This is a genomic window from Nostoc sp., from assembly GCF_036917535.1.
Taxonomy (GTDB): Bacteria; Cyanobacteriota; Cyanobacteriia; order Cyanobacteriales; family Nostocaceae; genus Nostoc.
The window spans coordinates 1-54,801 of sequence record NZ_JBALDA010000041.1 but is presented as its reverse complement, the minus strand read 5'-3'; the positions used below and the strand labels follow the sequence as shown (position 1 = coordinate 54,801).

The 54,801-nt window shown below is 41.5% G+C and carries 37 protein-coding genes and 6 pseudogenes; 19 read left to right on the top strand and 24 right to left on the bottom strand.

Annotated features, from left to right (window positions below; genetic code table 11):
• Positions 1-331: 331 nt before the first annotated feature.
• From V7K56_RS14025 to V7K56_RS14015, 3 genes are all read left to right on the top strand, one after another.
• On the top strand, positions 332-1,315 hold the full coding sequence (locus V7K56_RS14025; RefSeq protein WP_334911386.1) for an AraC family transcriptional regulator: 984 nt from the start codon (positions 332-334) through the stop codon (positions 1,313-1,315).
• A 117-nt stretch (positions 1,316-1,432) separates the two neighbouring features.
• Positions 1,433-4,111, top strand: coding sequence for a TonB-dependent receptor (locus V7K56_RS14020; RefSeq protein ID WP_334911384.1), 2,679 nt, complete (start codon positions 1,433-1,435; stop codon positions 4,109-4,111).
• A gap of 379 nt (positions 4,112-4,490) precedes the next feature.
• Positions 4,491-7,199 carry a TonB-dependent receptor gene (locus V7K56_RS14015; protein ID WP_334911382.1) on the top strand — a complete coding sequence of 903 codons (2,709 nt, stop codon included), beginning with the start codon at positions 4,491-4,493 and terminating at the stop codon, positions 7,197-7,199.
• A 66-nt stretch (positions 7,200-7,265) separates the two neighbouring features.
• Here V7K56_RS14015 and V7K56_RS14010 read toward each other — a convergent pair.
• A pseudogene (locus tag V7K56_RS14010) lies at positions 7,266-7,403 on the bottom strand (IS630 family transposase); the annotation flags it as partial.
• Positions 7,404-7,751: 348 nt separating this feature from the next.
• Between V7K56_RS14010 and V7K56_RS14005 the strand changes: the two are divergent.
• Entirely contained in the window at positions 7,752-8,903 is a 1,152-nt protein-coding gene (locus V7K56_RS14005; protein ID WP_334911380.1) for a PepSY-associated TM helix domain-containing protein, read from the top strand.
• 182 nt (positions 8,904-9,085) lie between these two features.
• Here V7K56_RS14005 and V7K56_RS37085 read toward each other — a convergent pair whose 3' ends face one another.
• Both V7K56_RS37085 and V7K56_RS14000 read right to left on the bottom strand, forming a co-directional pair.
• Complete coding sequence (locus V7K56_RS37085) at positions 9,086-9,172, bottom strand: hypothetical protein (protein ID WP_442940039.1); 87 nt, start codon at positions 9,170-9,172, stop codon at positions 9,086-9,088.
• Positions 9,169-9,426 (bottom strand): hypothetical protein, encoded by a 258-nt coding sequence (locus V7K56_RS14000; RefSeq protein ID WP_334911378.1) that lies wholly within the window; start codon positions 9,424-9,426, stop codon positions 9,169-9,171. Before V7K56_RS14000 ends, V7K56_RS37085 begins: the two co-directional genes overlap by 4 nt.
• An 80-nt stretch (positions 9,427-9,506) precedes the next feature.
• Between V7K56_RS14000 and V7K56_RS13995 the strand changes: the two are divergent.
• From V7K56_RS13995 to V7K56_RS13975, 5 genes and pseudogenes are all read left to right on the top strand, one after another.
• A pseudogene (locus V7K56_RS13995) lies at positions 9,507-9,713 on the top strand (helix-turn-helix domain-containing protein); the annotation flags it as partial.
• A gap of 135 nt (positions 9,714-9,848) precedes the next feature.
• The gene (locus V7K56_RS13990) at positions 9,849-12,485 is read left to right on the top strand and encodes a TonB-dependent siderophore receptor (RefSeq protein WP_334911376.1); all 2,637 of its coding nucleotides are present in this window, start codon (positions 9,849-9,851) and stop codon (positions 12,483-12,485) included.
• A 194-nt stretch (positions 12,486-12,679) separates the two neighbouring features.
• Positions 12,680-15,307 (top strand): TonB-dependent siderophore receptor, encoded by a 2,628-nt coding sequence (locus V7K56_RS13985; RefSeq protein WP_334911374.1) that lies wholly within the window; start codon positions 12,680-12,682, stop codon positions 15,305-15,307.
• A gap of 149 nt (positions 15,308-15,456) precedes the next feature.
• Entirely contained in the window at positions 15,457-16,599 is a 1,143-nt protein-coding gene (locus V7K56_RS13980; RefSeq protein WP_334911372.1) for a PepSY-associated TM helix domain-containing protein, read from the top strand.
• 131 nt (positions 16,600-16,730) lie between these two features.
• Entirely contained in the window at positions 16,731-17,201 is a 471-nt protein-coding gene (locus V7K56_RS13975; RefSeq protein WP_334911370.1) for a Fur family transcriptional regulator, read from the top strand.
• Between the two features lie 32 nt (positions 17,202-17,233).
• Here the strand turns inward: V7K56_RS13975 and V7K56_RS13970 are convergent.
• The 6 genes and pseudogenes from V7K56_RS13970 to V7K56_RS13945 all read right to left on the bottom strand — a co-directional run.
• A pseudogene (locus V7K56_RS13970) lies at positions 17,234-17,329 on the bottom strand (IS5/IS1182 family transposase); the annotation flags it as partial.
• Positions 17,330-17,510: 181 nt separating this feature from the next.
• Entirely contained in the window at positions 17,511-18,008 is a 498-nt protein-coding gene (locus V7K56_RS13965; RefSeq protein ID WP_334911368.1) for a molybdenum cofactor biosynthesis protein MoaE, read from the bottom strand.
• Positions 18,009-18,103: 95 nt separating this feature from the next.
• Positions 18,104-18,820 (bottom strand): hypothetical protein, encoded by a 717-nt coding sequence (locus V7K56_RS13960; protein WP_334911366.1) that lies wholly within the window; start codon positions 18,818-18,820, stop codon positions 18,104-18,106.
• A 978-nt stretch (positions 18,821-19,798) separates the two neighbouring features.
• Positions 19,799-20,188, bottom strand: a complete 390-nt coding sequence (locus V7K56_RS13955) for a hypothetical protein (RefSeq protein WP_334911364.1) — start codon at positions 20,186-20,188, stop codon at positions 19,799-19,801.
• 623 nt (positions 20,189-20,811) lie between these two features.
• Positions 20,812-21,030 (bottom strand): tyrosine-type recombinase/integrase, encoded by a 219-nt coding sequence (locus tag V7K56_RS13950; protein WP_334911362.1) that lies wholly within the window; start codon positions 21,028-21,030, stop codon positions 20,812-20,814.
• Positions 20,948-21,343 (bottom strand): rhodanese-like domain-containing protein, encoded by a 396-nt coding sequence (locus V7K56_RS13945; protein ID WP_334911360.1) that lies wholly within the window; start codon positions 21,341-21,343, stop codon positions 20,948-20,950. The genes V7K56_RS13950 and V7K56_RS13945 overlap by 83 nt, the downstream gene beginning before the upstream one ends.
• A gap of 708 nt (positions 21,344-22,051) precedes the next feature.
• Between V7K56_RS13945 and V7K56_RS13940 the strand changes: the two are divergent.
• Positions 22,052-23,468 (top strand): annotated as a pseudogene (locus V7K56_RS13940) (folate/biopterin family MFS transporter).
• Positions 23,469-23,569: 101 nt separating this feature from the next.
• Here V7K56_RS13940 and V7K56_RS13935 read toward each other — a convergent pair.
• From V7K56_RS13935 to kdpA, 4 genes are all read right to left on the bottom strand, one after another.
• The gene (locus V7K56_RS13935) at positions 23,570-24,727 is read right to left on the bottom strand and encodes a universal stress protein (RefSeq protein ID WP_334911358.1); all 1,158 of its coding nucleotides are present in this window, start codon (positions 24,725-24,727) and stop codon (positions 23,570-23,572) included.
• A gap of 61 nt (positions 24,728-24,788) precedes the next feature.
• The gene (gene kdpC / locus V7K56_RS13930; RefSeq protein ID WP_334911356.1) at positions 24,789-25,391 is read right to left on the bottom strand and encodes a K(+)-transporting ATPase subunit C; all 603 of its coding nucleotides are present in this window, start codon (positions 25,389-25,391) and stop codon (positions 24,789-24,791) included.
• A gap of 327 nt (positions 25,392-25,718) precedes the next feature.
• Entirely contained in the window at positions 25,719-27,824 is a 2,106-nt protein-coding gene (gene kdpB, locus V7K56_RS13925; protein ID WP_334911354.1) for a potassium-transporting ATPase subunit KdpB, read from the bottom strand.
• Positions 27,825-28,358: 534 nt separating this feature from the next.
• Complete coding sequence (gene kdpA / locus V7K56_RS13920) at positions 28,359-30,044, bottom strand: potassium-transporting ATPase subunit KdpA (RefSeq protein ID WP_334911352.1); 1,686 nt, start codon at positions 30,042-30,044, stop codon at positions 28,359-28,361.
• A 653-nt stretch (positions 30,045-30,697) separates the two neighbouring features.
• Here kdpA and V7K56_RS13915 point away from each other — a divergent pair.
• Together V7K56_RS13915 and V7K56_RS13910 are read left to right on the top strand one after the other, a co-directional pair.
• Entirely contained in the window at positions 30,698-31,795 is a 1,098-nt protein-coding gene (locus tag V7K56_RS13915; protein WP_442940038.1) for a sensor histidine kinase, read from the top strand.
• Positions 31,796-31,888: 93 nt separating this feature from the next.
• On the top strand, positions 31,889-32,563 hold the full coding sequence (locus V7K56_RS13910; protein ID WP_334911348.1) for a response regulator transcription factor: 675 nt from the start codon (positions 31,889-31,891) through the stop codon (positions 32,561-32,563).
• Between the two features lie 23 nt (positions 32,564-32,586).
• On the opposite strand, the gene V7K56_RS13905 is transcribed toward V7K56_RS13910, so the two are convergent.
• The 5 genes from V7K56_RS13905 to lepB all read right to left on the bottom strand — a co-directional run bounded on the left by V7K56_RS13905 (position 32,587) and on the right by lepB (position 42,134).
• Complete coding sequence (locus tag V7K56_RS13905; RefSeq protein ID WP_334911346.1) at positions 32,587-34,035, bottom strand: hybrid sensor histidine kinase/response regulator; 1,449 nt, start codon at positions 34,033-34,035, stop codon at positions 32,587-32,589.
• Positions 34,036-34,303: 268 nt separating this feature from the next.
• Complete coding sequence (locus tag V7K56_RS13900; RefSeq protein ID WP_334911342.1) at positions 34,304-36,139, bottom strand: GGDEF/EAL domain-containing response regulator; 1,836 nt, start codon at positions 36,137-36,139, stop codon at positions 34,304-34,306.
• The gene (locus tag V7K56_RS13895) at positions 36,136-39,735 is read right to left on the bottom strand and encodes an ATP-binding protein (protein ID WP_334911340.1); all 3,600 of its coding nucleotides are present in this window, start codon (positions 39,733-39,735) and stop codon (positions 36,136-36,138) included. The genes V7K56_RS13900 and V7K56_RS13895 overlap by 4 nt, the downstream gene beginning before the upstream one ends.
• A gap of 524 nt (positions 39,736-40,259) precedes the next feature.
• Positions 40,260-41,054 carry an MOSC domain-containing protein gene (locus V7K56_RS13890; RefSeq protein ID WP_334911338.1) on the bottom strand — a complete coding sequence of 265 codons (795 nt, stop codon included), beginning with the start codon at positions 41,052-41,054 and terminating at the stop codon, positions 40,260-40,262.
• Positions 41,055-41,492: 438 nt separating this feature from the next.
• The gene (lepB, locus tag V7K56_RS13885) at positions 41,493-42,134 is read right to left on the bottom strand and encodes a signal peptidase I (RefSeq protein ID WP_334911336.1); all 642 of its coding nucleotides are present in this window, start codon (positions 42,132-42,134) and stop codon (positions 41,493-41,495) included.
• Between the two features lie 396 nt (positions 42,135-42,530).
• Here lepB and V7K56_RS13880 point away from each other — a divergent pair, with 396 nt between their 5' ends.
• The 4 genes and pseudogenes from V7K56_RS13880 to V7K56_RS13865 all read left to right on the top strand — a co-directional run.
• Positions 42,531-43,850, top strand: a complete 1,320-nt coding sequence (locus tag V7K56_RS13880; RefSeq protein WP_334911334.1) for a dihydroorotase — start codon at positions 42,531-42,533, stop codon at positions 43,848-43,850.
• A 1,298-nt stretch (positions 43,851-45,148) separates the two neighbouring features.
• A complete protein-coding gene (locus V7K56_RS13875) occupies positions 45,149-45,361 on the top strand; it encodes an IS1096 element passenger TnpR family protein (protein WP_334911332.1) in 213 nt (70 codons plus the stop codon).
• Between the two features lie 46 nt (positions 45,362-45,407).
• Positions 45,408-45,824, top strand: coding sequence for a hypothetical protein (locus V7K56_RS13870; RefSeq protein ID WP_334911330.1), 417 nt, complete (start codon positions 45,408-45,410; stop codon positions 45,822-45,824).
• A 131-nt stretch (positions 45,825-45,955) separates the two neighbouring features.
• Positions 45,956-46,468: pseudogene (locus V7K56_RS13865) on the top strand (sigma-70 family RNA polymerase sigma factor); the annotation flags it as partial.
• A gap of 131 nt (positions 46,469-46,599) precedes the next feature.
• Here V7K56_RS13865 and V7K56_RS13860 read toward each other — a convergent pair.
• The 5 genes and pseudogenes from V7K56_RS13860 to V7K56_RS13840 all read right to left on the bottom strand — a co-directional run.
• A complete protein-coding gene (locus V7K56_RS13860) occupies positions 46,600-46,827 on the bottom strand; it encodes a hypothetical protein (protein ID WP_334911328.1) in 228 nt (75 codons plus the stop codon).
• Positions 46,828-46,869: 42 nt separating this feature from the next.
• Positions 46,870-47,871 carry a hypothetical protein gene (locus V7K56_RS13855; RefSeq protein ID WP_334911326.1) on the bottom strand — a complete coding sequence of 334 codons (1,002 nt, stop codon included), beginning with the start codon at positions 47,869-47,871 and terminating at the stop codon, positions 46,870-46,872.
• A gap of 132 nt (positions 47,872-48,003) precedes the next feature.
• Complete coding sequence (locus V7K56_RS13850) at positions 48,004-48,924, bottom strand: NAD(P)-dependent oxidoreductase (protein WP_334911324.1); 921 nt, start codon at positions 48,922-48,924, stop codon at positions 48,004-48,006.
• 708 nt (positions 48,925-49,632) lie between these two features.
• Complete coding sequence (locus tag V7K56_RS13845) at positions 49,633-50,418, bottom strand: MGMT family protein (RefSeq protein WP_334911322.1); 786 nt, start codon at positions 50,416-50,418, stop codon at positions 49,633-49,635.
• Positions 50,419-50,589: 171 nt separating this feature from the next.
• A pseudogene (locus tag V7K56_RS13840) lies at positions 50,590-50,779 on the bottom strand (IS701 family transposase); the annotation flags it as partial.
• Positions 50,780-51,541: 762 nt separating this feature from the next.
• Here V7K56_RS13840 and V7K56_RS13835 point away from each other — a divergent pair.
• The 3 genes from V7K56_RS13835 (at position 51,542) to V7K56_RS13825 (ending at position 53,822) form a co-directional block, all read left to right on the top strand.
• Positions 51,542-51,799, top strand: a complete 258-nt coding sequence (locus V7K56_RS13835) for a DUF6582 domain-containing protein (protein ID WP_334911319.1) — start codon at positions 51,542-51,544, stop codon at positions 51,797-51,799.
• Between the two features lie 88 nt (positions 51,800-51,887).
• The gene (locus V7K56_RS13830) at positions 51,888-52,520 is read left to right on the top strand and encodes an acetoacetate decarboxylase family protein (protein ID WP_334911317.1); all 633 of its coding nucleotides are present in this window, start codon (positions 51,888-51,890) and stop codon (positions 52,518-52,520) included.
• Positions 52,521-53,102: 582 nt separating this feature from the next.
• Entirely contained in the window at positions 53,103-53,822 is a 720-nt protein-coding gene (locus tag V7K56_RS13825) for a hypothetical protein (RefSeq protein ID WP_334911316.1), read from the top strand.
• Positions 53,823-54,342: 520 nt separating this feature from the next.
• On the opposite strand, the gene V7K56_RS13820 is transcribed toward V7K56_RS13825, so the two are convergent.
• Complete coding sequence (locus tag V7K56_RS13820; protein WP_334911314.1) at positions 54,343-54,561, bottom strand: hypothetical protein; 219 nt, start codon at positions 54,559-54,561, stop codon at positions 54,343-54,345.
• Between the last annotated feature and the right edge of the window lie 240 nt (positions 54,562-54,801).

The window sequence follows — 54,801 nt, the reverse complement described above, 5'->3', positions numbered from 1 at the left end:
GCAGGATTATGGAACTTCTACTTGATGGCTGCTTAAGAAAATCCCAATTACAAGACCAGCATTGCCTCACTTATCTTTTATTTCCCGACAACTCTTTTATTGCTTATCGGCTCAACAAGTTGATTAAAACAGTTTTCACTTTGATGTTCAGATCCGCAACTTTTTAAAAAAGTCGCGGATCTATGCCCGCTCATCTACAATTACAAAGCTTGTCCTGAGTCATGGATAAGAACGCCAATATCATCTACTCAGTTGTACTGTTGTCAATAGTTAGGGAGAAATCGTGGTAAGTTTAATGCTAATTATTAGCATTAATTTCTAGCTGTTAAATATGGCAATTATCCTCACGCCGGAACAAGAAACAGAATTTTGGGCAGAAGCTGAACAAGATGGTCAGCAGCACTCACTCTTTCCATTTGAATCCTATTGTCAAATACCCAAGCAACTGGGCAAAGGATATGTGCGAAGCATAGAAGTACATCCCCAAGTGTGGCTGAGGATTGATAACTTTGAATATTACGATGAGATACTAGAACCGGGCTGTGAATGCGTTCACCCTTTGGAATTTGCTGTTCGCCTTTGTGGAACAATTATAGATGAATACGGAGGGCAATTAGGAGAAGGATACACGCTCATTTCTGGTGGCGGCATTCAACGAAATATGACTTTTTTAGATTCTCAAGCGCACGTGGGTATTGGCTTTAGTATGCCTCCTGAGTTGTTGGCAACCTTTTTCCCCACAGTCGATGGAGAAATTCTAACGCAACTACGTTTTTTGGCAAAAGGTAACGAGTGGCAGACATTGCTCTACCCAAAAACCACAACCTCAATCCAGACAGTCGTACAGCAAATAGTCAACTGTCCCTATCAAGGAATGACGGAGCGTCTATATTTACAGGGGAAGGTGATAGAGTTGATGGCACTGCAACTTGCTCCTTTTTTAGCTGAACAAGCTAGAGTTCAAATATCGCCAAGATTAAGGAATACAACGATCGCTTGCATTTATCACGCTAGGGAAATTTTGCTCTCACGTTTAGATAATCCGCCATCGATACTAGAATTGGCGCAACTTGTAGGAGTAAGTGATCGCACTCTCAAACGCGGATTTCAAGAATTATTTGGCACAACGGTATTTGGCTGCCTGTTCAACAAACGCATGGAGAAAGCACAGCAATGGTTACGTTCAGGCGAGCGTACTGTCGCACAAGTCGCCAATTTACTAGGTTACTCAAATCCGGCACATTTTGCGACTGCGTTTAAACGCAAATTTGGGATCACACCCAGCGAATGTTTGTTGGGGAAAAAGTCCTTTTAGCGAAGATAATACCCTTATTTGGGTAGACACGATTGCTCAAATCTCCATACAATACACCCCAGACTTATTAAGAACCTTGTCATTAAATCAGGTTGGTTCGGTGGAGTGTGAGGAATAATGAGAATTCGGCAGTTGTTGTCTAGTATTTGTCTTGGGTTTGTGATGAGTTTGTTGCCGATGTTGATGCCACAACTAGCAAAAGCACAAGTCAAGCACAATCAGCCAACAGCAATCAACAGTGGGGAAAGTTTCAAAGCGACTGCTGATTCTTCTACTAATAAAAGAATTAAGCGAGTCAGCGAGATTGAACACCCAGCCACCAATGCTAGTGGATTACTTTTGCAATCGTCAACCCCACAAACAACGCCAGCATCAGCAATTATACCAATTACAGGAGTGAAAGCTAATCCCACTTCCCAAGGTGTGGAGGTGATTTTAGAGACACCGCTTGGAACTCAACTGCAAGTTACAAATCGCAGTACGGGCAACAATTTTATTGTTGATGTATCTGGCGGGCAGTTACGGTTAGCAGATGGCAATGCTTTTACATTTCGTTCGGAAAAACCAGTTGCGGGAATTACAGAAATTACAGTCACAAATATTAATGCCAATACTGTGCGAGTGACAGTGGTGGGTGAAAAGGTTTTGCCTACGGTTGAGTTATTTGATGATAATGCAGGGCTGGTTTTTGCAGTAGCATCGCAGGCAACTGCAATGCAGCCATCTCAAACACCACAAACTGAAGAACAGCCACCAAACCAGACACCGCAACAGATACCATCGACACAAGGCGATGAGCCAATTGAGTTAGTTGTGACGGGTGAGCAAGATAACTATCGTGCAACAGATGCTTCAACTGCCACCAAAACCGACACACCTCTACGCGACATCCCTCAATCAATTCACGTAGTACCCCGGCAAGTACTGGAAGACCAGCAGGCGAGAAACTTGGCTGAAGCGGTTAGAAATGCGCCCGGTGTAGTCCAAGGAGGTCAATCATCAACTCGTGGAAATTTTGAAGCTGTTTCAATCCGAGGCTTTCGTTCACAAAGTGATATCCAGAGAAACGGCTTGAGAGACCTTACTTATCAACTTGCGAGTTTTGATGCGGCTGGTCTTGAACGAATTGAAGTGCTCAAAGGACCAGCTTCAGTTCTCTACGGTCAGGGTTCATTGGGCGGAGTCATCAATTATGTCACCAAACAACCACTGAGCAAGCCTTACTACGCAGTGGAAGCTTCTGCTGGCAGCTTCAACTTCTATCGCGGAGCTTTTGACTTTTCTAGTCCACTCAATGACAGCAAAACGTTATTGTATCGTCTTAACCTTGCAACTCAGACGACAGAAAGTTTCCTGGACTTCTATGATGAACAAAAATACTTTGTTGCTCCTGTGGTTTCCTGGCAAATCAGCGATCGCACTAAGATTACTTTTTCTGGCGAATATCAGGTTCGACCCAAAAAGAATGGTCAGCTGGGGCTTCCTGCCGAGGGGACTATCCTACCCAATCCGAATGGTCAAATACCGCGCGATCGCAACACAGCAGAGCCGTTTAGTACAATGGATCAAAGTGCGCTTCGCGTTGGCTACGATCTCGAACATCGCTTTAGTGACAACTGGCAGCTACGTAGCGCTTTTGGATATTCCTCATCTCAACGGTTTACGAATTGGATTATTAACGGCCAGTTAGATGATGAGAAGCGAACTATAAGTAGAGGTTACGAAAATGGTGTCGATGATTACAGATTCTATAATCTTGACACATATGTAATTGGTAAGTTTACTACAGGTAGCATTGGGCATCAACTGGTCACAGGATTTAATCTTAACAGGCAAACCCAATATTACACCGGCTACGATCGCGAAATTGCTTCCCTTGACCTGTTCAACCCTGTATACGGTAGTCAGCCATTTGGCGATCCTAGTTTTTTTGAAGGTCTCGACACAACAGACACACTTGGTATTTATGTTCAAGATCAAGTAACACTGGCTGACAATCTGAAACTGCTATTGGGTGGGCGGTTTGATACCTTCAACCAGACCTCAGAGGATTATCTTGCTAAGACAGAACAAACGCAATCTGATGATGCATTTAGTCCGCGTGTGGGAATTGTTTATCAGCCGATAAAAGCAATTTCATTGTATGCTAACTATAGTCGTTCTTTTAGCCCAAACACTGGAAGAGCCTTTGATAACAGTATATTTCAACCCGAACGCGGCACTTCTTATGAAGTAGGTATCAAAGGAGATATTAGCAGTACACTTTCTGCGACACTTGCCTTTTACGATTTGACACGCTCCAATGTCTTGACCACTGATCCAATCAATACTGACTTCTCTATCCAAACAGGTGAGCAACGCAGCAAAGGGGTTGAATTTAGCATTGCCGGGGAAATTTTACCAGGATGGAACATCATTGCAGGTTATGCTTACACTGATGCAGAAATTACCAAAGACAATACCTATGCGGTTGGCAACTTGCTAAATAATATTCCCAAACACAGCTTTAACTTATGGACCTCCTACAACATTCAATCTGGTAGCTTCAAAGGTTTGGGCTTTGGCTTGGGGTTATTCTACGTCGGAGAACGCCAAGGAGACTTAAACAATACCTTCACTTTGCCTAGTTATTTCCTGACCGAGGCGGCTATCTTTTATAAACAAGACAGGTTCCGGGCAGGAATTAATTTTAAGAATTTGTTTGACGTTGATTATATTGAATCTGCCCTTAACAGGACAAATCTTTTTTATGCCGATCCGTTTACGGTGCAGGGGACAATTTCATGGGAGTTTTGACTTACTTCCTTTATTGCTTTTTACCTCGGTGTTTAAATTCCCGACTTTTTTAAAAAGTTGGGAATCTATGCCTTGCTGGCACTCATCACTAACTCCCAAGTGCTTCTAGCTAAGAGAGTAAATCAGCCGCACTCATGAAATTTAACAATGCTTCGCCCAGAGTTTCTAATGGTTACTCAAATTCAGCACACTTTGCGACTGCCTTTAAACGCCAATTTGGAATTACATCCAGCGAATGTTTGTTGGGTAAAAAGTCCTTTTAGGAAGATGATGCCCTTTTTAGGTTGACACGAAAGCGAGAATCTCTATACAATACCCCCATTCTAATTAATAATTTTTCTCATTTAATTAAAGTTGGTTTGGTGGAGTGTGAGGAATAATGAGAATTGAGCGATCGCCATCTAATAATTGGCTGTGGTTAGTAATGATTTTTCTGCCGTTGTTGATGGCACAATCTGTACAAGCACAGGTTAAGCAGAATCAGCCAACAGCAATCAATAGTGGGGAAAGTTTTAAAGCGACTGCTGATTCTTCTAATAGAAAAATTAGGCGAGTCAGCGAGATTGAACGCCCAGCCACCAATGCCAGTGGATTGCTTTCTCAATCGTCAACCCCACCCAACCCCCCTTACCAAGGAGAGAAACAGGGGGGTGAAGTTGTACCAATTACGGGGGTGAAAGCCAATCCCACTAATAAAGGTGTGGAGGTAATTTTAGAGACACCACTTGGAACTCAACTGCAAGTTACCAATCGCAGTACGGGCAACAATTTTATTGTTGATGTATCTGGTGGGCAGTTACGGTTAGCTTCGGGCAATACTTTTACATTTCGTTCAGATAAACCACTTGCGGGAATTACACAAATAACGGCTACGAATATTAACGCAAATACTGTGCGAGTGACGGTGGTGGGTGAAAAGGCTTTGCCCACGGTTGAGTTATATGATGATAATGCAGGTCTAGTTTTTGCCGTAGCAACTACAGCAACGGCGACTTCTCCACAACAGCCACCCCAAGTACCTCAAGCACAACAGCCCCAAAACCAGACACAGCCAAGTCAACCGTCAACTAGTGGTGACGAACCGATTGAGTTAGTAGTGACAGGTGAGCAAGATGGATATAGCGCATCTAATGCGACAACAGCTACCAGAACCGATACTCCCCTGCGCGACATTCCCCAGTCGATTCAGGTACTACCGCAACAAATAATCAAAGATCAGCAAGCTTTCCGCCTCACGGATGCTCTGCGAAATGTATCTGGGGTTCAATCAGGAAGTTCGTTTGGAGGCACACGGGACGTTTTTAGCGTTCGAGGTTTTGGGAGCTTTCTTTTCCGAGATGGCTTCAGAGACTCTTCAAATCGGACAACAATCAGAGAAACTGCCAATCTAGAGAGAATCGAGGTACTAAAAGGACCTGCCTCGGTACTGTTTGGCACCATCGAACCAGGTGGAATCATTAACCTGGTGACGAAGCAACCCTTATCAGAACCTTTTTATTCAGCAGAACTGCAAGCAGGAAGCTTTGGTCTTGTTCGACCGAGCATTGATTTTTCTGGTCCGTTGAACAGTGATCGAACTTTGCTCTATCGATTGAATGCCGTTTATGAAAGTGGTGGGAACTTTCGCGACTTTGACCAAGGCGTTGATCGGTTTTTTGTCTCGCCTGTATTAAGCTGGAAGATTAGTGATCGCACCGAGCTGACCTTTGAATTTTCGTATTTGGATGATACGAGACCGTTCGACATCACAGGAATCCCACCAATTGGCAGAAAGATTGCAGACATTCCGTATAGTCGCGTTGTGGATGAGCCAGACAATATCTCTTTTAGGAATGAGTTGAGCGCCAGTTATCGACTAGAACATCGCTTTAGCGAAAATTGGACACTTCGCAATGCTTTCCGCTTTTCTTCGAGCGATCAGAGGTTTATTGGAGCAAGGTATGAAACCCTTGATGAAACAACTGGCAACTTGAGCAGGACTTGGAGCGATAATAAAGGAACTAATCAAAGCTATGGTCTCCAAACCAACTTGATTGGTAAGTTTGCCACAGGCTCAGTCAAACATACCCTCTTATTCGGTGTCGATCTCAATCGCGATATTAACGACCTACATAACTACTTTGCATTTAATGGTGCCCCTGGCATTAATATTTTTAACCCAGTTTACCGTGTCACCCCAAGACCTAGACGAGAGGATCTTCCATTTAACGTTACGTTCGATCAGAGGTTAGACTTTCTAGGTATTTATCTCCAAGATCAGATCGCCCTAGCTGATAATTTGAAACTGTTAGTGGGTGGGCGCTTCGACTTTGTAGATCAAGAAAACGCCTTTACAAGCAGTGCAGGGGCTAACACTAATACTCAGCAGCAGGACAATGCTTTTACACCAAGAGTTGGTATTGTCTACCAACCCATACTGCCACTGTCACTCTATGCCAGTTATAGCCAGTCGTTTGCTCCAAATTCTGCCACAACAGTTGATGGTTCAATCTTAGAACCGGAGCGCGGCACTCAGTACGAGGTGGGGATTAGAGGAGAATTTCTCAAAGGCAGACTTTCAGCTAACTTAGCTGCCTATCACTTGACCAAGAGTAATGTTGCCACAACCGATCCAAATAATACAGATTACAGCATTCCGGTTGGAGAACAAACAAGTCAGGGTATTGAATTAGATGCTGCTGGAGAAATTCTTCCGGGCTGGAATATTATTACTAACTACGCCTACACCGATGCTAAAGTCTCAAAAGACAATAGTCTCCTACAAGGAAATCGATTTGAAGATGTGCCCTTTAATGGGGCAAGTCTGTGGACAACCTACCAAATCCAGCGGGGTGATTTGCAGGGGTTAGGCTTTGGCTTGGGGTTATTTTACGTTGGTGAAAGGGAAGGCGACTTGGAGAACACGTATGAATTAAGCAGCTATCTGCGTACCGATGCCAGCATCTTTTACAAGAAAAATAACTGGCGGACAGGAATTAATTTCAAAAATATTTTCAATGTGGATTACATTGAGAATAGCTACAGCAGAGAACAAATCACTCCTGGTGCTCCTTTTACTGTTGTAGGGACATTTTCAATTGAATTTTGATTGTTCATCTTCTATGAATTTTTAATTTCAACAATTTTGTCTGTAAACGTTGAATTTGTTCTACTTCTGTGGCGAGTTTTTTCCTTGTGCTAATAACCAGATAATCTGATACTGACGGCTTTCTATGCCATCTTTAGCTTGACGATAAAGTTTTTCTAGCTCTTCTGAACTCAGATGTGTGGCTACACTAATTCGTTTCGACATTAGTCATCTTTGCACTCACTTCTTTTATCGCAAGCTATTACCCGGACATGATATCAGCTGAGTGCAATTTGCAAGAAGATTGGCATTGTCTTGGGTGATGCAAAACAATGTGGTGCGAGGTCTGACGACAAGCTGTTTCTCTACAAGACGCTTCGCGAATGCATCTATGTAACCAGCACCAATTACTAAAATCCCACAACTGGGTGAGATTGAGCATCTGCTATCAGAGCAATTCTTTACAGATTCTTAAACTAACGAATTAGGAATTATTTACTATGCTAAATTATGATTTATTGAGAAATTTTTCTAAGATATAAAACTTATTTCTCTAATTGCACAGCATCTATCATGCAAGTAAAATCCTTTCATCATCTAGTGTTCACTCTACACCGCTACATCGGTTTAGCGGTAGGACTGATTGCAATTATTGTCGGTTTGACTGGTAGTTTATTAGTTTTCCACTCCGAAATTGACAACTTTGATCAGCAGCGCCGTATTGGCACAATTACACCTCAAGGGGAAATGCTACCTGTTGAAGTTATTCTCAACACTGTGAAAAAAACCTATGCCGATCAACCAGATGCACCAGTGCAGAGGATTTACCTGCCTTCAAAGCCAAATGAGCTGATGAATGTAATCCTGAAAACCAAACAAAACGAATGGACAGAAAACTACGTTAACCCCTACACAGGAAAGATTATCGGCAATAACTTAAAGCCAAGCTTTGTGCAAAAGTTTTATGAAGTCGTCTACCCACTCCACTATGCTCTTTTAGGCGGTGACTGGGGCTATAAGTTTGTGGGCACGATTGGTTTTTTGATGTCTTTTATGAGCATTACAGGTATTATCCTCTGGCCCGGTTGGCGCAGATTGATATCTGGATTCAAAATCAAGTGGAATGCTCATCCCAAACGAGTAAACTTTGATATTCACAAAGTTGCTGGCGTAATTACGGCAGTATTTCTAATCTTCGCATTTTTCACAGGATTTTGCTGGAACTTCAGTGAATTCGTCAACCCAATGATCTATGCAGTCACCTTCAGCAAACAGCAAACTGACCCAGTATCTGTTCCCATTGCTGGTAAGTCTCCACTAGGACTTAAAGAACAATTAAAAACCGCTCAAGCTGCCTTACCGGATGGAGAACTTAGGAGAATTTATTTTCCAACTAAACCAGAAGAAGCTTTAAATGTTGCTTTTAAACTTCCTCAAGAAACTGAGGATTATGGTCAAAGCAGTGTTTATCTTGACCAATATAGTGGTAAGGTATTGCGAGTGGATAGTTCTTTGCAGGTGTCGTTAGGCGATCGCATTCTCAATTCTTTTACTCCCCTACACTACGGTACATTCTGGGGATTACCTACTCGTATTTTCTACATCTTTGTCGGACTTGCACCGTTAATCTTATCTGTTACTGGCTTTGTCATGTGGCAATATCGCTATCGAGCAAAACCTGTAGTTAGCCGCACAATAGAAATATCACAGTCAGGTCGCAATTAACTAATAATTGATACTGACAAAAAAAGGGGCAAGTCTGCCCCCTAAAATTGTTAAGCGTAGCTTCTACTAAAGAACCACTTCATTGGCAACCCGCTTGCGCTTCCCACCTCAGTCAGGTGATTGGATAAAAATGCAAATCTTTCTCATTTGCTGCTAACAATCCAGTATAATATTTGCCAACTTCACCAGACTGACTCAAAGTAGCTGTCTTCTATTTTTCGGATAATTCGGTAAGCTGTAGACTCATTTACTCCCCAAGATTGACCTATATGAAAGTAGGTACGGTACTCTCCGGAGGCGGAGCGTCTCCGGCTCCGCTCCAGTATTCCAATGTCATCAACAATTGGTCTTGTAAGCTTAATTTACCCGGCCGTCCTGTTTTCTGTTTTGTTCGTTCTTGCGTAGGCGCAGCCCGTCGTAGACATCGCACTACCTCTACCATCTCGTTAAAAGTATCTGGACGTACACCACACAAGCGTTTAAAGTCTTCTGACTTCAGGCTCTTTACCTGTTCGTAGGTCATAGATGCTACCCAACTCTAACCTACTTTTCCCACACATTTAGGACTTTTGCAAGAGGTCTAATGACTGCACGCTCAAGCGAGGCTTTCAGCAAGTGTTTGGCAAAACTGCATTTAGCTATTTGCATGACTATCGACTAGAGCAAGCGCGGCAGCTATTGACAACGGGCGAAATGAAAGTTGCAGAGGTTGCTGAAGCGATCGGGTTTGCAGATCCGGGATATCTGGCAAGAGCATTCCGCAAAAAGTTTGGTTGCTACCCTGGTTGCTACCGACGGCAGTTTAAGTAAGATGAAAAATTCCGTCTAGTCAGCAAAAAAATTCCGTCTAGTCAGCAAAACAATCGCCCATTGCTCCCTACTTCCTGGTACTGTTCTTGAAAGAATTTCTTGAGTATCAGTTTTATTAAGTTGGTGTGGAGAGTCATGGGTGATTCATTCAAATTGACATTGATTGCAAGTATCGTCTGGGTCATGATTGCTCCAACAGTTTGGGCACAGGAGAAATCTCCCCTTAACAAAGTAAGATCAACGGAGCAAACCCAGAGCAAGATTCGAGAATTAAGTGAGATAGAGCTTCCGAATACCAGTGCTCAATATTTAGTGCAGTCGTCAACACCAAGCAACCAAGAGAACCTTGGAGGAAAAGTTATACCAATAACGTCCGTGAAAGCTAATCTAACTGCCAAAGGGGTAGAGGTGATTTTAGAGACACCTGTTGGGACTCAACTGCAAGTCACAAATCGCAGTGCGGGTAGCAATTTTATTGTGGATGTATCTGGCGGGCAATTGCGTTTACCATCGGGTGAAGCTTTTACATTTCGTTCCTCTAAACCACCTGCGGGAATTACTGAAATAACAGCACAGAATATTGACGCAAATACTGTGCGAGTGACGGTGGTGGGTGTTGCAGCTTTGCCAACAGTTGAGTTATATGATGATGATGCAGGTCTGGTTTTTGCAGTAGCAACTACAGCAACAGCAACTTCTCCACAACAGCCAACGCAACAGCCCCAAACACAGCTGCCCGAAAATCAGACACAGCCAACTCAACCATCAGCTGGTGATCAGCCGATTGAGTTAGTGGTGACAGGGGAGCAAGATGGATACAATGCATCTGATGCATCAACTGCAACCAAAACTGATACACCTTTACGCGACATTCCCCAGTCGATTCAAGTTATCCCCCGCGAAGTGATTCAAGATCAAGGTGCGGTTCGTTTGACCGAAGCAGTCCGTAATGTCAGTGGTGTGTCACTCGCAGGCACTAGTGGCGATCGCGGAGAAGATTACACAATTCGGGGATTTTTTGCCAACGTTTACAAAAATGGTTTCCTTGACGATTACTACTCCGATCGCGCCTTTCGAGACAGCGCCAATATCGAGCGAATAGAAGTTCTTAAAGGACCAGCCTCGGTGTTGTTTGGACGCTTAGAACCTTCGGGTATCATCAACTTAGTGACCAAAAAGCCATTAGCCGATCCATATTACAATTTAAGTTTTACCGCAGGCAGCTATAGTTTTTATCGCCCCACACTAGATTTTTCCGGTCCATTAACGGAGGACGGAAAGTTGGGTTATCGTCTCAACGTTGCCTACGAAAATTCTGGAAGTTTCCGCGACTTTGTTAACAAAGAAAGATTTTTTATCGCTCCTGTACTGAGCTGGAAAATTGGTGACAAGACAAACCTGACTTTGGAAGGTGAATATCTCCACACGGAAAATCCTCTAGATCGTGGGCTACCGGTAATTGACAATAAGATTGCAGATATTCCTATTAGCCGCTATCTCAGCGATCCGAGAAATCAAGTCGTTGTAGATGAATCAAAAACCTACCTGACTTTGAATCATGACTTTAATCAGAATTTATCGCTACGTAGTGCTTTTCGGGTAACGACCGCATCAGAAACAAATAATCGTTTTGTCATTCAGCCAATTTTTGCAACCAGTAACAATGGAACTATTGATCTTTACAATAGTGGTCCCTTTAATCAGTATTATGAAACTTATTTTCTTCAGAATGACTTAACTGGTAAATTCAATACTGGCTCAGTCAAGCATACACTTTTGTTCGGTGTGGAAGTTGGTAGATTGTATCAGCGCGATCAGGGCGTGACAGGACCCGATCAGTTGATTAATATTTTTAATCCTGTTTACAACTTTTCTTATGATGGTCCATATCAAACGCTTCAAAATACAACAAACAACACCAACACTTTCGGAATTTATCTTCAAGATCAGATTGCTGTTTTTGATAATCTCAAACTCCTTGTGGGTGGCAGGTTTGATACTTATCATAGTGAAACACAAGATTTCCTCAATGCCTCAACCACAGTCACAGATAGCGATGCGTTTTCGCCCCGTGTCGGGGTCGTTTACCAACCGACGAAAGAAATTTCACTGTTTGCCAACTATAGTCGCTCGTTTAATCCTGTTAATGGTACCGATAAGAACGGTGATGCTTTTGTGCCTGAAAGGGGAACTGGATACGAAGTCGGCATCAAAGGAGACTTTTTAAATAATCGTCTCTCTTCTACTTTAGCTTTCTATACAGTTACCAAGACCAATGTCACAACTGCCGATCCCAGCGATCCTACCGGAATCTTTTCAATTCAAGTCGGCGAACAACGTGCTCGTGGGATTGAGTTTGATATTGCTGGAGAAATCTTACCTGGTTGGAAAGTTATTGGTTCATACGCTTATTCCGATCCAGAAATCACTCAAGACAATACATATCCAGTCGGAAATACTCTAGCTAATACACCACGACATACTGGTTCGTTGTGGACAACTTATACTTTTCAAACAGGAGCATTAGAAGGTTTTGGTTTTGGTGGAGGCATTTTTGCTAACAGCGAAGCTTATGGAGATATAGATAACTCTTACACCATACCTGGTTTTGTACGGACTGATGCGGCACTTTTCTACAAAAAGGATCGCTTGAGAGCATCTATTAACTTTAAGAATTTATTTGATGTCACATATTTCGAGGGCACATTTTTGAGGGCAGCCAATCCTGCTGCACCGTTTACAGTTCAAGGAACAATTTCTTGGGAGTTCTAACGTCAGCCTACACGGCTGACTTAGCCTCTGGCAAGAGTATTCTGCAAAAAGTTTGGTTGCTACCGACGGCAGTTTAAATAAGATGAAAAATTCCGTCTAATCAGCAAAAAAATTGCCTATTGCTCCTCACTTTTTGGTATTGTTATTGAAATAATTTTCTGATTATCGGTTTGATTACACTGGTGTGGAGAGTCATGGGTGATTCATTCAAATTGACATTGATTGCAAGTATCGTCTGGGTTATGATTGCTCCAACAGTTTGGGCACAGGAGAAATCCCCCCTTAACAAAGTAAGATCAACGGAGCAAACCCAGAGCAAGATTCGAGAATTAAGTGAGATAGAGCTTCCGAATACCAGTGCTCAATATTTAGTGCAGTCGCCAACACCAAGCAACCAAGAGAACCTTGGGGGAGAAGTTATACCAATAACGTCCGTGAAAGCTAATCCAACTGCCAAAGGGGTAGAGGTGATTTTAGAGACACCTGTTGGGACTCAACTGCAAGTCACAAATCGCAGTACTGGCAACAATTTTATTGTGGATGTATCTGGCGGGCAATTGCGTTTACCATCGGGTGAGGCTTTTACATTTCGTTCCTCTAAACCACTTGCGGGAATTACTGAAATAACAGCACAGAATATTGACGCAAATACTGTGCGAGTGACGGTGGTGGGTGTTGCAGCTTTGCCCACAGTTGAGTTATATGATGATGATGCCGGTCTGGTTTTTGCGGTAGCAACTACAGCAACGGCAACTTCTCCACAGCAGCCAACGCAACAGCCCCAAACACAGCTGCCAGGAAACCAAACACCTCAAGAGTCACCATCGGTACAAGGTGATGAGCCTATTGAGTTGGTGGTGACAGGGGAGCAAGATGGATACAATGCATCAGATGCATCAACTGCAACCAAAACCGATACACCTTTGCGTGACATTCCCCAGTCAATTCAAATTATCCCCCGCGAAGTGATTCAAGATCAAAATGCGTTTCGTTTGACTGACATCGTCCGTAATGTGAGCGGTGTGGCACTCTCACAAACTGCTGGCGATCGCGGAGAAAATTACACAATTCGGGGATTCGATGCTAACGTTTACAAAAATGGTTTTCTTGATAGTGGTGAGGCCTCTCGCGGCTTTCGAGACAGCGCTGATATCGAGCGAGTTGAAGTTCTTAAAGGACCAGCATCGGTGTTATTTGGACGCTTGGAACCTTCGGGTATCATCAATCTTGTCACCAAGAAGCCATTAGCCGAACCATATTACAATGTAAGTTTTACCGCAGGCAGCTATAGTTTTTATCGCCCCGCTTTAGATTTTTCCGGTCCATTAACCCAAGATGGAAAGTTGGGTTATCGTCTCAACATTGCCTACGAAAATTCTGGAAGTTTCCGCGACTTTGTCCACAAAGAAAGATTTTTTGTTGCTCCTGTACTGAGCTGGAAAATTGGTGACAAGACAAACCTGACGTTGGAAGGTGAATATCTCCACACCGAAAATCCTTATGATGATGGGCTATATCTAATTGGCGGTACGGTTATTCCAGATATTCCGATTAGCCGCAATCTCAACGATCCCAGAAGTCGATTTGTTATAGATCAATCAAAAACTTACCTGACTCTCAATCATGAGTTTAATCAAAATTTATCGCTGCGTACTGCTTTTCGGGTGACGACTGCATCAGAAACACAAAATCGTTTTTCTCTTAGAGGATTTGCTGCCAGTAACGATGGAACTGTTGATCTTACCAGTACTGCCTATAATCAGTATTTTGAAACTTATTTTTTACAGAATGACTTAACTGCGAAATTCAAAACTGGCTTTGTAAATCATACAGTTTTGTTTGGTGTAGAGCTTGGTAAATTGTATGGGAGATTTCTGTATAATCTAGCCGATGCTGGTAGCTCAAATATTTTTAACCCTGTCTACAACTTTTCTTATGGTCCATATCGACGGTTTGTTGATAGAGCACAAAATAGTGATTCTTTCGGTGTTTACCTCCAAGATCAGATAAGTGTGTTTGATAATCTCAAACTGCTTGTGGGTGGCAGGTATGACACTTATTATCAGGAAACGCAAAATTTCTTGAATGCCTCAACCACAGTCACAGATAACGATGCGTTTTCACCGCGTGTAGGAGTCGTTTACCAACCGACAAAAGAAATCTCACTGTTTGCTAATTATAGTCGCTCGTTTGTTCCTGTGAGTGGTATCGCCAAAAACGGTGATGCTTTTGTACCTGAAAGGGGAACTGGCTACGAAGTCGGCATCAAAGGAGACTTTTTAAATAATCGTCTGTCTTCTACTTTAGCTTTGTACACAGTTACTAAAACTAATGTCTTAACTGAAGATCCTAGCGATCGCAATTTTCAAATTCAGGTAGGCGAACAACGCGCTCGTGGAATTGAGTTCGATATTGCTGGAGAAATCTTACCTGGTTGGAAAGTTATTGCTTCCTACGCTTATACGGATGCAGAGGTCACTCAAGACAATACATATCCAGTCGGAAATGTTCTGCGTGGTATACCCCTACATAGTGGCTCATTGTGGACAACCTATACCTTTCAAAAGGGGCCCTTAGAAGGGTTTGGTTTTGGTGGAGGCATCTTTGCGGCTACCGAAGCTTATGGAGAAATAGATAACTTCTACACCGTACCTGGTTATATACGGACTGATACAGCACTTTTCTACAAAAAGGATCGCTTGAGAGCATCTGTTAACTTCAAGAACTTATTTGATGTCAGATCTTTCGATGGCTCAACTGGGGGTGTAGTTGATCCGGCCGATCCGTTTACAGTTCAAGGAACGATTTCTTGGGATTTCTGAAATCATCTCAGTAGCCGTTATAACGAATTCATCACCAGAACTAATGAAAAAACCATTATCCTTTTTTCTTGACTTAGAAATATTTCTCGTCAGGATAAGGCAGTTTTGATTGGGAAAATTTCAATCTCATTTATGCAGGAGTACCTACCATGAAATCTAAAAAACTCCGTAACTTTGCATTCACCCTGCACCGCTACATCGGTTTAGCTGTGGGATTGATTCTGGTGATAGTCGGCTTGACAGGTAGTGTGTTGGTGTTTGCCAACGAAATTGAGCATATTCTGTTTGTCCAACAATTCGGCGCTGTTGTTCCTCAAGAGCAGATGTTATCTCCGACATCTGTGGTGGATAGCCTTAAAACAGCATTAGACTGGGAACCAAATACTAAATATGCGCGTTTATACATACCCATAACACCAGACGCACCTTACGTGCTCGACACGGAATCTTCAGCTGGTCAACTCACTAGCATTTTTGTTAACCCCTACACTGGCACCATTATTGGTAAGCAGGGATGGAATGAGCAACTGATTGCTTCAGTCGTTGATTTGCATTGCAATCTGCTAGCTGGAGACACTGGGAAAACCATAGTTGGTATCGGATGTTTTCTACTTTTAGTTCTCAATATTACAGGTTTGTTTCTGTGGCCTGGTTGGCGCAAGTTGATATCTGGCTTTAAAGTTAAGTGGAATGCCCATGTGAAACGACTCCATTTTGACATTCACAAACTAGCAGGCATCATTGCTGTAGTGTTTCTTTCCTTTACTGCCTTCACAGGCTTGTGCTGGGCTTTCTATGAGTTTAGTGAACCTCTGATTCGAGCAATCACGTTGAGTCCAGAGAAACTTGAACCAGCTTCTCAACTCATCCCTAATCAGCTTCCACTCAAGCTCGCCAATCAACTGAAAACCTCTCAAGCTGAGTTACTCGATGGAAAACTCAGAGCCATTGATTTTCCGCAAAAACCAGATAGTCCTTTGATAATTCGCTACAGTATGCCTCAAGAATATACATATAATACTGGACATAGCAAAGTTTATCTTGACCAATACAGTGGTAAGGTTTTGCGAGTAGACAACTCCCAGAAAGAGTCTTTAGGCTCGCGTGTCCTCAATTCTTTTCCTTCCCTACACTATGGTACATTTGGTGGCTTGCCTACTCGCATTCTCTACATTTTCGTCGGACTTGCACCGTTAATCCTGTTCGTCACTGGTTTTGTCATGTGGTGGTATCGCTACAAAGGGCGCTCCCCGCAGACTAGGGAAATAGTGAAGTTAAAAGCAAAGAACTAAATTATCAACTTTAATTTTAAGAAGTTTTCAAATCATTAAAATAGATCTATTGTTTTTGATGTTGCTCAACTTCAATTTTTTGATACAAATGATACTAGTAACGAATGATTTCCTTCTAATTAGTTGTGCTTATGTATACTGATAACTCCTTAAGAGCAGAACTCAACGCCAAAGGTTATCGGCAAACCCCACAACGCCAACTGATTTTTCAAGTCTTTCAAAACCTGCCAGCAGGGAATCATTTGAGTGCAGACAAGGTACACCTTTTGCTCAAGGAGCACATAGAGAGGATGAGTTTGTCTACAGTTTATCGCAACCTCAAAATCATGGCACAGATGGGAATTCTACGAGAAGTAGAACTAGCACAAAAACGAAAACACTACGAACTCAACACAACACCAAGGTCTCATCACCATCATATTGTTTGTGTGCAATGTCATTTAGAGCCGTTTGAATCTTATTGTCAACTACCCAAGCAACTAGGCATAGGATATGCGCGAGATATTGAGGTGTATCCCCAAGTGTGGCTGTGTGTTGTTGCTGCCATCAATTTCAATACCACCTTCAACTTCAATTGCGGCACCAACATCGTTACCACTTAGAGGATGTTTTAAAACTCAGAGTGAGCTAAAAATTATGCCAGCCGTCGAACCATAATACGAATCATGGCAACGTAAATGAATGTCTCCGAAGTTTCGGGTAGTCTTTCATAATCTTTACTTAATCGCCGACACCCTTCGGGTTCGCCAGTCGCTCATGGGGGAAACCCCCAAGACCTTTATTCATTCGCTCACAAGGTGCTGTTATCTACAAATCTCAGCATAAGCCTTGTGAGCTTTCTTACAATAGCCCCCCACTTTTAAAACATCCTCTTAGACGAAACACGGGCATAGGCTATCACTTCGGGAATTTCAACAATTTTCTCCTGACTGTTCACAAGCACCAATACTTACCCAACTGCTAGATAGTTTACCATCTAGCTCGCTATACCACTCCTTTTTCCATATAGGGGCATTGTGTTTGAGCGTATCAATAGCATATTGGCAAGCTTCAAACGCCTCACTCCGATGAGGAGAACCCACAGCCACTAAAACGCTGATTTCTCCAACTTGCAAACGTCCAACGCGATGATAAATCACGACTCGATTCACATCAGACATAGATAAGCGAATATCAGCAGCAATTTGATAAAATATCCGCAATGCCATCGGTTCATAAGCTTGATACTCTAGAGCAATCACAGGTTTACCATCGGTTTGATTGCGAACCATACCACTCATCACAACCACAGCACCATTGGCTGGATCGTCAGATTTTGCGTAGATTTCTTCTAGGGATAATGGCGCAAAGGTAATGGCAAAACTATCTTCAGCTCTTGGTTTAACAGCAGAGGTAAGTGTGGTTGTCATAACTAACTACGTTGATATTATGTTTGAGTCAATGCTATGGAAATCGGCGATTAGCAATGTAATTTTTATTACTATCTTAGATGGGGATAGTGAAGTCATATCTTCAAGAAGGCCGCAGCTACAATACTCATTCTTTTATCTTCACTAGCTATAACTTCATGTAAAAGGGGTTCAACCAAGGCTAGAGCAGGAACTCCTCCAAAATACTCCTGAAACTGAAAGCCTGTATAAATGAGTATTTCTCCAATATCAAGAGTTAATGGTTGAGAGTTAGCACTATTGCTAGGTTGAATTCTTAGCCCCGATGCAGGCCCAACAATAATTTGAAGAAAGCCTTTGTCCCGATGCATACTTAGCACCACCTGATCTTGATAATATGTAGATCCAACCTGAAGAATAAGGGATGGCAGCAAGTTAGATTGTAAATAGATAATTAAGTTTTTTAGAAGTGGTTTAAGGATATGGCGATCTATAAACCCAGCTATTTCATAGCCTTGTGTATGAGGCAATTGATCAACGTTATCTTTCCAGCTAGGCTCTAATCCATTTTCAGGAATCAAGAAGTTATCGCGTTCACTGTCACAAAAATTTCGGGAGTGATAATACTCAAGTGGAAACTTTTTGCCTTCATATTTATCCTGATATACGCCTTTAGGCCAATAACCACAACGATATCCCGATACTCTTAAATCTTTAGGTTGATCGGATTTAAACAAAAGTCTTTCTTGGATTGGTTGCTCAAAAAACTTCCTCATTGCTTTGTGGAAAAAAACTATATTTTGGTGAAACCTTTCCATTTCAGTGGATTCCAAGATTGCGTCAAGATAGTTCTGTTTGAGGATAAAGTAGCCTTGTGTTGCAAATTGCTGGAAGTTCATGCTGTTCACACTCTATTACTTGCTCACACTACGAGATTGATCTCAATCTTGCATATAAGATATAACAAAGCTGCTAAACTATCATCCTTTGGAGGAGTAAACATTCTAAATATTTAGAATATATTAAATTCATATAAGAATCCATTTGATTCCTGAACTTACTTGCGTAGCGAGGGAACAGGGAACAGGGTTGGGAGAACAGGCAAGAAGGGAATAAATGTGTACTGAGTTTTTTCAAAAATCAAATACGAGTCCTATATATTCCTCCGTATGATCTCGTACACTTTAAATTATTCACCAGTTTCTAAAACTCCTACAAATTTTATAAACTCTCTCTCATCATTAATACGCTTGTAAGTTCAAGTTTTTTGATCCTCACAAGTCTGAACAAGATATCCGGGATTTGAACCAAGACAATCGGATGCATTATTACGATTGATGCAATAGGTTGTTACAGAGAAATAGCTAAGACTATTATTGCAAAAAAGACAGATTACGTTCTTGCTCTCAGAGGTTGTTTGAAAAGTGGTTGGCTGTGATTTTAATCACCCCCCTTAATCCCCCCGATGTATTGGGGGGAGACCGGAAATCTAGTTTGCTCACGCCACTTGCTTCTCCCAAGGGGAAACGCTGCGCGAACAAGTCGGGCATTGCCCGCCCAACGCAGTGGCTCCCCAATACATACGGGGAGGGTTAGGGTGGGGTAAAAAATATTTGATACATCAATCATGACTTTTCAAACATCCTCTCAAAGGCAATCAAGGTAAACTTGAGGATACGCCAAAAAGCTTTGATTTGAAGTGATGGAGAGGCGATCGCATTTTCTTAAAAAAGTGCGATCGCTTGTCAAGTTGGAGATTGAGACTCCAACCAAATATCCAAAGAATTTCTTCCCTAATCCCCAGTCTCAACTCAATTAGCTTTACGTTCTTTCAGTACTCGATCTAGTAAGTTTCTAGCAGGTTGTGCTTTAGCCAACGCTACTTGATGGTCATTATAAGCACGAACAAGGCGAGAAAGACTGCTCACACCTGTCTTGAGTTGCTCAAGTTCTTCACCAGCAACTAGTTCTCCATCAAGCATCCGCCCAATCAACGGTTTGATATCGCCCACTTCCTGCCGGACTTTTTGGAGCTTTTCTAGAGAACTCAGTAAGGTTTTTAGTGAGTTCAATATGTCGTCAATATCTTGGGCATCCTCCACTGGCTCAGGCGGATTTTCAATTGCGATCGCATTTTTGTCTGAAACTGTAGGCAATTCCTCTACAGACTTTTCACTTGTAACCCCATTTGACCGTGCCATCAATGCTTCCTCAAGGAATTTTTCTCAGTGTATCGCTGATTTCAAGTTGCTAAAGATAGTATTGTTATAATTCGTTAAATAAATACTTATACAAATTCAACTCTACGCTGCGATCGCGAAACTAAAGAATTCTTTTAGCTCTAAATCAGGGCTATTTCATTCTATTTTGAGGATTCAATTGGTATAGGTATAAGTCAAAACAACGGACAACATATAAACACAGCAATAATAATTAATTTTGAAACTTGGGACAGGTTGTTACGTCAGTATGTCGATCCCCAGGTTCGTGTGAACTATATTGCTTGGAAAACTGAGCAATCTCAAGCGATCGCATTCTGCAACAGTGGCGTGTGTCAAAACGTATTGAATCGAAAGACCACATCGCTTTAAGGTGTGTGAGTGAATCAGTTATCCGATGAGGAGATTTACCAGTTAGTTGTAAAATAGTTGCAAATTTTGAACTGTATAAATGTGATGAATAGAAAAATTTTCCAAAAAATTAAATTTGTTATTTCTACTACTGTCTTGACTTTAACAACCATAGGAATTAACTCTGCATATGCAGCGCTAATTGGCAACCCTATTCAACTATCACAAGGCATAAGTTTGATAATTTGAAGTGCCTATAAGGTCACGTAACACTTAACCATCAAAATATTACCAATATTTAATTCCTTTAATTGTTTCAATGCCTTGATTTCGTCCGCAGGCAAGAGATGGACACTGCTATCACTGCCTTTTTTGCACGTGATAAAAATCTCATAATCTAAAAATGAAATCGCATCCCATCGCAAATCGCAAGCTTCCGACACCCGCAACCCATGACAAAAAATTAACAGCATCAAGGCATAATTTCTCACCTTGTACCGTCCGTAAACTTTTGCGTGTAAGTACCCACTGAAAAATCCCACCACTCAAGTTATAAATGCACTTCATCCCAGCTTTATCAAGCTGTTGGGCTAATTTTGCTCTCCGGTAGTCAACAGCACAGTACACAACAATTAGTCTATCTTGGGAAACTGTTGAAATTGCTGTTAAGTCCTCTATTAAAGGATCTATGCATACTGCTGTTTCGATATGACTAACTGCATACTCAGTCTGACTTCGTGTATCTAGCACTAAATTAAGCTTGAGTGATGGTTGCGCGTAGTCCAACCGTACATCTTGTTGTGGGCGTAGGCGTAGCCCGCCGCAGGCATCGCCTGCAAACTACACGGAAGTTGATAACTAGCAACTTGGGTTACTACAGGTAATGAGTCAGTTTCTCGATACCCCCGTTGAAAGAGGCAGGAGGCAAGAGGCTCAGTTGGTTATATTCAGCTATAGGATTCAGACCCCTCCTGAATAAAAGCCACCAAATTTTCAATTTAGTGTTCAAGTCTTGAACCATTTCCCTGATTGATCGCAGCAGGAAACAGAGCAAAGCCGGAGCCGTTCCGCCTTTGGGGCAGTTTTCCATAAGCTCGAACTGCCCTCTGCCTCCTGCCTTCATTGATAAACTAGAGTTCTGGAACCATTGTAGATTTCTTTAGTTATGTTGTATCCGGGAATACTGACCATACTGCTAAACCCTAGTGATTTCTGAATTTATTGTTCCCAAATCAGTAACGCCAGTTTATGTGTATTTTTTGAGACAACTCACAGGGGCAAATCATCGCAGTAGATAAAACTGTATTTGATGCCCCAAATTCAAAGACGAATAGCCGTTCAGAAACGAGAATATCTTGCTAGAAAAAAGAAAAGTTGTTAGGAAAGCCTTAAATAATACTCAAAGAAGAAATAAAAGGAAAAAGATTTGAAAAAACCCACCTCTAAAAATCGATATGATATAAAAGTAAACAAAATTTAAAAAATATTTATCGAATGATAGATCAATTATCTGGCTTGTCCAAGGTCAAAGACTTAATAACACAAAAACTCTTCTTGGGTAATGAACCAAATGCGGAGTTAATTGCAATTCTCACCGTTTACTTTGTCCAAGGAATTTTAGGGTTATCACGTCTAGCCGTTAGCTTTTTTCTTAAAGATGAACTACTCCTGAGTCCAGTCCAAGTATCGGCGCTATTGGGAATTGTCTTCCTACCTTGGATGATCAAGCCGGTGTTTGGTTTTATCTCTGATGGCTTGCCGATATTTGGCTATCGTCGCCGTCCTTACTTGATTTTATCCGGGATACTGGGAACTGCTTCTTGGATCAGTCTGGCCACAATAGTTCATACTAGCTGGGCAGCTACATTAGCGATCGCTCTAGGTTCTCTCTCTGTCGCCATGAGTGATGTTATCGTTGACTCGCTGGTTGTGGAACGAGCCAGAGGCGAATCGCAAGCAAAAGCCGGTTCATTACAATCTTTGTGCTGGGGTGCTTCGGCGATCGGAGGTTTAATAACAGCTTATTTTAGCGGTCTGCTGCTCCAATACTTTACTACTCGTACCGTCTTTGGGATTACCGCTTTATTTCCTCTGATTGTTTCAGGGGTAGCTTGGTTAATTGCTGAGTCCCCCGTTAGCCAAGATGCTCAAGATAGTAATCAGACCAACTCTTTACCAATCAAACATCAACTGGGGCAGCTACGCCAAGCCATTAGCCAAAAAACAATTTGGCTACCAACGGCATTTATCTTCATCTGGCAAGCTACCCCAAATGCTGACTCAGCCTTTTTCTACTTCACTACCAACGAACTCCACTTTGAACCAGAATTTTTGGGGCGGGTGCATTTGGTGACAAGTTTCGCTTCTTTAGCAGGTGTTTGGATTTTTCAACGTTTCCTCAAAAGCATCCCTTTTCGCGTGATTTTTACTTGGAGTACTGTCCTTTCCTCAATTTTGGGGATGACAATGCTGTTGTTGGTGACTCACACAAACAGACTATTGGGTATAGATGACCACTGGTTTAGTTTGGGTGATAGCCTGATTCTGACTGTGATGGGGAAAATTGCCTTTATGCAAGTGATGGTGCTAGCAGCAAGGCTTTGTCCTTCTGGTGTGGAAGCGACGTTATTTGCTTTGTTAATGTCAATCTATAATTCAGCCGGAACGGTTTCCCATGCATTCGGGGCATTAATCACGTATTGGCTGGGGATCACCGCAACAAACTTTGAGTCACTTTGGCTCTTGGTGGTAATTACTAACCTCAGCACGCTGTTACCCCTACCATTTATCAACTGGCTACCTGCTACTGATGAGCAAACTGAGACACCCAAAAATGAGGATAAAACTATTTTCGCCTAATTTGATGTCTGAGTTGGTACTGAGAGAACCAAAGTCAGAAATATTAGAATAGTTTAATACAGCAGTTTTCAAGTAGATGAGGTACAAAGTACAGGACTCATGCATCAGTCATAAAGAGTTTCACTTCTTTCCTCCTGCTCCCTGTTCGATCCCCTATTTGGGTAAAACCATTTTTTCGCTGGCAATAATATGCAAATCTATATTTTTGAGTAAGCGTACTAATTTTTGCGTCAAAGATCCTTTGAGGAGCATTTGCCAGCGCGATCGCTGACTCTCTCCGATTACAATTTGGGTAATTCGATATTTCTCGGCGACTTGGGCAATCGCATAGGCGATGTTAGCGTTAGTAACACGAAGAAAAGTACCTTCAAATTCCTTACAAAGTTTTTCACAAGTGTGGATGTGTAAGCTTTCCTCCTTGGTAAGGAAGCGTTCTGGATCGGCTACGAACAAGGTATAAAGCGGCGCGTTCATGTAGTTAGCTAGTCTTGCACCTCGGCGTAACAGCTGTACTGAGTTGGGATAAGTGGAAACACATACCAAAACCCGCTCGTGAATATTACAAAATTGTCCGTTGGGAGTAGAGGCAATCGCATTTTCTTCCACGTTGTCTGCCACTTCCCGCAAAGCCAACTCCCGCAAAGCAATCAGGTTACGGCGTTGGAAAAAATTATCAAGGGATTGTTGGATTTTTGGCTGGGCGTAAATCTTGCCTTCTAATAGCCGTTCTTGCAGCGTTTCTGGTGTGACATCCACTACCACTATTTCATCTGCTTCATCCATAATCCTGTCAGGAACACGTTCGCGGACTACCACACCTGTAATTCTGGCTACTAGGTCATTGAGACTTTCCAGATGTTGCACATTCATTGTGGAGTAGACATCAATCCCGGCTGCCAAAACTACTTCTACATCTTCGTAGCGCTTTTCGCGTGGAGAACCAGGGACATTGGTATGGGCCAGTTCATCGATTAAAACTAATTGGGGCGATCGCTTTAAAATAGCATCTGTATCCATATCCGTCAGCGTCAACTCACCGCGAGGATATCGTTTACGGGATATAATTTCTAGTCCCTCTGCCTTTTGGGCTGTCTCCTTGCGTGCGTGGGTTTCCAAAAGCCCAACGACAACATCAATTCCTTCCTGTTTGAATGCGTGTCCCTCTTCCAGCATCCGGTAGGTTTTGCCTACTCCAGGAGCCATACCAATAAAGATTTTATGCTTACCCCGTCGTCGTGCTGGATAAAGCGAGTAACTTGCAGAATTTAAAGGCGCATTCCCAGCCGAACCAATATTAGTATTATCTGACATTTAGAGCACTCCTATTGCATGGGAAAACCATTATTGTCAATGCCCCATGCTTCATGCCCATTTACTGATTTTGCTGACGATTAATATCTTGCAAATCAAGAGCATAATTCAATCGGAGAACATTGACTCCCGGTTCGCCAAAAATCCATAAAAATCTGCCATCAGTATACTTATTAATTAAACGTAGGATCTCATCTTCTTTTACTCCCCGCGCACCAGCAACCCGCGTCAATTGCTGCCGTGCTGCTTTAAAGGAAATATGCGGGTCTAAACCAGAACCAGAAGTATAAATTGTATCAGCTATTGGTTGAAGATTTTCGTCTCGCAATTTATCTGCCTCTTCTAAAATCCGCTTCAGTAGTTCTGGATTGCTTGCAGCGAGATTACTAGCTCCAGATATGCCAGTTGGCTTGGCTTTTTTCCCTTGGCTATATCTAACAGTACTAGGACGAGAATGGAAATATTGGTCGGATGTAAACACCTGACCGATTAAAGCAGAACCAATTGGTTGATTATTTAGATTCCGCATGATACTGCCATTAGCTTGATAGGGCAAAAAAACTTGACCCACTACAAGGATTACCAAGGGATAGATGATTGCGGTCAACAACCAAAGCATTAGAGTTATAAAAATTGCTCTGATAGTTTCTCGAATAATAGCCATAAAAAGTTTTCCAATTGCGCCTAGAATTTAATTTTAATTTTTAATTCTTTTGTCCACTTAGCAGGAAATTACAAAATGCTTTAGCAATAGCATAAACAACTAGAGTAGTTACCACATTCAAGCACAGCAAGATAAAAATAGCGAGTGGTAGATGTTGTTTATGCCATTGCAACTAAACAAAGGATATCGCCAAAGCAGTGCTGAGTGAAAACGATGTTTATTCATATTCTTCTTGATTCCCATTGTCAACAGGTAAAAGTAAAAATGCTTATTATTTTACTTTGGTCAAGATGCGCTCGTTTCTCAACGTCTCTACTTTTGCTATCCTTAAGCCAAACCCACAAATGTAATCAGTACATCGATCAATTTAATGGCAATAAACGGTGCAATCACCCCACCTAAGCCATAAATTAAGATATTACGTTGGAGTAACTGATTAGCTCTCAGCGGTCTAAACCGGACACCCTTTAATGCTAAAGGAATCAAAGCAGGAATAATCAAAGCATTATAAATCAGCGCTGAGAGAACAGCAGATTTAGGGCTAGTCAAATTCATAATATTCAGGCTTTGTAGGTTAGCATCAACAAATATCACTGGGATAATTGCAAAGTATTTAGCAATATCATTAGCGATAGAAAATGTCGTTAATGCTCCGCGAGTAATCAACAATTGTTTACCAATACCAATGATATCGAGCAGCTTTGTGGGATCGGAGTCCAAATCAACCATGTTAGCGGCTTCTTTTGCTGCTTGCGTTCCTGTATTCATCGCCACGCCGACGTTAGCTTGGGCTAATGCTGGTGCATCGTTAGTTCCATCTCCCGTCATTGCGACCAGTTTGCCTGCGGCTTGTTCCTGTTTAATGATATCGATTTTGTCTTCTGGTGTGGCTTCGGCAATGAAGTCATCTACCCCGGCTTCTTTGGCAATGACAGAAGCGGTAATTCGGTTATCTCCAGTTAGCATGATGGTACGCACTCCCATTCGTCGCAGTGCAAGAAAGCGATCTCGGATACCAGGTTTAACTATATCTTTGAGATAAATAATCCCATAGATTTCGTTATCTAGGCTGACTGCTAGGGGTGTACCTCCCAGGCGAGAAACTCGTTCGTAGGTAGCATCCAATTCTGGGGTATCGCGTCCGTTGCGGGAACGGACAAATCCTTTAATAGCTTCTACTGCTCCCTTTCTGGCCTCATAACCACCAGGTAAATTCGTACCACTCATCCGGGTTTTAGCAGAAAAACTGACTGCTTCTGCCTGACTGGAGTCAAAATCAAACCGCGCGCCCAATTTTTCTGCCAATCGGACAATAGATTTACCTTCTGGTGTATTATCAAAGACACTAGCTGCCCAGGCAACATTAACAATTTCCGACATTGAATGACCGTTGAGAGGAATAAACTCTTCTGCCAGACGGTTGCCAAGGGTAATTGTACCTGTCTTGTCAAGAAGTAAAGTGTTGACATCACCACAGGCTTCCACTGCTCGTCCTGATGTGGCAATGACGTTAAATTGGGCAACTCGATCCATACCAGCAATACCGATGGTACTTAGTAAGCCGCCAATGGTGGTAGGAATTAAAGCTACTAATAGGGCAATTAAAATTGGGATACTGACTGGACTGTTGACATAGTAAGCAAGTGCAGGCAAGGTTACTACAACTAGCAAAAACACTAAGCTGAGAACTGCCAACAATACTGTTAGGGCAATTTCATTGGGTGTTTTGCTGCGTTCTGCCCCTTCTACCAAAGCAATCATTCGGTCAATAAAGCCTTTGCCTGGGTCAGTTGTGATCCGAATAATTAGTTCATCTGAGATAATCCGCGTCCCACCAGTGACGGAACTAGCAACATCGGAGCCTGATTCTTTTAATACTGGTGCAGATTCCCCAGTAATTGCCGATTCATCCACTGAGGCAACACCCATGATTACTTCGCCATCGGCGGGGATGATATCGCCAGCAATGACGTAGATGGTATCGCCCTGTTTGAGGCTGGTAGATGAAACTTCACTAATTGTGCCATCGGCAGCAAGTTTTTTCGCGATCGCCTCTAACTTTGTTAATCGCAAGGCATCGGCTTGGGCTTTACCCCGTCCTTCTGCCACTGCTTCGGCAAAATTGGCAAACCAAACTGTAAAGAATAAAATCCCCGACAACAAGGCGTTGAAAACTTGCGGGTTCTTTTGCAGGGCTGGGCCAAATAGGTTGGGATCAATCGTGAGCAATAGGATGATGATTGTCCCTACCCAAACCACAAAGATTACTGGATTTTTGATTGCATACTTAGGATTGAGCTTGACAAAAGCATCTCTAATTGCTCTTAGGTACAGCCACTGATTATTTGCCCTGGTCTTTTTACGTTTTTGGCGGCGATCGCCAGAACGAGAACTTGGGCGTCTAGCTTTGAAGTTAGTTGCCACTTGATTCATAAATAAAGTTAGCAGTGAGAAGTTAGGAGTTAGGAGTTATAGGAACTTCTAATAAAAAAATATCCAACCTGTAGAATGCATTAGTAACGCATCCTACGAAACCGGATAATTTATAAAATAACGGCAAGAGCCAGGAGGAAAGAAGTATGAATGAAAACTTTAGTTTTAAGTAATTACCCAGTTAAAAATCAGATATTGGTATGAGACGCGTAGTGCAAGATATAGCTGAGTGCTGTTAGCGAGGCGTTGAGCCAGTGCTGAGTATAAACCTAGTACAGGTTGGCAAAGATAAACCTACCATTCAAAACAGCCAGAAAGCCCAAAATTAAAACATGAGTGACTTTTGACTTCCGCCTTGCGGTACTAGTTGCTTCCAGGCTTTGAGCAATCAGCACTGTCCTAACATTTCTGACTACAGCTATATAACTTTTCTTGCTTGAATCTCCACTTTTAAGTCTGGGTTACTCCTTCCTTCTGCCTCCTGAATTACTTTTTGATATTTTCTTAATTTCAAACTTATAACTCATAACTTTTCTAACTGCCAGATGCTAGTTTCAAACCCTCGGCTATGGGGCCTAAAGCCAGAACGGGAAAGAAAGTTAATACTCCCAAAACCAGCGTTACTCCAGCCGCGATCCCAGTAAATACCAGAGAATCAGTTCTCAAAGTAGCAGGGGTTTCTTGTACTAGTTGTTTGCGAGACATCCCATCAGCTAGCAGCAGGATGGCAATCATCGGAATGTAGCGTCCTCCGATTAGGCTAACTAAAGTACTTAAGTTCCACCACAGGGTGTTATCTCCCAAGCCCTCTAAGCCCGAACCATTATTTGCTGCTGCTGAGGCATATTCATAAACTACTTGAGAAATACCGTGATAGCCAGAGTTGCTAATTCCAGATAGGGAGATGGGATAAGCCAAAGCGATCGCACTGGGAATCAAAACTAGAATTGGGTGAATCAACAGCACTACACTAGCGAGAACGATTTCCCTTTTTTCAATTTTGCGTCCGAAAAACTCTGGAGTACGTCCTGCCATTAGTCCAGTTAAGAAGACTGTGAGAATTAAGTAAATAAATAAGTAAGCTGTTCCAATTCCCTGACCACCCCAGATAACCTGGATAAATAAGTTAAAGAGAGTCGAAAATATTCCTTGCGGCATCAGAGAATCATGCATCCCATTTACAGCACCAGACATAGTAGCGGTAGTCATCACTGCCCAAAATGCTGTTTGTGCCCAACCAAATCGAACTTCTTTCCCCTCTAAATTGGGCTGTTCTAATCCAAAGGCGGTATTAACTAGGGGATTACCTTGCAGTTCTCCCACAGCTGTAACTCCTACCAGAACTATAAAAATTACAAACACCATCCAAAAAAGTAGCCAAGCTTGTTTGATGTTATTAGCAAATATACCGTAAGTATAAATCAAGGCTGCTGGAATAGAAATCATGGCGAGCATTTCTATCAAGTTAGAAGCGCCATTGGGATTTTCAAAGGGATGTGCTGAGTTGACGCCAAAAAAGCCGCCGCCGTTCTCACCCAAAAGTTTGATCATTTCAAAGGATGCCACCGGGCCTCTAGCCAGATATTGCGTCCCACCTTCTAAGGTTGTCACATCCATAGTATTAGCTAATGTTTGTGGTACACCTGCTACCAGCAAAGCGATCGCGCCAATAATCGAAATCGGCAGCAATATTCGCGTAATTCCACGCACAAGATCGACGTAAAAGTTTCCCAGTCTTCTACCCGTCAACCCGCGAATAAAGGCAATTCCCACGGCTAAACCGGTGGCTGCGGAGGTGAACATCAAAAAGCCTAAAGCTGCTACCTGGCTAAAATAGCTTAAGGTTGTCTCACCAGCATAGTGTTGTTGGTCGGTATTTGTTACAAATGAAATTGTTGTATGTAGCAATACATCCCAACTGATAGCACCGAAGCCGTTTGGATTCCAGGGTAAGAGTTTCTGAAAATATATCAGAAAATACACTGAAATAGCCATAATCGTGTTGCAAAAGATTACGGCCCGGATATACTGCCAACCCATCATGTCATCTTTTCTGCGAACACCCGCAAGTACGAACATAGTTCGCTCTATGGGGTTCATTAGAAAATCAAGCAGTGTTTTTTCTCCCAAAAAAACAGACGCTATGTATCTTCCGAATAGTGGAGTGATTGCTATGACAATACATAGCGTTAAGCCAATTTGCAAAAAACCTTGTCCCATATATTTTGCGCTAAATTAAATTTCAGTAGTAACAAGCCAATTCTTAAAAATAATAGATTAACTGTAGAACTATTTGATTTCAAGGGATTTGACTCAGCAGTACTGAGTCAAAAAAAGCTATAATCGCACTCAGCATCAAATCAGTTCCCACAAGTAAGTGCCTTGGTTGAGAGTAGGAAGATTCATAAGTACTAATTCTTACTTATTACTTTTTACTCAGTATTAGTTTAACGTCTCACTACGGCTAACATAACTCCTGAATATTTTCAGTTATGACTATTTTCCAGATAATTATTAAAATTTGAGTTAAGAATATTTAATTTTGAGTTTTAATTTATCTATCTTACTACTTAGGATTATTTTTTTATACAATACATTTTCCAAGTTTGCTACTTTCAAAGAATATAAATATCATAAAGTATTTTCTTAACGGGATTAGAGATTGGGAAGATAGTGGTAGAAACCTCGATGATTGTGAGCAACTACCTAGTTTCCACTCTCCAATCCTCCTTTTTGCATTTGGAGAATCATAATTTTCGGGTTAATTCTCAAGTTGGCAGTTGCAGGTATAGATTCCAGATAGATCGTAATTGGTGAATTAAATAGTTATCCAGATTGGATAATCACAATTTTTTAGTAAATCATAAATGATGATGTTAAGTCGATTATTGACTATGAAAAAAGCGATAAATGAGCATCGAAAGATCTATGGGCTAATAGCGATCGCCTTTGCAATCGTAATCATCCTGGAATATTTGACACCCCCTGAATACGTATTTGGCTACCTCTACACGGGGACGATTTTGTTAGCAGATTCTCGATTGAATCGGGGAGCAGTTTTGGGGATCACTCTTGCAGCGACAGGATTAACACTGTTGAATTTGTTTGTCCCCGGAGGAGAAATGATTAATTCTCCAACCTTGGCAAATAGGTTGATTGCAGTGTTGGCGTTGTTGGTAACAGGTTGGTTAAGCGATCGCAATCACCGCAATGAAGAAGCGATCGCTTATACTCAAGCACAATTACGCTCCCAAGAACAACTAGCTATCATGCGTGAAGATTTTGTTTCTACCCTAACGCATGATTTAAAAACACCCCTATTAGGAGCAATTGAAACGCTGAAATATTTTCAAAATGAGCAATTTGGTGAAATCACGCCCATGCAAGCAAAAGTCTTACAAACAATGGCTCGTAGTCATCAGAGTACATTGCAATTAGTCCAAACACTTTTAGATGTGTACCGCAATGATGCCGAAGGACTGAAACTAGAGATATCACCAGTTAACTTGGTAACAGTGGCAGAAGAGATCGTTGCTACCTTGACTGAACTAGCGAAAACACGTCAAGTTTATATTTCTCTGCATTATGGCGAATCAGATTTTCGCAGCTTTCTTTGGGTAAATGGCGATTCTTTGCAACTTGGGCGAGTTTTCAGCAATCTCCTAAGTAATGGCATTAACCATACCCCTCGTGGGGGTAAAGTGGAAGTAGTATTTGAAGGTTATTCTAGCGATCAAGTGGTAAAAATACTCGATACTGGTTCCGGCATTACCGAAAAAGAGTTACCTCACTTATTTGAGAGATTTTATCAAGGAAATAGCGATCGCCACGTCTTTGGCTCTGGGCTAGGACTTTATTTGACCAGGCAAATTATTACTGCTCATGGGGGTACAATTTGGGCAGAGAATCGCTCACCACGCGGCGCACTGTTTGGTTTCCGACTTCCAGCTTGTCCACCACCAGGGAGTTGAAGAAGCAGGGAGAAATCAATTCAAAATTCAAAATTCAAAATTCAAAATTCAAAATTGAAGATTCAATGCCCAATGCCCAATCCCTAATGACAAATGACAAAAATCTTACTAGTTGAAGATGATGAATTGTTTCGGCTTGGTCTGCGGATGCGGTTGCAACAAGAAACCAGTTTGGAGATTGTTGCAGAAGCAGAAGATGGGGAACAAGCTGTAGAATTAGCAAATCACTATCCTCTGGATTTGGTCTTGCTGGATATAGGTTTACCGGGAATTGGCGGGATTGAGGCTTGTCGCCAAATCAAGCAGAAGCACCCGAATTTACCAATTCTCGTTTTAACGTCTCGTTCTGAAAAACCCTTGATTTCGCGGTTAATTGCCGCCGGAGCGCAAGGTTACTGCTTGAAAGGTATTCCGGCTGAGTCTTTGATATTAGCAGTGCGATCGGTTGCTGCGGGCGCTTCTTGGTGGGATCAAACGGCAACAACTGAAATTAAAGCCGCTTTTGAGGGCAATTCGATGGCGGTGCAGTCTGCAAAAACTGAGGAATCTTTAGAAAATCCTTTAACGAAGCGGGAGCAAGAAATTTTGGCACTGGTAGCAGCTGGCAAAAGCAATCAAGAAATTGCTGAAATTCTCTACATTGCCCCTGGTACAGTGCGGGTTCATGTCCATGCTATTTTACAGAAACTAGAAGTACGCGATCGCACTCAAGCCGCAGTCTTTGCTATCCAAAAAGGATTGGTAGCACCAGAATTGTTGATTAATTAGATTGATTGGTCATTTGTCATTTGTCAGGAATTATTACTCTTTCCTGCTTCCCCTGCTTCCCCTGCCTCCCCTGCTTCTCTGCTTTCCATCTCCCTAATCCCCAGTCCCAATCCCTTTTCCGATTTTGAAAATTGCGATGAGATATCAGGTTGCTCTACGGGAATTTCGAGCACAAACTCTGCTCCTTTGCCAGCAGATGAGGTACAACTAATATTTCCTCGGTGTTTTTGGACAATAATCTGATAGCTAATAGATAATCCTAACCCACTACCTTTGCCTACAGGTTTTGTTGTAAAGAATGGATCAAATAAACGCGATCGTAACGACTCTTCAATACCAAGACCATTATCAGCGATCGCAATTTTGACTAGATTTAAGTCTGTCATCTCTGTATGAATCCGAATTTGGGGAGTAGGGAGTAGGGAGTAGGGAGTAGAAGATTGATTCCCCATTCCCTCTTCTGGAAATTGATTCCTCACTCCCTCTTCTATTGCATCAATAGCATTATTCAACAGATGCATAAATACTTGATTTAGTTCACTCGCATAACAAGTGACTAGGGGCAAGTTCCCATAATCTTTCACTACAACAATTGCTGGTCGGTCTGCTGCTTCTCTAAGCCGATATTGTAACATCACCAAAGTATTTTCGATGTCTTCATGGATATTTACCCGTTTCATCTCTGCTTCATCATGCCGAGAAAAATGTTGTAGTGCCAGTACAATTTCCCGAATGCGATCGGAGCCTCTATACATTGCACCTATCAGGTTTTGTAGATCCTTAATGATAAAATTCAGGTCTAAATCTTTGGCTGTTTGCTGAATTTTTGGCGTGGGTTTGGAATATTCCTGCTGATAGACCTCAATCATATTTACTAGGTCTTCCACATATTGACCAGCATATTGGAGATTTCCATAAATAAAACTGATCGGGTTATTAATCTCATGAGCCAGCCCAGCTACTAACTGTCCCAGTGCCACCATCTTTTCGTTTTGAATTTGTTGAACTTGAGAGGCTTTCAAGTTGTCAAGAGCCTGTTGGAGTAAAAAGTTTTTTTCTTGCAGTTTAACTTGGAGCAAGCGTAAATTAATCTGATTTTCAATTCGCAACACCACTTCTGCACCATGAAAAGGTTTTGCAATATAATCTACACCACCAACATCAAATGCCTTTACCTTATCTACAACATCATCCAGGGCACTAATAAAAATTACTGGGACTTCACTAGTTTTTTCGTCAGCTTTTAGTTGTTGACAAACTTGGTAGCCATCCATATCTGGCATATTGATATCTAGCAAAATCACATCGGGCAAAACCATTTGACATGCAGTCAGTGCCATTTTACCGTTTAAGGCTTTGCGAACTTCAAAACCTTGTGCAGTCAGCATCGCCGATAAAAGCCGCAAATTATCTGGGGTATCATCGACCACCAAAATATTTCTTTTCTGATGGTTAGTTTGATTAAAATGCATTATTGATCAAAAGTTATGCGTATAATTATTGAGGATAGTAAATTCTTCTTTAAAATCACCCTAAAATTTGTAGACCGATTTCACCAAAATACTCATATTTATAGTTTAACTCTCACATGGCTGGAGAGTTTTGCAGATTATCGAAGCTATTGGGCAGTTATCACCTTTGGCAACCTGATGAACTGCTGTAAAGATTATAGTAGATAGCACTCACAGATTATCTAGCCGAGGATCAACAATGAAATTTTTCCCAAATGCTACTTAATAACTACCATTGAGGTGCTGAGGTAAGCAACTCAAGAGCCAGTTGTTGTTTTATAGGTTTAGAAAATAAATATCCTTGAGCAAAATTACAGTTTAAACTTCTCAATTGGGTTAACTGTTCTTGTGTTTCGACACCTTCGGCGATCGCACTCATCCCCATTGAGTTGGCAATGCCAATCATTGCTGGTACTAATCCCATATTTTCTTTGTTCTCCTGCATCCGTTTGACGAAGGATTTATCAATTTTGAGTGCATTTAAAGGAAAGCTGTGCAGGTAACTTAAAGAGGAAAATCCTGTACCAAAGTCATCCATAATCAACTTGATTTTTCGCTGCTTTAGTTGTTGAAGAATTATTTTTATTGCATCTGTATTTTCCATAATTACACTTTCGGTAATTTCTAATTCTAAATATGCCGGATTTATTTTATTCTCATAAATTATTCGGTCAATTTGTTCTACAAAATTCGGCTGTAAAAATAATCTTGCACTCAAATTGACACTCATAGTTAAAGGTTCTGGTGTCACTGGATAATGTTGCCAGATGCTTAATTGATGGCAAGCTGACTGTAATACCCAAGTATTGATGGCATTAATTAAACCCGTTTCTTCGGCCACAGGAATAAATTCTATAGGAAAAACCAAACCACGAATCGGATGTTGCCAGCGCACCAAGGCTTCAAATCCAGAAATTCTGCCTGTAGCCAGAGAAATAATTGGCTGATAGTAAACGAGGAATTCTCGCCTTTCAATAGCCCTCCGCAGGTCATTTTCTAACTCTAAAAGCTGAATAGCTTCCTGATGCATCACTGGATTAAAAACGTGATATTTGGCTCTTCCTTGAGCCTTAGCCCGATACATTGCCGTATCAGCATCCCGCAGCAAATACTCTGGACGATCGTAATCTTTATTGCCCCAACTAATACCAATACTGGCATTCATAAATACTTCATATCTTGACAATTGAAAAGCAAGTGATAACTGTTGCAAAATCCTTTCGGCAACTTGGATTGCTATATTGATATCTGTGATATTTTCTAAAAGAATTCCAAATTCGTCTCCGCCCAATCGTGCTAAAGTATCGACAGGGATGAGACATGCTTGTAAGCGGTGAGCAATAGCTATCAGCAATTCATCTCCCACCGGATGACCAAGGGAATCGTTGATAACTTTGAAGCGATCGCAGTCCAAAAAAAGTACCGCAAACTGATAACTAGATTCTTGCTTCGCCCGATTAAGAGCATTTTCTAATCGCCTAATAAACAAAACTCGGTTTGCTAATCCAGTCAGGGAATCATGCAGTGCTATATCTAGCAGTTGACTTTGCAATTGCTGGCGGGAATCGATTTCTTGCTGGAGTCTTTGGAGAGTATTTTCTAGCTCACTAGTCCGCTGTTTTACCCGATCTTCAAGTTCAACATTTAGTTTCAATATTTCTAATCGCGCTGATCTTAATGCCAATTGATTTTGCACGCGTACTAAAACTTCTTGAAACTCAAAAGGTTTGGTAATGTAGTCTACACCACCGACTTTAAAAGCTTTAACTTTGTCAAAAACATCATCTAAAGCACTAATAAAAATTATTGGAATATCGGCTGTTAGCTCCCAAGCTTTAAAGGTCTGGCAAATTTCATACCCATCTACTTCTGGCATCATGATATCGAGTAGAATCAAATCAGGTAATAATGTTTGAGTTGCTGTCAATGCCATTTGCCAGTTCAAAGCTTTACGAACGTTATACCCTTCCCTTGTCAATATGGAGGATAAAACCCGGAGGTTATCCGCCATATCATCAACGATCAAAATATCTTTTTTATTAGGGTCTAAATGCTCGTAATTCATTCTAAGTTTGTTGTAGTCAATTCCATGATTTTCTCAAACTGGTAGTTATTTGCTAAATCCCTGAGAACTTGGAAAACTTGAGCATTATCTGATGGAATTTGCTTGAGTAACTCTAAAATCAGTTCATCGCTACAGCTGGCTGCGGCATAGTGAATCTGTTGGAGCCACTCAGGTGACATTTGTGATAAATGCCCCAAGAGTTCGGCAACACTGACAAAAATCTGTGTAGCTTGATCGCCAACTACTGTGTTTGTAGTTTCTACTTGATTGGTATATTTTAAACCCAGATGTTTGCTCAGTTTTTCCAATAATACTTCCTGTTTGAATGGCTTGCGAATAAAATCATCACAGCCAATGGACAAAATTTTCTGGCGTTCTTCTTCAAAAGCGCTAGCAGTTAGGGCAATAATGATTGTATTTGTATTGGAGCTATCCGGCATTGTTCTAGAGAAGTCGTAAGGGGGAGCCAAGGCTGTTGGCATCCGCGATCGCAAAGTGGACGCACCAGAAGCATCATTTTCCATAACATTAATTGTTTCTGGTGTGTAAGACTCTTTGCGTACAATTTTCAGAACCTCACCCTCGACTGAATCGGTTAACTCTTCTGCAAGGTACTGGCTCCTTGATGACACCAGTTGTTTCAATTTTGGGAACCTCCGCGACGTATTGGCTGTCCCATGCCCAATTTCTCTAGCTTTAATAATTCTTGTGGCTTCGTAACCGTCCATGACTGGCATTCGCATATCCATAAAAATCAGGTGTGGTTGCCAAGATTCCCAATTAGTGATCGCTTCACTACCATCTGTAGCTTCGTTAACTTCAAAGCCTAGAGATGTGAGAATTTTAACTAGCAACAATCGGCTTTCTTTGGAGTCATCAACTACTAGAATGCGGTATACTTTTTCACTAGGTGCTAAAGCTTTAATTTGTGATTTAATTTGGTTTATGGGGATTTCTCTGGGGCAAGTTAGAGCAATCTGAACATTAAAAGCAAATGTACTACCGATACCAGGCATCGTGCTGACAGTAATATCTCCTCCCATCAGTTGCACGTATTTACGGCTAATCGCTAAACCCAGTCCCGTCCCTTGTTGGAATTTTCTGCCGATTTCGGTTTGTTCAAAAGCCTCAAACAGCAAGTCAAGTTCTTGTGGAGCAATACCACAGCCAGTATCTTGTACCTCAAAAAAAAGAACAGAGGGATAAGAAAGATTTTGCTCCCCTGCTTTCCTGCTCTCCCGCTTACCAGCCCCTAGTCTCACCCGTAGCGTCACCCTCCCTTGATCGGTAAATTTGATCGCATTTCCCAAAAGGTTGAGCAATACTTGACACAGTTTATTTTCATCCGTTTCTATGTATTTAGGAATATCTGGCGGATATTCAAACAGTAATTCTAAATTTTTAGATACAGCACGCAAGTGCAACATCTCTTCTAAGTTCTTCAACAAATGAATTAAGTCAAAGCTGCTACAATTTAATGTGATTTTGCCAGCTTCGATTTTAGACATTTCTAGAATGTCGTTAATTAATTTGAGTAGATGTTCGCCAGCACGATTAATTATTGCCAAGTTTTCTTGATGTTCGCTAGATAGCGAATAATCTCGACTCATGACTTGGGTGAAACCAAGGATGGCATTGAGTGGGGTACGCAGTTCGTGGCTCATGTTAGCAAGAAATTCGCTTTTGGCAAGGTTGGCGGCATCACTTCGCGCCGCTTCCCGAACAGCTGCTTGTTGTTCCTGTGCAGCGATTTTTTGCGATTGAATCAGTTCTTCTTGGGTGGTTTGCAGTTGCTCAATAACTTGCTGGAACTCTTCAGTGCGCTTTTTTACTTGAGCCTCTAAGGTGCGATTGTATTCCGCTAATAACTTTTCTGTTTGTTTGCGTTGGGTAATATCAAAAAATGTGGCGCTCGCAAAAGCCACATTCCCTGATTCATCATAAATTGGCTTTCCTAAAACCTCAATGCGAGTAATCTTGCCACAACAGCGAATTTCCATATCATCAACTCTGGTGCTTTCCCCAAGCAATGCTCTCAAAATCGGTAAGCGATCGCTGGGGTAAAGTTGATTTGTCCCGGCAAGGTAAGCTTGATATACCTCTGACAATTTTTCGGTGCTAACTTCTGCGATCGCTCCTTGACCAAGAATTTGCTGCCCAATCTGATTTGTATAATAAGGTTCACCTTCAGCATCGATGATAAATACACCTACCGGCATGGCTTCTAAAAATTGAGTTAGCTGACTGTGATTATGAGATAGTGCCTCATTTAAAACTTGCATTTGGGCATTCTTGGCTTCTAAAGCACTAAAAGATGCCTGGAGTTGCTTTGCCATAGTTTCAAATGATTTGGCTAGTTCTCCCATCTCATCGGAACGCTGAATATCTGGTGTTTCCTCCCATTCACCTTGAGCAATTTTCTTCGCCGATCTGTTTAATTGCAAAATCGGCTTAATTATCCAACGAGCAGTCAAAATCCCAATTCTCGTAGCCACTAAAAAAGCAACCATGCACAGCAAAATAGTGATGCGGGTGTTGGCATTAATTTGCTCCATAAATTCGCCTTCGGGAATCACCGCCACAATTAGCCAATCTAAACCCAGTTCGTCCTTCCAGCTTTTTATCTGTACAAAATAACGCATTCCATCGGCGGTAAAACTTAGCTGTTGCTTCCCCACAACAAACTTAAGACTGCCAAAGCGTTCGATCAAAGACTGTGTTGTGAGTTTAATTAAAGGATTTTGACTATCTAATGCTGATAGACGTTTTCCTTTACCATTAACGATCGTATATGGTGGCTCGCTAGTAGAAGAAGCCACTATTAACCCAGAACGCTCTAAAATAAAAGTTTTACCAGACTCTTTGACTTTTAACTTAGCTAAAAACTTGCCGATTTGTGACAACAGCAAATCAACACTAATTACCCCAACGAATTTGTGATTTTTATTGTAAACAGGATAGCTGGAAGATATGGATAAAATTTCTGGTTTATCTTCCCATTGATAAATTTGACTCCAAACTCGTTTGCCTATCTTGACTGGATCTGTATACCAAGCTTCTACACGAGGATCGTAATTTTTGACTTCCTGTAAATAGCGGCGATTTCCTTGGTTATCTGTAGGATAAACATAAAGTTTGCCTATACTATGCTTTTCACTAACTTCATTAATTAAGAGCTGGCCATTATCTAGACGTTCAACACCGATAAATTCACCTTTGGGATTGGCAAAGCTGTTGTAGCCAACATTGAAAACCTGCATTTGTTTCCAAAAGTAATTGCCGGTGGTTTGAAAGTCGGAAAGGTTGAGCAAACCTAGCTCAATCGCATCTAAGTTGATTTGATTGATTTGCTTTGGGGTTGTTAAATAGTTATCAAGATGCTGTTCAATGCGATCGCAGATTTCATTTTCTAATTGAGTAGCAAGCTCCCTTACCGCTTTTTGACCGTTTTGATACGAAAGATAGCCCACAAGTCCCACCGCACCACAAATTTGCAAGATAAAGGGCACAATCAGAACATATCTCAGGGGCATCTTGGCATAAACTTTGCCAACTAAGCGATTAAATGATTTGACGGGCTGAAGTTTGGATAACATTGTAGTTTTATTCTTCCCCAGCATCTACTAGATGCATTTTGCCGTGCCAGCTACATTTTATATAAGTACAATTACGGCATACATTGCTCTTTATGAAAATTTTATATTTTTAGTATAAAATATTACTAATTACTTGTAATTGTTTGACTGGCTGACTTCCTCCAACGCCTAATTTTCAAACTTTGCACAGGATTAGTCCATTATAGAAATCGCCTATGTGGGTATGCCATCGCACCTGAATTTGCTCAGTTTTATCTAGCAATATTTCAACAAATTTTCTCAGATGAACTGAAATTTAACCAATAAACTCCAGTATGACATTCTAAAATTCAGGTCGCCATTAGCACCCAATTCTAAATTTAATTTTTAATTGCTAATGTCTTGATTTTTTGGTCTGGAAACCTCTAGACTTGTACAAAAACTTATATTTAACTACAACAATTTTAGAATTGTCATGCAAATACATAGCATATACAAAAAAATCCAAAAAAGTTTACTTTGGATTTTTTATATTTGACGAAATGTTAACTTTGTTGTACAAGTATGTCAACTTCATCACCGATTTGTAAAATTTTTCCGGCTGATGATGGGGGTAGTTGAGTATTGATACTCAATCTATAAAAATGATTAAAAGACGATAAAGCAACCCAATTTGGCAGAGTTGCTTGTCGCTGGGTTGTAAAGATTTTTTGAAAGTTTGGGTAAGCTTCCCCTAAGTAAGAATTGCGTGTTGGGACTATACAACGCTGACATGGGTTAACCCCAAAAAAGTGTACATCTCCCACTTGAAAAGAGACTAAATCACCTTGTTCACTAAATAGCCGATCTTCCCAAAATGCTGGTACACCACCAATCTCGATGTTGGCACGCATCCGACGGCGCATTTCATCTACATTTAAACCAGGAAACCAAGAAGCTACCTCTGCCAATGTGGCCGTACTAATTACCGTTGGGCCAAGTGAGTGTGTATCGTCAGGAAAACCCATCAAAGAGTTTTGTCGCAATGTGACAGTAAACTCAAAATAATCACTCAAAGTTGCTTCTAATGCTTGCCGTTCCTCATCCAGATGAAAAATTTGTTGTAAGTTGTCATCAGGGATTTGCAACGAGATAGTTCTATTTAAGAGTGCAAATTGTGCTCTTAGTAAATGGATTTTAGCATGACGCTTGCCATTGACAAATCTACCTTGTTCGTCAAAAATGGCAAACTCGCGGTCATACTGTAGTGCGCCACTGGCAATAACTCTAGCGTTCTCAACTTCAACACCATCCAGTGATTTAACTGGATACAGTAAAATCTTAGCTAGGTAAGGCGTCACGTCGCTTCGCTCCGAATTCAAAATTCAAAATTCAAAATTCTTGCATTATTGATTGACCCCCATAAATAGATTTAGCGCAAAGTCGAGCCAGTCGCACAGTCAGGGTTTCCCGACTTGGGCTTTCCTCCACCGGAAAGCGCAGCCCGCCGCAGGCATCAGACGGCAGTTCCTTTAAGCGGGGGAACCCCGCCAACAGACTGCCTCAACTTTGTAAGAGAGGGGCTTGTATCCTTTTCGTTTTCGATCATAGCAATATTTGGATTTGAGATTTGGCGAAAAATCGCAGCGTCTTTTCTTAGCGTTTGGCTTTGCCAATGCTAAGAGCGAACTGAACTTTTCAAGACGTATTTTGGATTTTAGATTGGTGATTTGGTAGTTCCCAATCTAAAATCTAAAATTCTTTTGTTAATCAGCTATTTGAGCAATATTATTTGTTAATTATGGATATATTGGCGATTTATCGATTCCGCCAATATGATTTAAAGGCCAGAAACGAACAACAGCACGTCCAATAATGTTCTGGCGCGGGACAACACCCCAGCAGCGGCTATCATAACTACTGTTACGATTATCACCCAGTACTAAATATGAATCGGCTGGTATAGTCTGGGGTTTGGCTAAAAAAGGTGGCTGTGGCCCTGATTGGCAAACATCAATAACTGTAGTCTGCCCAGAACTGAGGTAATTGGCTTCTGGTAGAGATTTGTTGTTGATATAGACTTTGCCATCCTTAAGTTGTATTTTTTCTCCAGGTAAGGCAATTATACGTTTAATAAAAGCATCTTGATATTGTTCTTTTTGTAGCTCTTTAGTCGGTGAAAATACTACTATATCTCCCCGCTGCGGCTCAGCAAATTTATACTTCAATTTATCGACAATAATTTTGTCTGCCTCCCACTGGTTTGGCGTACCATGCAGAGTCGGTTCCATTGAGCCAGAAGGAATCCAACGTGCTTCAGCAACAAAGGTACGAATTCCCAGAGCTAAAACAATGCTCAATACAATTGTTCTACCTAGCTCTGCGATCCAAGAATTATCGGGTTGTTGACTAGAGTTGTTATCAGACACTTGATTATGCATGAAATTACTTAACTTAACGAAAGATGTAGGTAATTAACTCGCCTAGTGAGACTTTATCTGTTAATCTTAACGGGAAAATTTTAATTTCCTAGTTATGTTTGCATCTTGACTACCAATTTTAGATTGTGGATTGTGAAGGAGGCAGGAGGCAGGGGGCAGGAGGTTTGAATTTAGATAAGGCTTCTATATGAGACCCTCTCGCGTTCAACCCTATCTAATTACAGTCCACCAATTCGGAGATTTTGTGGGGGACTTAAACTCTTGTTGCCTCTCTTGTTAAAAATAAACTTTTTTTTAAGGCGCGGCAAAAATTGATTACTCTGATCGCGAATAAGTTTAACCTAAAAGCATGGTTCTCTGTAATACATAGCTCCCTGTCTAAACTTGGTTATTCTTATGTCATCTCCAAAAATGTTGCTGATTCGCCGCGCTCGCATAATCTTACCCGATAGTGAACTGATGGTTGGGGATGTGTTGACGCGCGATCGCCAAATAGTCGAAGTTGCGCCGGAAATCTCCCAAACAGCACTAGCCACTGAAATTGACGCAGAAGGCTTAACTTTGTTGCCAGGAGTTATCGATCCGCAGGTGCATTTCCGGGAACCTGGACTAGAACACAAGGAAGATTTATTCACTGCCAGTTGTGCCTGTGCTAAAGGGGGAGTCACTTCCTTTTTAGAAATGCCCAATACGCGCCCCCTAACAACGGCACAACAGGCTTTAGACGACAAGCTAGAACGAGCCTCACACAAGTCCTTAGTTAATTATGGCTTTTTTATTGGGGCAACAGCAGAGAATTTACCAGATTTGCTTTTAGCAAAGCCAACACCGGGAATTAAGATTTTCATGGGGTCGATGCATGGTCAGTTGTTAGTTGATGGCGAAACAGCATTGGAGGCGATATTTGCCAAAGGCAATCGCTTGATTGCCGTTCATGCCGAAGACCAAGCTAGAATCAACCAACGCCGCCAACAATTTACTAATATTCACGATCCAGCCGTTCACTCGCAAATTCAAGACGATCAAGCGGCTTTGCTTGCAACCCAACTAGCATTAAAACTTTCTCAAAAATATCAACGTCGGTTACATATTCTTCACATGTCAACAGCGCTGGAAGCAGATTTGCTGCGTCAGGAGAAACCGAGTTGGGTGACAGCAGAGGTGACACCACAGCATTTGTTATTAAATACTAGTGCCTATAAACAGATTGGCACATTAGCACAGATGAATCCACCTTTGCGATCGCCCCACGATAACGAAGTTCTCTGGCAAGCTTTGCGCGATGGCGTGATTGATTTCATCGCTACAGATCACGCACCGCACACCTTAGAAGAAAAAGCTCAAGAATACCCCAATAGTCCTTCGGGAATGCCTGGTGTAGAAACTTCCCTTGCTTTGATGTTAACTGCGGCAATGGAGGGAAAGTGTACTGTGGCTCAAGTTGTGAATTGGATGTCTAAAGCTGTAGCTGTGGCTTATGGTATTCCGAATAAGGGAGCGATCGCACCTGGTTATGATGCCGATTTGGTGCTTGTAGATTTAAACACATACCGCCCAGTCCGGCGCGAGGAACTTTTAACCAAATGCCATTGGAGTCCTTTTGAAGGCTGGAACCTGACTGGCTGGGCTACAACTACTATTGTCGGCGGTGAAATAGTTTATGATAAAGGCCAGGTAAATACGCAAGTGCGGGGTCAAGCTTTAACTTTCTTATAGCAAATATTTATTTAACCTTACTAAAAAAATCTTCAATAACTACTCCATTTTTGCTATCAGATTATTTATTTAGATCGCGTCTTTGTGATAAATCACCATCAAGACGAAAGACTGATTATTGTACAGACGGCGATTCATCGCGTCTCTTGCCTTAACCGAACAGTATTGAGGGAGGCAGAGCCTCTAGGACGGCATTCCCAGTCTTCGACTAGCAACGAGATAATATCTAAAAGCTGGTTCTAGGCTGGCTTTCACCTTAAGTTGACACTACTGCTACGCGTACCCCTTATGGACAGGGCTATTTCATTCTAAAAAGTTCTTTAAGTGTGTCTAATCCAAAAGAACAACATAATTGCTGGGTGGGAATCAGAATATGGATTATCATTTTCTACTTGATACGAGCCTTTGAGGACTTTCCCATCCATAGCAACAGTTTCTCCAGGAACTGATTTAATGTCAAAGAAATTCGCAAGGCATACTGAGTATTACTTATAACTTAGTGTAATCAAGTACGACGCACTGTCCTGTAAGAAGGTAGCCTATTTTTTGAGGGTATAAAAAGGCCAATTAACTGCTCGCGGTAGCTTGAAATCCAATCTCCAATTGCTAAAAATCCTTTATTTCCTGCGGCGATCGCCAGTGTGAAGAGTGCCAGACATAATGCAATACGGTTCAGTTAAGAAATTTATTCGTTGAGGCACGCAGGGGGAGCAGGGGATGCAGGGGAAGCAGGGGGGAGAAAAAAGCTTATCTGAACCGTATTGAGACATAATGGAAGATTATGTCGCTGTCCGGCGCGACGGCGGAGGTCTTTTATATCTGCAAAAGCTTTTATAATTTCGATTTCATACACAGTAGTAGATGCTTTAAGTATAATTTGCGCTGCATTTTACCATATTGCACTTTATTTTAGAATGAAATAGCCCTGGTACAGTAAGTGTCCCAAACTATGCAGTCAAAATCAAACTTGATTGTAAAACTTTGGGGGAGTTAGATGCTGATTCTCTCAAGCATTTGAAGGCTTTTAACTATATCAAAGATGGCAATCAGCTAAACCTAAAGCTAATGACTATAACAGAGAGCAACGAAAATGCGTTTGCGATCGCTGCCAGATAGACCAAAGTATCTCAAACCGACAGAGCCGTTAATCACAAAGCAACCCGCGGTAGTATCCCTGATGCCATCAAAAGAAATTGCGCTCGCAGGCAAGCCCATTCCTATGAACTATCTGTTAATGATGTATGACCAAGCCAATCCTCTGCCCGTCAATTTAGGAATTTTTAATTGAAAATTTGTCTTTGTCTTTGAAAGTCGGACAAACGATAATTTACTTGTTTGACTATGGAGATAGTTGGCAGTTTAAGGTGCAATTAGAAAGGATTGAGTCAGACAATATAGAAATTAAAGAATCAACAGTTTTATCTAGTCATGGAACTGCACCTGAACAATATTCAAATTGGGACGATGAAGAATGGGATGACAATGATGAAGAAACAGAGAATGAAAAATAATACAATATTTTAGCAGTATAAATATTAGATAAGGAAGGAGTTAATAATGAGAACATGGGTTAACGAGCCACATTCAGGAGGGGTAAAGATTCCTGAAAAAGTTAAACAGAGGACTAAACAACGAATATTAGCTTATGCAGAACAGCATTATGCTGGAAAATACATACGTATTGATATGCGTTTTAAAGGACACTTCTGTTACATAGATGCTTATAAAGAACCATTTATCCCAGACAATTATGACCCATCGATATTTAAAGTAACGCGTGAAGAATATTTAGAAAGAGCTAGAAATACCCCAATTCATCTTTGTCGATTGCGCTATAAGGGCAATGAAGAGAAATGGACAAAAGCTTTTTATACTTATAGTAATGAAAGATATGAACCTAGCATATTTAATAATGGCACTTTTTATGGAACGCCAGAAGAAGCATTTCAGAGTTCAGCAATATATTTAGATTAAAGCTACAGTCATTAAGATGCATTTGACCTGTACATCCTGTTGCTTTGCAGCTTCAGTAGTAGCAGAACTAAAGTATTCAAAGGCTTTATCACTTTTGACCTTCGCTGTGTTATACTCGCACTCTCTCACGACGAGCGATCGCTGAAAAATCTCGTACTGTTAGGCTACCAATTCACGTTAACGAAAAGCTCAATCAAATTAATAAGGCACAGCGGGAGTTGTTTCAAATGCTTGGTCGTCGTGCTACTGTTACGGAAATTGCTCAGAAATTGGACATACAGCCAAGCCAGATTCGAGAATATCTCAGTGCTGCTAGTGGGACAGTTTCTTTAGATTTGAAGGTGGGTGACAATCAAGATACAGAACTGAGCGAACTTCTAGCCTCGGAGAGTATTTCACCAAATGAACTCATTACTCAAGAAATGTTACGGCAAGACTTGAGTGATTTGTTGGCATCACTCAAACCAGTGCAACGTGAAGTATTAATTTTGCGCTTTGGGCTGTTGGATAATCAACAACGAAGTTTGGCCCAGATTGGAGAGAAGCTCAATGTCAGTCGAGAGCGAGTTCGTCAAATTCAGCAGCAAGCAATGACTGCTCTGCGCCGTCAACAACCGTCCATTGGACAGTATCTCACTTCTTGAAGGAGTGATTGCTCGTGTTGAAGAGGCATTGCAGGATGGATGGTGTGAAAATCCCACGGGGCTGTTGATTAATTGGAAGGATTAGCGATCGCATCATTGTTCAACACCAAATTTTACGTTATTCAGTAAAATCAATGCTTTCGCGCAGCCATGAGGCGCTCCCAGTTGCAGTGAGCGACTTTCTCGCGTTCTTCGCTGTTGAGCGATGAATTCTCTAAATAGGATCTAGCAACGTCAGGCTCGAACACATACGGATAGTCCATCGCGAAAAGGATGCGATCAATTCCAATCACCTGCTTCGCCCACTCCAGGTAGGTTTGGCTAAAGATACTGATCGCGCTCTTGATGGCAAGCGACATTTGTGAACGATTCTGAAAAGCGCTTGAACACCGCAGATGACTCTAGGTTTCAAGTAACTCTGGCACGAAGATGTCCTCACACGTTAACCGCCGCTGCGAGAGACCTTGTTCAAAGTGATAGCGCAAGAAAGTGTCGATCGCTTTGCGATTCGCTGCAACGCCATATTTCCACCAATCGTCCCCTAACACTTGGCGGTCTTCGTCGAGTAGTTGACTCAACCACGGAATCATCGTGCCCATGTTGTTAAAAATCATCCCCGTCCGATACTGCTCTATTGCAGCGTCTTTTGCGTCGCAGAAGCCTCGATAAATGACCTGTGCAAGCCCTGGATGCTGCACGAGAACATCCCTACGAATGACCACAGTATGCATGATCGGAAATATGCCAGTTCGTTTGTAGTACTCGCGTTCAACCGACTTGTAGTCGGGGAACAGTCGTGCCACCTGCGGTGCCTTGTCCAGCACACACTTAGGCACATCGGCTGCAATCAGCGCGTCGATTTCTCCGGTTTGAAGCATTTCTCCCAACTCTTTGCCTTCTGGAACCATCGATACATCAACGTTCGCAGGATGCGGTCGCGGGATGAAGTCGATCGGGGACATAGGAAAATCCAGTCCCCCGACAATCCAACGGCACTGATCCGGCGTCACGCCATACTCGTCCGACAGAATGCCTTTGGGCCACACGCCTGCATCGTGACCATATACCGCGAATTCTCCAATGGTCTTGCCTGCGAAATCTTGGGGTTTCTTGATGCCGCTCGACGTGTTCACGAAGATTGCCGAGTGTCGAAAACAGCGATTGGGGAACACCGGAAGTGCAATAAACGGCGGTTCGTCGAAGTCGAGAGTGCGTAGATAATATGTTAGACCTAGTTCTGAGACATCAAACTCGTGCTGCCGGATCATCCGCTCAAAGATCTCTGAGACAATGGGGGTACTCGAAAAGCTGGCATCAACCCCGTCGAACTTGACAGTGCCATCAGTTAAGGGGCGCGTACGATCGTAGTTCCAGAAAGCAATTTTCAGCCTAAGATTGCTCATTGCGTAGGTTCCTCTAGCATATAGTCTTCGGTTTCAAACTTGGCAGAACTCGCCAAAGCAGTAGACCAGTTCCGGCTCAAGCAAATCTATAGAACGTTGCCTATGCCCTGCACTCAATACTTCTAGATAGGTCTATTTCAAACCTGCATTCTCAGCATTGACTTGAGCAAAACTTGCCCAATCCTGCTCAGCCTGTCCATGAGCAATCGCAGCCAGCATGTGTTCATAAACTAAATTCACAAGCGGCATCGGCACGGCTACATCGTCTGCAACTTCTCGCACCAGTCGAATGTCTTTGAGACCGAGTTTGAGCGTAAACAAAGCTGGCTCGAATCGTTTGTGAATGATTTGAGTGCCGTAATTCTCGTAGAGCGGGGACTGAAATACCTGATTCACGATTTGCAGAAAGTCTTGTGGCTCAATTCCCGATTTCTGCATCAAGGCAAATACTTCACCGAGTGTTTCCATCATGGCAGTGATTGTAAAATTGCCAGTAATCTTCACCAAGTTCGCCAGCGATGGGTCTGTGCCAATGATTGAGATCCCCCGACTCATCGCTTCGAGAATTGATCGACAGTGTTCAATCTGCGCGTTGTCACCACCTGCCACAATCCAGAGATTCCCTTTTGCTGCGACATCAGGTCGTCCGAACACAGGAGCTGCAAAGTAACCTTGTCCTGCTTGGGTGTGACTTTGGGCTAACTGCTTGGAAAGGTTTGGACTGATACTACTCATCGAAATGTGAATGGCATCTCTGGCGAGTCCTGTACTCAATCCATCATTGCCTAAAGTAACGGCTTCGACCGCTTCATCGTTGGCCAGCATGGTAATCACGACTTCAGATTGCCGCGCCACCTCTGCGGGCGAACTGGCGACCTGTGCGCCTGCTTTCTGAAGTTCATCAGCCGCACTTCGGGTGCGATTGTAGACGATGAGATCGTAGTTTTGCTGGAGCAAGACAGTTGCCATTGCTTTACCCATGCTGCCTAAACCAATGAATCCAATTTTCATTTTGGCTTCCTCTACAGACTTGAATGAATCGCGATCGTGCATCAGCTAAGATTGAACAAGATACGGTGTAGACCGCTTCGTATAAATTTAATCTTCACTTCATTGATTTCTCTTCTGCCGTTTGATTGAATTGCACTTTTTCGCACCGTCATGGACTGGTCGAATGAATGCTTTGCCCAGTTCGAGTATGTTACCTCAAACTTGACAAACTAGTAGTACACTACACCCATTCAGGAACTCGCTTATGACTAAGCGAGCGCAAAGCTTTCAGATTGAACAGGCGACGATTAGCCGGATTAGCGACCTGACACTCTCTAACTTCACCCCACCGCAACGGGTATAAGACTGATTCTCAACATGAATTAAAAAACAAGTGTCTTGCTGCTGATAACGCACCTGAGCCAACAAATCAATTTCCTTCTTTTCACCAGAGGTAACGTTAGTAAATACTTCTTGAGGTAAAATTGAATGGATTCGCAGTCTATTTGGTTGGCTACTTGAGGTAGAAATAAATCTCAAAAATCAACAAAGAAGGTAAATAGTAATTCTTTAAATAAGCGGTCGTGGTCAATCATACTTTTTCTCTTCTCTTTCATTTCTAATAATTTTAATCAGATGAACTCAATGCTGGTAACCAAAAATTGTATTGTGTAAAAGTAGAATCTGGCAAAATAATCTACCATTTCCTGCAATTCAAATTTGGTATTTTTCTAACTGTTTAGTATTGATATTCAAAGGTAAATTATACTTTTAACTTAGATAAATATTTAGCTCAGGATATAAATGTTTACTGTAATCGACAAAATACTTAATTGAACTAGTATCTAAGTCTAAATTATTCAAAATTTGAATACCTTCAGACTCTAATTTCTGCTTTTGGTTGGGAGCATATTTTATTAAATAACCTTGAGAATCTAAAATTCTATGAATTGGGTAATCATCGGCAGATGTTTTATTAAGATATATTGGGATAGCCCTGATATAGCTATTATCTACTCCAATAGCTTGAATAATCTGCTTGTAAGTTACTAATTTACCTGATGGAACTTTTGCTATAAAATTAAGGAAGCGTTCATAAGGTTTTTCAGATAATGCTGGAAATTTCTCAGTTTGAATCTGAACATTCTTTCCAACATGAATCGTACCAGAATTAATAATTACACCTAAAACCCCTCTCTGATATTGAAAAGTTTTTAAGGAATCAACTAAATGAGCTATACGCTTACACGGTTCACAATAAAAAGTTAAACGAACAGCAGCGCCATTATCAAAAGTTATAAGAGAACCAGGAGTGAGCTTTTGAGATTTTATTCCTGCTATAACAATATTCTCTCGTAATTCCCCTGGTGAAATTGCTAAACTTACAATATCTTCATATTTCACGACTAAAACTTGTCTAGGACTTATGACGTTAGCATTAATATCTCCTTCAATTCCATAGCCAGATTTGAAGTTTAGTTCCTCGACTTCTCTCATTAAAGAACTATGTTTTTGTTTGATAAAAAGATGTTTAATTAACCCGTAACTAATAGACATAAAAATTACTTTGATATTTGAATGATTTTCTAGCCAAATTCCCAGAACAATTAAACTTCTTTAAAACTTGAGTTCTCAAAGAAAATGTTAACTCAGTTTTCGTAACTTCAACTCCAGCCATTATATGCATGAGCATCGGCCTCAAAAAGAGCCGATGATGCATGAACCAGGATGTAGAATGAGGTAAGCGGTCAGAGAAAGAATCAGCCAGCGATACATACCAAGGAGAGAACCCTGTCCAAAACGGTGCAAACCGAAACGATGCTTTGCAGTTTTAAACCATCCCTCAATCTGCCAACGACGCTTACCCCACCACTTAAGAGTAGAAGCAATAATTTGGTCGACTAGACAAAACAAAACGTTTACATTTCACGCTCTTTCTCTCATGCTTTTAGCCTCATAGCAAATCCAACATTTATGATCGCACTTTCAGATGACGCTTTTTGCGTCATCTGAGTATCTTGTTATCTTTGAACTGCATTAGTATTATTACTAGTCATCTAAAATATATTACACTTTATCATACTTAAGTAGCATTCTTCTTTTACTGTTATATTTTGCGTCCTTTATTTACCTTTTACGGGTTTATTCAGTTAGGTGCAAGATATGAGCCAACGCCGATCGCTCATCATGGTACTGAGTAATTCTTTTACTGCATCATCCCCGTGTTCTACCCGTTCAATCGCTAACTGAGCGTAATATTTAATTTATTTATACCAAAAGTTACTGAGGTTAGACTGTCCGTCCATACCCCCAATTATCGTGACTTAGACAAAAAGTAGCCCAAAAAACCCATCAAACGTATATACAGAGAGAGTTTGACTATCGTTTTACCTAGTTTCTTGATATATCTGGGTTTGGAGCATTTTTGAATCTTCGGTGTATTTTCCTTTCCCTGTCTAGGTTTGAGCCTTGTTTCTGTCTCAAAAATGTTTAAGTCCCGTTAGTAGCGGTCGCTCGCGCCTATTTTTAGGGATCTAAATATATCCCTTTTCCCTTTAGCCTTTCCCCATTCCCCAGTTGGCAGAGTGATAAACGAATACCCCTAGTCACCAGTGATTGTCTCTCCGTTAAATATATAATTGTCCTTCTGTGATTACATACCTCAAGGAGATACAGATTGATGAATATTCAACCTACCTGGAAACCACATACAGAGCATGGCAGACTCAGCGCTGAGGATCGTAAAAATCTTCCTGATAGTGTATTCGCATTTTCCAAACAGCGTAAAGAACCTTTGACAGATGCTTCTCATGTTAAGAATGCATTAGCCCGCTTTGATCAAGTCCAAGACGTGACTGACGAAGATCGCAATTTAGCATTTGTTAATATTCAAAAGGTAGCGGAGCATTATGGGGTTCACATTGAAGAAGAAAGTTAGCATGACCTTGGTAACAAACCATAGACTCATGAGTGGGTAGCGGATGAGCGAGTATAGAAAAAAGTCAAGTGCATTAAATTGAGGAGAAATGACATATCCATCCACACCCTGGAAACTTCAAGGCTATGCTTACCAAACTTTGCAATTGGTGGACACAAAGAGCATTCGTACACTTGTACCAACAGAGATGGAAATCTACAACATATTGCCTGGCAAGACATTAGGTGGTGTGTATCTGGCTTGTTATGGTTCGGGTTCGGTGCTTGAGTATAGCGAATTATTTGTTGCTGCGGCTTTGGTATGCTACGCAGGTTGCTTAGGCTTGTTTTGCTCTCATGTTTATGTGGACAATGCTGATGCTGCTGCGGCTGGTTGTGAAATCTGGGGCTTACCTACACAAATGGCTGACTTCAGTTGGTCGAAAACTAAGCATCTTTGCTGCCGTGTGCGACAACAACAAAGGCTACTATGTACGCTTGAGGTAGATTGGCAACTTCTATTGTGGCAGCAAAGTTTAGCTTTACCTAGTTTCAGTGCTAATGGGTCTAATCTATTTTTGTTTGAGGGTGAAGCCGAGTGCAGGTTGGGGCTGGTGAGTGCTAGGTTAGCCGTACCAGCACAAAGTCCTTTGACAAACTTGGGTAATAGTCAACCTTGGCTGACGATTTGCGCTCAATCTCTACATTTAGTAGCATATGAACCAAAGATTTTCGTTTTGTGAACTAGCGGATTACTTGTTACTCATACAGCCTGGGAAATGGTGACAGCTCGTCAGAGACTAACTGCATCAGAAAATGATGAGGCTATAGACAAAGAGGATGTTTCTTTTACACTCTGGGAAAGCTTGTACATTTCGGTGCAAAGCTATTTGAATTAGCACTTAGTAAAAATGGTTAACTCCGGCAATCAGCCAGAAAAACGGGAGCTGACTTCAGGCTAAAAGTTAAGGGGGAGCAATGCGATTTTGTAAGGTGTTTAAAATTCGGGTGCCAAATCACCTATTTAGAGGTGCGATCGCAGCCAAATAAGTATTTTTATTGAGAATCTAACTCTGTAACTGAGAATGAAAGTCCGATCTAACAGAATCGCATTGCTCCCAAGTTAAGGGGAGGAAGCTTGCCTTAATTGATAAGGCTTGTCAACCTTGAACATAACATGAATTCACTATCGTAAAAATCAGTTAGATGCACAGCTTAGGATTAGGTAGTAACATGAGTTCAGTTGCTGCTAAATTCCCCGATTTCACCAGCTTTGCCTCTTTAGGGTTTGGGGAAAAAATGTCAGATGTTTTTTACCCCAAAATATGATGTTTAAGCATTTCGATGCTAAGTTCACGCGGATAGATGAGATAGTTCCTAATATATATAAGCTTTCGATCTCAAATAATAAAAAATTTGTTTTCAGTCAATTTCTGCTCGTTGATGAGCATCCAATGCTAATTCATACGGGTCGCTCAAATTGGTTTGAGCAAACTTATCAGCTAGTAGAGTCTGTCTGCGATCCTTCAAAACTTGATTACATAGGTTTTTGTCACCTTGAGGCTGATGAGTGCGGAGCGCTTAATCACTGGCTTGAAGTTGCTCCACAAGCGAAAACAATTGTGAGTCCTTTGAATCAATCGAACATGGATGATTTTGCACTACGACCAACAACGGCTCTTAAGAATAACTCTGTTCTTTCCCTTGGTACAAGAGATATCATCCTGATTGAAACTCCTCATTTTCCTCATGGATGGGAGAGTTGTGTATTTTATCAGCCGCAAGAGGAGATCCTTTTTTGTTCTGATCTTGCGGCTCATCCGGGTCAGTTCGATGAACCTGTTACCGAGAAGGATCTTACAGAATCCATCATTAAGTTTCAGCAAAAAGTCGGGTTTATGTCTGAAGGGAAAAGTTTCACTCGAGGAATTGAGGCAATAGAAAAGCTACCGATTAAGTACCTTGCAACAATGCATGGTTCTATTATTCACGGTGAGTCCATCCCAAAGCTTCTTTCTATAATGTTGGAAACCTTTGGTTGTTAAGTATTTCTATTTTTACTTTTAGCACCTGAATGGGAGCAACACTCATAATTGTGGACACTAAAGAAAAGTCAGCCATTTTTTGAATGTTGTCAAACACTGTTTCTGTCCTATTTTCGCCAAGGGTCGGAGAGAACTAAAATAGTTTTTAATACAAATGTACTATTAAACAAATAAGATGACAGAGCAAGGCAGTATTTACAACCATAATAGAAAAACATCAACAGCCAGCACTGAATCACGCCTTTAGAGTTGAAAAGTTCGCCAGCGCTATTGGTGAATTCAATTGGAAAGTTGATTACTTCAATTTTTGTCAGCTTTTAGAACTGGAGCCTTCTGAATATGCAGACGAGCAATACCGATATTTTCAGCAGTTAACAGAATCGCTCACTCTTATTCAACGCCGAGTCCAAAGCCTTCATGATTGATGCTGGAAAGGAATTGTAAAGATATCGCGATCGCTCTGATGCTTCTGTTAAACACACTCCCCCTACAGCGATCATCTTTTCCTTGACATAACAATTCACCCAGAAATACCTTTCCCACTCTTATAGTTCATCGCTCTGGGTTTCCTCTTGCCTATAGGGACTACTTTCGATTGCTTGGGAGGTTGAGGCGGACGACATTTTTCACAGTAGAGCGGTCGCACACCAAAAGTTTCTCTTTGGGTGGGTTGTTCGCACTGCTTACATACGAAATTGAAAACGCGGGTGTGAATTTCCCGCTTGTGCGCTCTGACCATCTACTCTCAGACTTCAATAATTTTGCTGGGCATTGGCTCTGTAATTGGTGTTCTATTTATAAGGATAGTTTCTAGACATCAATATATTCATGCATCATTTGATTGAAACAGTGACAATTGCCCAGGTAAATGTCGGATAACAAATTATTTGTCGTCGTTAACACATTACTGTCGCTCTAGGATGCACCCTGCCAAGTTAGGCTATATCAAGGATTAGCCAATTATACGCACATAGTATAA

Bases quoted from the DNA above. Each gene is read 5' to 3' on its own strand.
- V7K56_RS13850 (WP_334911324.1), bottom strand. From the start codon at position 48,924: ATGCACGATCGCGATTCATTCAAGTCTGTAGAGGAAGCCAAAATGAAA.
- V7K56_RS13935 (WP_334911358.1), bottom strand. From the start codon at position 24,727: ATGTCAGATAATACTAATATTGGTTCGGCTGGGAATGCGCCTTTAAAT.
- V7K56_RS13860 (WP_334911328.1), bottom strand. From the start codon at position 46,827: ATGTCGCTTGCCATCAAGAGCGCGATCAGTATCTTTAGCCAAACCTAC.
- V7K56_RS13845 (WP_334911322.1), bottom strand. From the start codon at position 50,418: ATGTCTATTAGTTACGGGTTAATTAAACATCTTTTTATCAAACAAAAA.
- V7K56_RS13825 (WP_334911316.1), top strand. From the start codon at position 53,103: ATGATGTTTAAGCATTTCGATGCTAAGTTCACGCGGATAGATGAGATA.
- kdpC (WP_334911356.1), bottom strand. From the start codon at position 25,391: ATGGCTATTATTCGAGAAACTATCAGAGCAATTTTTATAACTCTAATG.
- kdpA (WP_334911352.1), bottom strand. From the start codon at position 30,044: ATGGGACAAGGTTTTTTGCAAATTGGCTTAACGCTATGTATTGTCATA.
- V7K56_RS14020 (WP_334911384.1), top strand. From the start codon at position 1,433: ATGAGAATTCGGCAGTTGTTGTCTAGTATTTGTCTTGGGTTTGTGATG.
- V7K56_RS13910 (WP_334911348.1), top strand. From the start codon at position 31,889: ATGACAAAAATCTTACTAGTTGAAGATGATGAATTGTTTCGGCTTGGT.
- V7K56_RS13895 (WP_334911340.1), bottom strand. From the start codon at position 39,735: ATGTTATCCAAACTTCAGCCCGTCAAATCATTTAATCGCTTAGTTGGC.
- V7K56_RS13835 (WP_334911319.1), top strand. From the start codon at position 51,542: ATGAATATTCAACCTACCTGGAAACCACATACAGAGCATGGCAGACTC.
- V7K56_RS13985 (WP_334911374.1), top strand. From the start codon at position 12,680: ATGGGTGATTCATTCAAATTGACATTGATTGCAAGTATCGTCTGGGTT.
- V7K56_RS13855 (WP_334911326.1), bottom strand. From the start codon at position 47,871: ATGAGCAATCTTAGGCTGAAAATTGCTTTCTGGAACTACGATCGTACG.
- V7K56_RS13880 (WP_334911334.1), top strand. From the start codon at position 42,531: ATGTCATCTCCAAAAATGTTGCTGATTCGCCGCGCTCGCATAATCTTA.
- V7K56_RS13905 (WP_334911346.1), bottom strand. From the start codon at position 34,035: ATGCATTTTAATCAAACTAACCATCAGAAAAGAAATATTTTGGTGGTC.
- V7K56_RS13955 (WP_334911364.1), bottom strand. From the start codon at position 20,188: ATGGCACGGTCAAATGGGGTTACAAGTGAAAAGTCTGTAGAGGAATTG.
- V7K56_RS13980 (WP_334911372.1), top strand. From the start codon at position 15,457: ATGAAATCTAAAAAACTCCGTAACTTTGCATTCACCCTGCACCGCTAC.
- V7K56_RS13830 (WP_334911317.1), top strand. From the start codon at position 51,888: ATGACATATCCATCCACACCCTGGAAACTTCAAGGCTATGCTTACCAA.
- V7K56_RS14015 (WP_334911382.1), top strand. From the start codon at position 4,491: ATGAGAATTGAGCGATCGCCATCTAATAATTGGCTGTGGTTAGTAATG.
- V7K56_RS13965 (WP_334911368.1), bottom strand. From the start codon at position 18,008: ATGACAACCACACTTACCTCTGCTGTTAAACCAAGAGCTGAAGATAGT.
- lepB (WP_334911336.1), bottom strand. From the start codon at position 42,134: ATGCATAATCAAGTGTCTGATAACAACTCTAGTCAACAACCCGATAAT.
- V7K56_RS13820 (WP_334911314.1), bottom strand. From the start codon at position 54,561: ATGGTCAGAGCGCACAAGCGGGAAATTCACACCCGCGTTTTCAATTTC.
- V7K56_RS14005 (WP_334911380.1), top strand. From the start codon at position 7,752: ATGCAAGTAAAATCCTTTCATCATCTAGTGTTCACTCTACACCGCTAC.
- V7K56_RS14025 (WP_334911386.1), top strand. From the start codon at position 332: ATGGCAATTATCCTCACGCCGGAACAAGAAACAGAATTTTGGGCAGAA.
- V7K56_RS13900 (WP_334911342.1), bottom strand. From the start codon at position 36,139: ATGAATTACGAGCATTTAGACCCTAATAAAAAAGATATTTTGATCGTT.
- V7K56_RS13870 (WP_334911330.1), top strand. From the start codon at position 45,408: ATGAGAACATGGGTTAACGAGCCACATTCAGGAGGGGTAAAGATTCCT.
- V7K56_RS13950 (WP_334911362.1), bottom strand. From the start codon at position 21,030: ATGCTGTTAATTTTTTGTCATGGGTTGCGGGTGTCGGAAGCTTGCGAT.
- V7K56_RS13990 (WP_334911376.1), top strand. From the start codon at position 9,849: ATGGGTGATTCATTCAAATTGACATTGATTGCAAGTATCGTCTGGGTC.
- kdpB (WP_334911354.1), bottom strand. From the start codon at position 27,824: ATGAATCAAGTGGCAACTAACTTCAAAGCTAGACGCCCAAGTTCTCGT.
- V7K56_RS14000 (WP_334911378.1), bottom strand. From the start codon at position 9,426: ATGACCTACGAACAGGTAAAGAGCCTGAAGTCAGAAGACTTTAAACGC.
- V7K56_RS13975 (WP_334911370.1), top strand. From the start codon at position 16,731: ATGTATACTGATAACTCCTTAAGAGCAGAACTCAACGCCAAAGGTTAT.
- V7K56_RS13915 (WP_442940038.1), top strand. From the start codon at position 30,698: ATGTTAAGTCGATTATTGACTATGAAAAAAGCGATAAATGAGCATCGA.